General features: G+C 63.9%; 50 protein-coding genes and 1 pseudogene (1 of these 51 only partly in view). 29 read left to right on the forward strand and 22 right to left on the reverse strand.

Annotation, left to right across the window (positions count from 1 at the left end):
• Positions 1 to 18 precede the first annotated feature (18 nt).
• A complete protein-coding gene (argJ, locus tag ACTJKT_RS23480; RefSeq protein WP_440788749.1) occupies positions 19 to 1236 on the reverse strand; it encodes a bifunctional glutamate N-acetyltransferase/amino-acid acetyltransferase ArgJ in 1218 nt (405 codons plus the stop codon).
• A gap of 123 nt (positions 1237 to 1359) precedes the next feature.
• Complete coding sequence (gene secA, locus ACTJKT_RS23485) at positions 1360 to 4101, reverse strand: preprotein translocase subunit SecA (RefSeq protein WP_440788750.1); 2742 nt, start codon at positions 4099 to 4101, stop codon at positions 1360 to 1362.
• Between the two features lie 306 nt (positions 4102 to 4407).
• Between secA and ACTJKT_RS23490 the strand changes: the two genes are divergently transcribed.
• Positions 4408 to 4863, forward strand: coding sequence for a DUF721 domain-containing protein (locus tag ACTJKT_RS23490; protein ID WP_007931160.1), 456 nt, complete (start codon positions 4408 to 4410; stop codon positions 4861 to 4863).
• A gap of 15 nt (positions 4864 to 4878) precedes the next feature.
• On the opposite strand, the gene ACTJKT_RS23495 is transcribed toward ACTJKT_RS23490, so the two are convergent.
• Positions 4879 to 6366, reverse strand: a complete 1488-nt coding sequence (locus ACTJKT_RS23495; protein ID WP_097305436.1) for a helicase HerA-like domain-containing protein — start codon at positions 6364 to 6366, stop codon at positions 4879 to 4881.
• A 184-nt stretch (positions 6367 to 6550) separates the two neighbouring features.
• On the opposite strand from ACTJKT_RS23495, the pseudogene ACTJKT_RS23500 reads away from it, so the two are divergent.
• From ACTJKT_RS23500 to ACTJKT_RS23515, 4 genes and pseudogenes are all read left to right on the forward strand, one after another.
• Positions 6551 to 7582: pseudogene (locus ACTJKT_RS23500) on the forward strand (HAMP domain-containing protein); the annotation flags it as partial.
• 93 nt (positions 7583 to 7675) lie between these two features.
• A complete protein-coding gene (locus ACTJKT_RS23505) occupies positions 7676 to 8440 on the forward strand; it encodes a methyl-accepting chemotaxis protein (RefSeq protein ID WP_440788786.1) in 765 nt (254 codons plus the stop codon).
• 171 nt (positions 8441 to 8611) lie between these two features.
• Positions 8612 to 9733, forward strand: a complete 1122-nt coding sequence (locus ACTJKT_RS23510) for a glycosyltransferase family 4 protein (protein WP_440788751.1) — start codon at positions 8612 to 8614, stop codon at positions 9731 to 9733.
• The gene (locus tag ACTJKT_RS23515; protein WP_440788752.1) at positions 9726 to 10502 is read left to right on the forward strand and encodes a DUF2334 domain-containing protein; all 777 of its coding nucleotides are present in this window, start codon (positions 9726 to 9728) and stop codon (positions 10500 to 10502) included. The genes ACTJKT_RS23510 and ACTJKT_RS23515 overlap by 8 nt, the downstream gene beginning before the upstream one ends.
• Positions 10503 to 10568: 66 nt before the next feature.
• On the opposite strand, the gene ACTJKT_RS23520 is transcribed toward ACTJKT_RS23515, so the two are convergent.
• Both ACTJKT_RS23520 and purU read right to left on the reverse strand, forming a co-directional pair.
• Positions 10569 to 10751: a hypothetical protein gene (locus ACTJKT_RS23520; protein ID WP_016703378.1), complete on the reverse strand. Its 183-nt coding sequence runs from the start codon at positions 10749 to 10751 to the stop codon at positions 10569 to 10571.
• Positions 10752 to 10829: 78 nt separating this feature from the next.
• On the reverse strand, positions 10830 to 11678 hold the full coding sequence (gene purU / locus ACTJKT_RS23525) for a formyltetrahydrofolate deformylase (protein WP_440788753.1): 849 nt from the start codon (positions 11676 to 11678) through the stop codon (positions 10830 to 10832).
• Between the two features lie 338 nt (positions 11679 to 12016).
• Here purU and mvaT point away from each other — a divergent pair, with 338 nt between their 5' ends.
• Positions 12017 to 12391, forward strand: a complete 375-nt coding sequence (gene mvaT / locus ACTJKT_RS23530; RefSeq protein ID WP_007931174.1) for a histone-like nucleoid-structuring protein MvaT — start codon at positions 12017 to 12019, stop codon at positions 12389 to 12391.
• Between the two features lie 104 nt (positions 12392 to 12495).
• Here the strand turns inward: mvaT and sbcB are convergent, their stop codons facing one another.
• Positions 12496 to 13926 (reverse strand): exodeoxyribonuclease I, encoded by a 1431-nt coding sequence (gene sbcB, locus ACTJKT_RS23535; RefSeq protein WP_440788754.1) that lies wholly within the window; start codon positions 13924 to 13926, stop codon positions 12496 to 12498.
• A 182-nt stretch (positions 13927 to 14108) separates the two neighbouring features.
• Between sbcB and ACTJKT_RS23540 the strand changes: the two genes are divergently transcribed.
• Genes ACTJKT_RS23540 through ACTJKT_RS23565 form a run of 6 tightly spaced genes read left to right on the forward strand, consistent with a single transcriptional unit; the run spans position 14109 to position 20872 of the window.
• Positions 14109 to 14831, forward strand: a complete 723-nt coding sequence (locus tag ACTJKT_RS23540; protein ID WP_440788755.1) for an RDD family protein — start codon at positions 14109 to 14111, stop codon at positions 14829 to 14831.
• A complete protein-coding gene (locus ACTJKT_RS23545; RefSeq protein ID WP_440788756.1) occupies positions 14828 to 15805 on the forward strand; it encodes a stage II sporulation protein M in 978 nt (325 codons plus the stop codon). Before ACTJKT_RS23540 ends, ACTJKT_RS23545 begins: the two co-directional genes overlap by 4 nt.
• Complete coding sequence (locus ACTJKT_RS23550) at positions 15792 to 17330, forward strand: DUF4129 domain-containing protein (protein ID WP_440788757.1); 1539 nt, start codon at positions 15792 to 15794, stop codon at positions 17328 to 17330. Before ACTJKT_RS23545 ends, ACTJKT_RS23550 begins: the two co-directional genes overlap by 14 nt.
• Positions 17327 to 18490 carry a DUF4350 domain-containing protein gene (locus ACTJKT_RS23555; protein WP_440788758.1) on the forward strand — a complete coding sequence of 388 codons (1164 nt, stop codon included), beginning with the start codon at positions 17327 to 17329 and terminating at the stop codon, positions 18488 to 18490. The genes ACTJKT_RS23550 and ACTJKT_RS23555 overlap by 4 nt, the downstream gene beginning before the upstream one ends.
• The gene (locus tag ACTJKT_RS23560) at positions 18487 to 19512 is read left to right on the forward strand and encodes an AAA family ATPase (protein WP_440788759.1); all 1026 of its coding nucleotides are present in this window, start codon (positions 18487 to 18489) and stop codon (positions 19510 to 19512) included. Before ACTJKT_RS23555 ends, ACTJKT_RS23560 begins: the two co-directional genes overlap by 4 nt.
• Before the next feature lie 28 nt (positions 19513 to 19540).
• On the forward strand, positions 19541 to 20872 hold the full coding sequence (locus tag ACTJKT_RS23565) for a DUF58 domain-containing protein (RefSeq protein ID WP_440788760.1): 1332 nt from the start codon (positions 19541 to 19543) through the stop codon (positions 20870 to 20872).
• 3 nt (positions 20873 to 20875) lie between these two features.
• Here the strand turns inward: ACTJKT_RS23565 and ACTJKT_RS23570 are convergent, their stop codons facing one another.
• Positions 20876 to 21235 (reverse strand): PilZ domain-containing protein, encoded by a 360-nt coding sequence (locus ACTJKT_RS23570; RefSeq protein WP_009050497.1) that lies wholly within the window; start codon positions 21233 to 21235, stop codon positions 20876 to 20878.
• 145 nt (positions 21236 to 21380) lie between these two features.
• Entirely contained in the window at positions 21381 to 21755 is a 375-nt protein-coding gene (locus tag ACTJKT_RS23575; protein ID WP_440788761.1) for a tetratricopeptide repeat protein, read from the reverse strand.
• A gap of 157 nt (positions 21756 to 21912) precedes the next feature.
• Between ACTJKT_RS23575 and pyk the strand changes: the two genes are divergently transcribed.
• The gene (gene pyk / locus ACTJKT_RS23580; RefSeq protein WP_440788762.1) at positions 21913 to 23364 is read left to right on the forward strand and encodes a pyruvate kinase; all 1452 of its coding nucleotides are present in this window, start codon (positions 21913 to 21915) and stop codon (positions 23362 to 23364) included.
• Between the two features lie 182 nt (positions 23365 to 23546).
• On the opposite strand, the gene ACTJKT_RS23585 is transcribed toward pyk, so the two are convergent.
• From ACTJKT_RS23585 to ACTJKT_RS23595, 3 genes are read right to left on the reverse strand one after another with little or no spacing between them, the layout of a single operon-like run.
• Complete coding sequence (locus ACTJKT_RS23585) at positions 23547 to 24296, reverse strand: enoyl-CoA hydratase-related protein (protein WP_440788763.1); 750 nt, start codon at positions 24294 to 24296, stop codon at positions 23547 to 23549.
• Between the two features lie 29 nt (positions 24297 to 24325).
• Entirely contained in the window at positions 24326 to 25264 is a 939-nt protein-coding gene (locus ACTJKT_RS23590; protein WP_440788764.1) for an iron-sulfur-binding ferredoxin reductase, read from the reverse strand.
• A complete protein-coding gene (locus ACTJKT_RS23595) occupies positions 25257 to 26363 on the reverse strand; it encodes a diguanylate cyclase domain-containing protein (protein ID WP_440788765.1) in 1107 nt (368 codons plus the stop codon). The genes ACTJKT_RS23590 and ACTJKT_RS23595 overlap by 8 nt, the downstream gene beginning before the upstream one ends.
• Positions 26364 to 26721: 358 nt before the next feature.
• Between ACTJKT_RS23595 and ACTJKT_RS23600 the strand changes: the two genes are divergently transcribed.
• From ACTJKT_RS23600 to ACTJKT_RS23625, 6 genes are all read left to right on the forward strand, one after another.
• The gene (locus tag ACTJKT_RS23600; RefSeq protein ID WP_007931196.1) at positions 26722 to 28245 is read left to right on the forward strand and encodes a fumarate hydratase; all 1524 of its coding nucleotides are present in this window, start codon (positions 26722 to 26724) and stop codon (positions 28243 to 28245) included.
• Between the two features lie 145 nt (positions 28246 to 28390).
• Complete coding sequence (locus tag ACTJKT_RS23605; protein ID WP_440788766.1) at positions 28391 to 30157, forward strand: ATP-binding protein; 1767 nt, start codon at positions 28391 to 28393, stop codon at positions 30155 to 30157.
• The gene (locus ACTJKT_RS23610) at positions 30151 to 31485 is read left to right on the forward strand and encodes a sigma-54-dependent transcriptional regulator (RefSeq protein WP_440788767.1); all 1335 of its coding nucleotides are present in this window, start codon (positions 30151 to 30153) and stop codon (positions 31483 to 31485) included. Before ACTJKT_RS23605 ends, ACTJKT_RS23610 begins: the two co-directional genes overlap by 7 nt.
• A 288-nt stretch (positions 31486 to 31773) precedes the next feature.
• A complete protein-coding gene (locus ACTJKT_RS23615; RefSeq protein WP_440788768.1) occupies positions 31774 to 33096 on the forward strand; it encodes an MFS transporter in 1323 nt (440 codons plus the stop codon).
• Between the two features lie 479 nt (positions 33097 to 33575).
• The gene (locus tag ACTJKT_RS23620) at positions 33576 to 34001 is read left to right on the forward strand and encodes a hypothetical protein (protein WP_440788769.1); all 426 of its coding nucleotides are present in this window, start codon (positions 33576 to 33578) and stop codon (positions 33999 to 34001) included.
• Between the two features lie 142 nt (positions 34002 to 34143).
• The gene (locus tag ACTJKT_RS23625; RefSeq protein ID WP_440788770.1) at positions 34144 to 34773 is read left to right on the forward strand and encodes a flavin reductase family protein; all 630 of its coding nucleotides are present in this window, start codon (positions 34144 to 34146) and stop codon (positions 34771 to 34773) included.
• Positions 34774 to 34833: 60 nt separating this feature from the next.
• Here the strand turns inward: ACTJKT_RS23625 and ACTJKT_RS23630 are convergent, their stop codons facing one another.
• Both ACTJKT_RS23630 and ACTJKT_RS23635 read right to left on the reverse strand, forming a co-directional pair.
• Positions 34834 to 35106: a hypothetical protein gene (locus ACTJKT_RS23630; RefSeq protein WP_440788771.1), complete on the reverse strand. Its 273-nt coding sequence runs from the start codon at positions 35104 to 35106 to the stop codon at positions 34834 to 34836.
• Between the two features lie 9 nt (positions 35107 to 35115).
• On the reverse strand, positions 35116 to 35481 hold the full coding sequence (locus ACTJKT_RS23635; RefSeq protein WP_025805954.1) for an antibiotic biosynthesis monooxygenase family protein: 366 nt from the start codon (positions 35479 to 35481) through the stop codon (positions 35116 to 35118).
• Between the two features lie 330 nt (positions 35482 to 35811).
• Here ACTJKT_RS23635 and ACTJKT_RS23640 point away from each other — a divergent pair, with 330 nt between their 5' ends.
• Positions 35812 to 36741, forward strand: coding sequence for an AraC family transcriptional regulator (locus ACTJKT_RS23640; RefSeq protein WP_025805956.1), 930 nt, complete (start codon positions 35812 to 35814; stop codon positions 36739 to 36741).
• 115 nt (positions 36742 to 36856) lie between these two features.
• Here the strand turns inward: ACTJKT_RS23640 and ACTJKT_RS23645 are convergent, their stop codons facing one another.
• Together ACTJKT_RS23645 and ACTJKT_RS23650 are read right to left on the reverse strand one after the other, a co-directional pair.
• Positions 36857 to 38305, reverse strand: coding sequence for an aldehyde dehydrogenase family protein (locus tag ACTJKT_RS23645; RefSeq protein WP_440788772.1), 1449 nt, complete (start codon positions 38303 to 38305; stop codon positions 36857 to 36859).
• On the reverse strand, positions 38302 to 39939 hold the full coding sequence (locus tag ACTJKT_RS23650) for a 5-guanidino-2-oxopentanoate decarboxylase (protein ID WP_440788773.1): 1638 nt from the start codon (positions 39937 to 39939) through the stop codon (positions 38302 to 38304). Before ACTJKT_RS23650 ends, ACTJKT_RS23645 begins: the two co-directional genes overlap by 4 nt.
• Before the next feature lie 153 nt (positions 39940 to 40092).
• Between ACTJKT_RS23650 and ACTJKT_RS23655 the strand changes: the two genes are divergently transcribed.
• Positions 40093 to 40974 (forward strand): LysR substrate-binding domain-containing protein, encoded by an 882-nt coding sequence (locus ACTJKT_RS23655; protein WP_440788774.1) that lies wholly within the window; start codon positions 40093 to 40095, stop codon positions 40972 to 40974.
• A gap of 167 nt (positions 40975 to 41141) precedes the next feature.
• On the opposite strand, the gene ACTJKT_RS23660 is transcribed toward ACTJKT_RS23655, so the two are convergent.
• Positions 41142 to 41756: an NAD(P)-dependent oxidoreductase gene (locus ACTJKT_RS23660; RefSeq protein WP_440788775.1), complete on the reverse strand. Its 615-nt coding sequence runs from the start codon at positions 41754 to 41756 to the stop codon at positions 41142 to 41144.
• 76 nt (positions 41757 to 41832) lie between these two features.
• Positions 41833 to 42717, reverse strand: a complete 885-nt coding sequence (locus tag ACTJKT_RS23665; protein WP_440788776.1) for an MBL fold metallo-hydrolase — start codon at positions 42715 to 42717, stop codon at positions 41833 to 41835.
• Between the two features lie 130 nt (positions 42718 to 42847).
• On the opposite strand from ACTJKT_RS23665, the gene ACTJKT_RS23670 reads away from it, so the two are divergent.
• Positions 42848 to 43753, forward strand: coding sequence for a LysR family transcriptional regulator (locus ACTJKT_RS23670; protein ID WP_440788777.1), 906 nt, complete (start codon positions 42848 to 42850; stop codon positions 43751 to 43753).
• A 139-nt stretch (positions 43754 to 43892) separates the two neighbouring features.
• Positions 43893 to 44069 (forward strand): hypothetical protein, encoded by a 177-nt coding sequence (locus ACTJKT_RS23675; protein ID WP_440788778.1) that lies wholly within the window; start codon positions 43893 to 43895, stop codon positions 44067 to 44069.
• A 15-nt stretch (positions 44070 to 44084) separates the two neighbouring features.
• Here ACTJKT_RS23675 and ACTJKT_RS23680 read toward each other — a convergent pair whose 3' ends face one another.
• On the reverse strand, positions 44085 to 44975 hold the full coding sequence (locus tag ACTJKT_RS23680) for a helix-turn-helix domain-containing protein (RefSeq protein ID WP_025805964.1): 891 nt from the start codon (positions 44973 to 44975) through the stop codon (positions 44085 to 44087).
• 186 nt (positions 44976 to 45161) lie between these two features.
• Between ACTJKT_RS23680 and pobA the strand changes: the two genes are divergently transcribed.
• Together pobA and ACTJKT_RS23690 are read left to right on the forward strand one after the other, a co-directional pair.
• Positions 45162 to 46346 carry a 4-hydroxybenzoate 3-monooxygenase gene (gene pobA, locus ACTJKT_RS23685; RefSeq protein ID WP_440788787.1) on the forward strand — a complete coding sequence of 395 codons (1185 nt, stop codon included), beginning with the start codon at positions 45162 to 45164 and terminating at the stop codon, positions 46344 to 46346.
• A 77-nt stretch (positions 46347 to 46423) separates the two neighbouring features.
• Positions 46424 to 47941 carry an MDR family MFS transporter gene (locus ACTJKT_RS23690; protein ID WP_440788779.1) on the forward strand — a complete coding sequence of 506 codons (1518 nt, stop codon included), beginning with the start codon at positions 46424 to 46426 and terminating at the stop codon, positions 47939 to 47941.
• Positions 47942 to 47981: 40 nt separating this feature from the next.
• Here the strand turns inward: ACTJKT_RS23690 and ACTJKT_RS23695 are convergent, their stop codons facing one another.
• The 4 genes from ACTJKT_RS23695 to ACTJKT_RS23710 all read right to left on the reverse strand — a co-directional run bounded on the left by ACTJKT_RS23695 (position 47982) and on the right by ACTJKT_RS23710 (position 51866).
• Positions 47982 to 48818, reverse strand: coding sequence for a cache domain-containing protein (locus tag ACTJKT_RS23695; RefSeq protein WP_440788780.1), 837 nt, complete (start codon positions 48816 to 48818; stop codon positions 47982 to 47984).
• Between the two features lie 133 nt (positions 48819 to 48951).
• Complete coding sequence (locus ACTJKT_RS23700) at positions 48952 to 49788, reverse strand: ATPase (protein ID WP_440788781.1); 837 nt, start codon at positions 49786 to 49788, stop codon at positions 48952 to 48954.
• A 107-nt stretch (positions 49789 to 49895) separates the two neighbouring features.
• A complete protein-coding gene (locus tag ACTJKT_RS23705; RefSeq protein ID WP_097304847.1) occupies positions 49896 to 50888 on the reverse strand; it encodes an NAD-dependent epimerase/dehydratase family protein in 993 nt (330 codons plus the stop codon).
• Positions 50889 to 50972: 84 nt separating this feature from the next.
• A complete protein-coding gene (locus ACTJKT_RS23710; RefSeq protein WP_009045339.1) occupies positions 50973 to 51866 on the reverse strand; it encodes a LysR family transcriptional regulator ArgP in 894 nt (297 codons plus the stop codon).
• Between the two features lie 96 nt (positions 51867 to 51962).
• On the opposite strand from ACTJKT_RS23710, the gene ACTJKT_RS23715 reads away from it, so the two are divergent.
• The 4 genes from ACTJKT_RS23715 to ACTJKT_RS23730 all read left to right on the forward strand — a co-directional run.
• Positions 51963 to 52364 carry an ACT domain-containing protein gene (locus tag ACTJKT_RS23715; protein ID WP_440788782.1) on the forward strand — a complete coding sequence of 134 codons (402 nt, stop codon included), beginning with the start codon at positions 51963 to 51965 and terminating at the stop codon, positions 52362 to 52364.
• 5 nt (positions 52365 to 52369) lie between these two features.
• A complete protein-coding gene (locus ACTJKT_RS23720) occupies positions 52370 to 52972 on the forward strand; it encodes a LysE/ArgO family amino acid transporter (RefSeq protein ID WP_440788783.1) in 603 nt (200 codons plus the stop codon).
• 176 nt (positions 52973 to 53148) lie between these two features.
• Positions 53149 to 53745 carry a superoxide dismutase gene (locus tag ACTJKT_RS23725; protein WP_007929765.1) on the forward strand — a complete coding sequence of 199 codons (597 nt, stop codon included), beginning with the start codon at positions 53149 to 53151 and terminating at the stop codon, positions 53743 to 53745.
• Positions 53746 to 54050: 305 nt separating this feature from the next.
• Positions 54051 to 56090, forward strand: partial view of a putative bifunctional diguanylate cyclase/phosphodiesterase gene (locus ACTJKT_RS23730; protein ID WP_440788784.1) — the 5' portion only. 12 nt of this gene lie beyond the right edge of the window; only the first 2040 of its 2052 coding nucleotides appear in the window; it begins with the start codon at positions 54051 to 54053; its stop codon lies off the right edge, out of view.

The raw sequence follows: 56090 nt of genomic DNA on the forward strand, positions 1-56090 counted from the left end.
CTCGCGATCAGGGGTCGATCAGGTACGGTATTCCGCGTTGATTTTCACGTACTCGTGGGACAGGTCGGTGGTCCAGATGGTTTCGCTGCAATCACCGCGCCCCAGCTCGATGCGGATGGTGATTTCTTCCTGCTGCATCACCGCCGCGCCCTGGGCTTCGGTATAGCTGGCGGCACGCGCGCCACGGCTGGCGATGCACACTTCGCCGAGGAACACGTCGATCTTGCTCACATCCAGGTCCGGCACGCCGGCACGACCGACAGCGGCCAGGATACGCCCCCAGTTCGGGTCGGACGCGAACAGCGCGGTCTTGATCAATGGCGAGTGGGCCACGGTGTAGCCGACATCCAGGCACTCCTGGTGATTGCCGCCGCCGCTGACTTCGACCGTGACGAACTTGGTCGCGCCTTCGCCGTCACGCACGATGGCCTGGGCCACTTCCATGCAGACTTCGAATACGGCCTGCTTCAGCGCGGCGAACAGCGGGCCGCTGGCCTCGGTGATTTCCGGCAGGGCTGCCTGGCCGGTGGCGATCAGCATGCAGCAGTCGTTGGTGGAGGTATCGCCGTCGATAGTGATGCGGTTGAACGACTTGTTGGCGCCGTCCAGCAGCAGGTTCTGCAACACTTCACGGGAAACTTTGGCGTCGGTGGCGATGTAACCGAGCATGGTCGCCATGTTCGGACGAATCATGCCCGCGCCCTTGCTGATGCCGGTGACAGTGATGGTCACGCCGTCGTGCTGGAACTGGCGGCTGGCACCCTTGGGCAGGGTATCGGTGGTCATGATGCCAGTGGCCGCGGCGGCCCAGTTGTCCACGGACAGGTCATCCAGCGCGGCCCGCAATGCGCCTTCGATCTTCTCGACCGGCAATGGCTCGCCGATGACCCCGGTGGAGTACGGCAGCACGGCGCTGGCATCGACGCCCGTCAGCTCGGCCAGCTTGGCGCAGGTGCGGGTCGCGGCGGCCAGGCCTGGCTCACCGGTACCGGCGTTGGCATTGCCGGTGTTGGTCAGCAGGTAACGCACAGGGCCCTGCACACGCTGCTTGGCCAGGATCACCGGAGCGGCGCAGAACGCGTTCAAGGTGAACACACCAGCCACTGTAGAGCCCTCGGCGCAGCGCATGACCACAACATCCTTGCGCCCCGGGCGCTTGATGCCCGCCGAAGCGATACCGAGTTCAAAACCGGCAACCGGGTGCAACGTTGGCAAAGGACCAAGACCAACAGCCATGAATGCGCTCCTCTTTAACCTGATGGGTGCACTGCCATCGCAAAAGGCAGTGCGGCGAATGGAAAAACGCCGCGACGGCTGATGCCGGTCGCGGCGCGGGTATTTCAGTGTCTGGCGAAAATCTTAGTTGATCTGGCCGTGACAGTGTTTGTACTTCTTGCCCGAACCGCAGTAGCACAGTTCGTTGCGGCCCAGTTTCTGCTCGTTGCGTACCGGAGCGGAGGCCAGGGCCACGTCGACATCGACGCCCTCTTCCAGCGCTTCCGGCTGCTCCAGGCCCGGGGCTTCGGCGTGCTCGAACTGCATGCGCTGAGCCAGTGCCTCGGCTTCCTGACGCAGGCGCGCCTCTTCCTCGATCGGATCCTCGCGACGAACCTGAACGTGCGACAGCACACGGATCGAGTCGCGCTTGATGGAATCCAGCAGCTCGGAGAACAGGGTGAAGGACTCGCGCTTGTATTCCTGTTTCGGGTTCTTCTGCGCATAACCACGCAGGTGAATACCGTGACGCAGGTGATCCATGGTCGACAGGTGGTCTTTCCACAGGTCGTCCAGCACGCGCAGAACGATTTGTTTCTCGAAGGTGCGCAGTGCTTCGGCACCGGCCTGGTCTTCTTTCTCGTTGTACGCCGCCACCAGCTCGTTCAGCAGCTTCTCGCGCAGGGTTTCTTCGTACAGGTGATCGTCTTCGTCGAGCCATTGCTGGATCGGCAGGGTCACACCGAAGTCGCTCTGCAACGCAGCTTCCAGACCGGCCACGTCCCACTGCTCAGGCAGCGATTGTGGAGGAATGTGCGCGCTGACGGTGGCGTCGAGCACGTCCTGGCGGAAGTCGGAGATGGTCTCGCCGATGTTGTCCGCGGCCAGCAACGTGTTACGCATGTGATAGATCACTTTACGCTGTTCGTTGTTGACGTCGTCGAACTCGAGCAGTTGCTTGCGGATGTCGAAGTTGCGGCCTTCCACCTTGCGCTGGGCCTTTTCGATCGCGTTGGTCACCATGCGGTGCTCGATCGCTTCGCCGGACTGCATCCCCAGGGCCTTCATGAAGTTCTTCACCCGGTCGGAGGCGAAGATGCGCATCAGGCTGTCTTCCAGGGACAGGTAGAAACGGCTGGAACCGGCGTCGCCCTGACGACCGGCACGACCGCGCAGCTGATTGTCGATACGACGCGATTCGTGACGCTCGGACGCGATCACCTGCAGACCGCCGGACTCCAGCACCTGCTGGTGACGCTTCTGCCAGTCGGCCTTGATCTGGGCAATCTGCTCGGGGGTCGGGTTTTCCAGGGAGGCGACTTCGACTTCCCAGTTACCGCCCAACAGGATGTCGGTACCGCGACCGGCCATGTTGGTGGCGATGGTCAGGGCGCCCGGACGACCGGCCTGGGCAATGATTTCCGCTTCTTTTTCGTGGAACTTGGCATTCAGGACCTTGTGCTCGATGCCTTCCTTCTGGAGCAGGTTGGACATGTGCTCGGAAGTTTCGATGGTCGCGGTGCCCACCAGGACCGGACGGCCCTGGGTCATGCATTCCTTGATGTCGCTGATGATCGCGGCGTACTTCTCGTCCGCGGTCAGGAACACCAGGTCGTTGTAGTCTTTACGCGCCAGCGGCTTGTTCGGCGGGATGACCATCACCTGCAGGCCGTAGATCTGATGGAACTCGAAGGCTTCGGTATCCGCGGTACCGGTCATGCCGGACAGCTTGGTGTACAGACGGAAGTAGTTCTGGAAGGTGGTCGACGCCAGGGTCTGGCTTTCGGCCTGGATGTTGAGGTTTTCCTTGGCTTCGATGGCCTGGTGCAGGCCTTCGGACAGACGGCGACCCGGCATGGTACGACCGGTGTGCTCGTCCACCAGGACCACCTGGCCATCCTGGACGATGTATTCGACGTTGCGGTTGAACAGCTTGTGCGCGCGCAGGCCGGCATAGACGTGGGTCAGCAGGCCCAGGTTGTGCGCCGAGTACAGGCTCTCGCCTTCCGCCAGCAGGCCGACCTGGGTCAGCATCTCTTCGATGAACTGGTGGCCGGCTTCGTTGAGCTCGACCTGACGGGTCTTCTCGTCGACGGTGAAGTGACCGGCCTTGGTGACCTCGCCTTCCACTTCCTCGACGTGCAGCTCAAGGCGCGGGATCAGCTTGTTGATTTCGGTGTACAGGCGGGAACTGTCTTCAGCCTGGCCGGAAATGATCAGCGGGGTACGGGCCTCGTCGATCAGGATCGAGTCGACTTCGTCGATCACGGCAAAATTGAGCTCGCGCTGGAACTTGTCTTCCATGCTGAAAGCCATGTTGTCGCGCAGGTAGTCGAAACCGAATTCGTTGTTGGTGCCGTAGGTGATGTCGGCGGCGTAGGCAGCGCGCTTCTCTTCCGGCGGCTGGAACGGCGTGACCACGCCGACCGTCAGGCCGAGGAATTCATAGAGCGGGCGCATCCAGTTGGCGTCGCGGCGGGCCAGATAGTCGTTCACCGTGACCACGTGCACGCCCTTGCCGGACAGCGCGTTGAGGTAAACGCCCAGTGTCGCCACCAGGGTCTTGCCTTCACCGGTACGCATTTCGGCGATCTTGCCTTCGTGCAAGGTCATGCCGCCGATCAACTGTACGTCGAAGTGGCGCATACCCATGACCCGCTTGCCGGCTTCGCGGGCGACCGCAAAGGCTTCGGGCAGCAGTTTGTCGAGGGATTCACCTTTGGCTATGCGGGCCTTGAACTCTTCAGTCTTGGCGCGCAACTGATCGTCCGAAAGGGCCACCATTTGCTCTTCGAAGGCATTGACGATCTGTACCGTCTTGAGCATGCGTTTGACTTCACGCTCGTTCTTGCTTCCAAAAAGTTTCTTTAACAAAGGCGCAAACATATCGGCAGGATCTTCCACACATAGGGATGGAGGGCGGCCCCGTGAGTCGCCCGTGCAGCCCTCATGGCCGCATGCGAACGAGCATTCTACCCGGAAACGATGGTGAGGAAAGTGGCGTTATTCCACGATGCTGGTACAGCGCTGTGACGGGGCTCACTTACAATAAGGCCTTTTGCGCCAGTTTCAACCCGGACGAGTACGAAGTTAACCATTGATTTAATAGATAAAGCGCAGCCGCAGCGATGAGCGAAGCCTGGCCAGCGCTTTCTGCTACCATGGCGGCTCTGTAACTTCAGGTGTCTGATCATGGCATTTCGCCCTCTTACGGCCAGAGCACCCGCCGTACTCCTTCGCGAAGCCAAGCCTCTCAAAGCCATACTCGGCCACGCCCAGCGCCTGGCGCATTTGCAGCGCCTGCTGGAAAGCCAGCTGCAACCGGCCGCGCGCGAGCACTGCCACGTCGCCTCCTGGCGCGAAGGCAGCCTGTTGCTGATCGTTACCGACGGCCACTGGGCGACACGCCTGCGTTATCAGCAAAAACGCCTGCAACGTCAGCTTCTGGAATTCAATGAGTTCAACAATCTGACGCGGATTCTGTTCAAGGTGCAGCCTCCCACCGTGCAACGCGGCGCGGCCGGCCACACCATGGACCTGTCGAGCAATGCCGCCGAGACCATTCAGGCCACTGCCGACGGCATCACCGATCCCAACCTGCGCGCAGCCCTGGAGCGCCTGGCCAGCCACGCCAAACCACGGGCGTAACTGGCCAGCCGCCGATCAGCGGCGCTTGCTGCCGCCCAGCAGAGATCCCATCAACCCGCGCACCAGCTGCCGACCCAATTGGTTGGCGGCCTGGCGCATGGCGGACTTCAGGGCCTGACCGGCGGCAGTGCCGAGGAACTCGCCGGCCCGATCGGTAAAGCTCGGCTCTTCGGCGGCGGGTTTGCCCGGCGCAGCCTCGGCCTCAGGTGCCAGGCCCTTGCGCCCCATCAGCACTTCATAGGCCGACTCGCGGTCGATCGGTTTGTCATAGCGGCCGACCAACGGCGAACTGCTGATCAGCGCCGCGCGCTCAGCCTCGGTCAGCGGCCCGATGCGCGATTGCGGCGGTGCCACCAGCACTCGCTGGACCATCTCCGGCGTACCTTTTTCCTGCAGGGTGCCGACCAGCGCCTCGCCAATCCCCAACTCGGTCAGCACCGACAGGGCATCGAATGCCGGGTTCGGCCGGAAGCCGTCCGCCACGGCGCGCAAGGATTTCTGTTCCTTGGCGGTGAATGCCCGCAAGCCGTGCTGGATGCGCAGCCCCAGTTGCGCCAGCACGTCGTCCGGCAAGTCGCCCGGCGACTGGGTGACGAAGTACACGCCCACGCCTTTGGAGCGAATCAGCCGCACCACCTGCTCCAGGCGGTCCTGCAACGCCTTGGGCGTCCCGGCGAACAACAGGTGGGCCTCGTCGAAGAACAGCGCCAGCAGCGGCTTTTCCGCATCGCCGCGCTCCGGCAGTTGCTCGAACAGCTCGGCCAGCAGCCACAGCAGGAAGGTCGCATAAACCTTGGGCGCCTCATGCACCAGGCGGCTGGCGTCGAGCAGGTGGATCCGCCCGCGCCCGTCACTGGCCGGCTGCAGGATGTCTTCCAGTTGCAGGGCCGGCTCGCCGAACAAGGCTTCGGCGCCCTGCTGCTCCAGGGTCGCCAGGCGCCGCAACAAGGCCTGGCTGGAACCGGTGGTCATCAGCGCCGCGTCATCCCCCAGCAACTGCGGGTTGTCCTTGAGGTGGTTGAGCAGCGCCTTGAGGTCTTTCAGGTCGAGCAGCAACAGGCCTTCGCGGTCAGCCACCTTGAAGGCCGCGTACAACGCCGACTGCTGGCTGTCGGTCAGTTCCAGCAGGCTGCCCAGCAGCAGCGGACCCATTTCGCTCAAGGTGGTCCGCAGCGGGTGCCCGGACTGCCCGTGGATGTCCCACAACGTGACCGGATAAGCCTGGGGCTTGTGGTTCAGCCACGGCATCCCGGCAATACGTTCGGCCACCTTGCCCTGGGGACTGCCCGCGGCGCCCAGGCCGCACAGATCACCCTTGATATCCGCGGCGAACACCGCGACACCGGCATCGCTGAAGGCTTCCGCCAGTCGTTGCAAAGTGACGGTTTTCCCTGTCCCGGTAGCACCTGCCACCAGCCCGTGACGGTTTGCCAGGCGCATGGCCTGGGCAATCGGTTGCCCTGCGAGATCGGCACCGATAACGAGTTGCGATGAATCCGGCATTTTGTCACCCATGGTTAATCTTTAGCCTTGACCGGCCGATATCAGACCAGAAAAGACTGAAAAATAGGCCAGATAATTCCCTAAGGAGAGATGGAAATATCAACTTACTTTCAACCCTGCCCATTTTGCGCGCTTTTATAAGAGCACGCTCGTGACATTAAGACCTTAGCGGACACCACAAGCCATGAACAAAAACCTGCGCTTCAGCCATAAAATCCTGCTTGCCGCCGCCCTCATCGTCATTGCCGCCTTCGCCTCCTTCACGCTGTACAACGACTATTTACAGCGCAACGCGATCCGCGAAGACCTGGACAATTACCTGCATGAAATGGGCGATGTGACCGCCAGCAACATCCAGACCTGGCTCACCGGACGCATCCTGTTGATCGAAAACCTGGCGCAAAACCTGGCGATCGACCCGCAATCGACCAAGGTCGCCAGTCTGCTCGAACAGAAAGCCCTGACCTCGACCTTCATGGCCTCCTACCTGGGCGATGCCAGCGGCAGCTTCACCATCCGCCCGGACGCGAAGATGCCCGACGGCTTCGACCCGCGCGTTCGCCCCTGGTACAAGGGCGCCGAAAGCAGCAGCGGCTCGACCCTCACCGAACCCTATATAGATGCAGCCACCGGCCAGTTGATCATTTCCGTCGCCACTGCCTCGCGGCATGCCGGGCAGAGCATCGGCGTGGTGGGCGGCGACCTGAGCCTGCAAACCCTGGTCGAAACCCTCAATGCCCTGGATTTCGACGGCATGGGCTATGCCTTCCTGGTCAGCGCCGACGGCAAGATCCTGGTGCACCCGGACAAGGCGCTGCTCATGAAGAGCCTGAGCGAGGCCTATCCGCAGAACACGCCACGCATCAATGGCGACTTCAGCGAGATCGAAGTCGAGGGCAAGTCCCGCATCGTCACCTTCACCCCGATCAAGGGCCTGCCGTCGGTGAACTGGTACATCGGCCTGTCCGTGGACAAGGACAGGGCGTTCTCGATGCTCAGCGAGTTCCGCGCTTCGGCCATCATTGCCACCGTCATCGCCGTGGCCATCATCATCGCCCTGCTGGGCATGCTGATCCGGGTACTGATGCAGCCCTTGCACGTCATGACCCGCGCCATGCAGGACATCGCCGAGGGCGAAGGCGACCTGACCCGTCGCCTGACCATCCAGAACCAGGATGAATTCGGCATCCTCGGCACCGCGTTCAACCGCTTCGTCGAGCGTATCCACGGTTCGATCCGCGAAGTCTCGTCGGCCACCGAGCACGTCAACGAAGTCGCCCTGCGAGTGGTCAGCGCCTCCAATTCGTCGATGCTCAACTCCGACGAACAGGCCAGCCGCACCAACAGCGTGGCCGCAGCGATCAATCAGCTCGGCGCCGCCGCTCAGGAAATCGCCCGCAACGCCGCCCAGGCTTCGCAGCAAGCCAGTGATGCGCGCAACCTGGCCGAGGACGGCCAGCAAGTGGTGGACCGCAGCATCCTGGCGATGAACCAGCTGTCGGACATGATCAGCGCCTCCAGCAGCAACATCGAAACCCTCAACAGCAAGACCGTGAACATCGGGCAGATCCTCGAAGTCATCACCAGCATCTCCCAGCAGACCAACCTGCTGGCCCTCAACGCGGCCATCGAAGCAGCCCGGGCGGGCGAGGCCGGGCGCGGTTTCGCCGTGGTCGCCGACGAGGTGCGCAACCTGGCCCACCGCACCCAGGAGTCGGCGCAACAGGTGCAGACCATGATCGAGGAGCTGCAGATCGGCGCCCGCGAGTCGGTGAGCACCATGAGCAACAGCCAGCGCCACAGCCAGGACAGCGTGGAAATCGCCAACCAGGCCGGCGAGCGCCTGAACAGCGTGACCCAGCGCATCGGTGAGATCGACGGCATGAACCAGTCGGTCGCCACCGCGACCGAAGAACAGACCTCGGTGGTGGAGTCGATCAACATGGACATCACCGAGATCAACACCCTGAACCAGGAAGGCGTGGAAAACCTGCAGTCGACCCTGCGCGCCTGTTCCGACCTGGAGCAGCAGGCCGCCCGCCTGAAGCAACTGGTCGGCAGCTTCCGCATCTGACCCCTTCAGCCACCCGGTGCCAGGGCAAACCCCCGGCACCGGACTGGCGACAATCTGTCCTTCATTCGCAGCAAACCGTTCATCCAGACCCTTCGCCAAGCGCCACGGCAGCCCGACCGAACATCTATCCTTGATAAGGGTCAACCCTAAGGAGAGCAGCGGATCGGAGGGATGATCATCGTGCATATCGCTGACATAACCATGTTCTACGCCCCTGCCAGCGGTGGTGTGCGCACCTATCTGGACGCCAAGCACCGTCGCCTGGGACGCCTGCCAGGCATCCGTCACAGCCTGCTGGTTCCCGGGGCCCACTTCAACGAACGAGACGGTATCTATAAAGTCCCCGCTCCCGCCCTGCCCTTTGGCAAGGGCTACCGCTTTCCCCTGCGCCTGGGGCCCTGGCGCAATATCCTGCAGGACCTGCAACCGGACCTGATCGAAGTCGGCGATCCCTACCTCACCGCCTGGGCGGCCCTGGATGCCCGGCGCCAGCTGGACGTACCTGTGATCGGCTTTTATCACTCGGACCTGCCGCTGCTGGTCAGCAACCGCATGGGCCCCTGGCTGACCCCGAATGTCGAAGCCTACGTGCGCAAGCTGTACGGCAACTTCGACCGGGTCCTGGCCCCCAGCCAGGTCATGGCCGACAAACTGATCGGCCTGGGCGTGCGCAACGTCTATGTGCAACCGCTGGGCGTGGACCTGCAGACCTTCCACCCGAGTCATCGCGACCCCCGCCTGCGCGCCGCACTGGGGATTGCCGAAGACTGCCGCCTGCTGATCTTTGCCGGTCGCGGCTCCAAGGAAAAGAACCTGCCGGTGCTGCTCAACTGCATGCAACGCCTGGGCAAGCGCTACCACCTGTTGCTGGTGGGCTCGGCCATGCCGACCGCGGTACCGGAGAATGTCACGGTGATCGACCAGTTCTGCCCGGCCCCTCTGGTCGCCCGCCTGATGGCCAGCGCCGATGCCCTGGTCCATGCCGGGGACCAGGAAACCTTTGGCCTGGTGATCCTGGAAGCCATGGCCAGCGGCATTCCGGTGGTCGCGGTGGCCGCCGGGGCCTTCCAGGAAATCGTCACCGCGGAGGGTGGCTTGCTCTGTGCGCCGAACAATCCGCTGGCGATGGCCAATGTCGTGCAAGAGCTGTTCGCCCAGGGGTGTGCCGAGCGAGGCCAACGGGCGCGCCGGCATGTCGAGCGCTACTACGCCTGGGATAGGGTGGTCGCCAGCCTGCTGCAGCACTATCGCGCCGTGCTCGGCACCCAGCAGCCGATGCTGGCCCATGGTTGAGTCCGCCGGCGTGCCCAGCGTGCTGCTGGTCTTGCACGATGTCGCGCCACAAACCTGGATCGACTACCAACCCTTCGTCGAAGCCGTCGACGCGCTGGGCAACGTGCCGCTGACCTGGCTGGTGGTACCGGATTTTCACCGGCAAAACCCGCTCGATGCCCATCCCGGTTTTCGCCGGCTGCTCAGCGCGCGCCTGGAACGGGGCGACGAACTGGTGCTGCATGGTTGCTTCCATTGCGACGACCAGCCGCCACCGAGCACCCCGTACGACTGGTTCATGCGCCGCCTGTACACCCGTGAGGGCGAGTTCCACAGCCTCTCGGAAAATGCTGCCCTGGCACGCCTGCATGCCGGGCTGGAAGTGTTCCAGCGCTATAACTGGCCCGTGCAGGGGTTCGTCGCCCCCGCCTGGCTGATGAGCCCGGGCACGCGCCAGGCCCTGCGCCAACTGCCCCTGCGCTACACCAGCGGCCCGCAGCATCTGTACCGGCTGCCGGACTTCTCGCCGATCGCCGCCCCCGGCCTGGTGTGGAGCGCCCGCAGCGCCTGGCGCCGACAAGTCTCCCGGCTGGTCAACGCCCAACGCGAACGACGCTGGCGACAGGCACCGGTCATTCGCCTCGGCCTGCACCCGGTGGACATGCGTTACCCCGACTCGCGCCAGTACTGGCTGGACATCCTCGAACGCCTGCTGGAGCAAGGACGCCAGCCTCTGACCAAGGCCGACTGGCTGGACACCCAGCCGCCGAGGGCGCGCGGTGCCCCATGAGCCGGACGATCGGGTCGGTATTCTTGCTGATGGTCGGGCGCCCCTTGCTGCGCACCCTGATGAAGCTCAAGCAGGCTTAGGCGGGTCTGTATCCGGAGCATCCTGCTGCAACTGCTGCCACAACTCGGCGGCACCGGGAAATTCGGTACCGTCCTCGGCGCTCATGTCGTCCGGGTCGTAGCGGCTCAGGCAGCCCTCACCGAGGGTGGCGGGTGCCTTGGATGTGGCTTTATCCAGTGGATCACTCATCGGCCGATCCTCATGAAAAATCGCCGGGCCTGGAGCTTGAATGCCCAGGCCCGGCGGATTCGATCAGAGCACTTTTGATCAGAACACTACAGTCTTGTTGCCGTGCACCAGCACACGGTCTTCCAGGTGGTAACGCAGGCCGCGGGCCAGGACCATCTTCTCGACGTCACGACCGAAACGCACCATGTCTTCGATGCTGTCGCTGTGGCTGACACGGACCACGTCCTGCTCGATGATCGGGCCGGCGTCCAGCTCTTCGGTCACGTAGTGGCAGGTCGCGCCGATCAGCTTCACACCACGCAGGGAAGCCTGGTGGTAAGGCTTGGCGCCGACGAAGGACGGCAGGAAGCTGTGGTGGATGTTGATCACCTTGTGCGCGTATTCGCTGCACAGCTCCGGCGGCAGGATCTGCATGTAGCGCGCCAGCACCACCACTTCGGCATCGTGCTGTTTGACCAGGCGCGAGACCTCGGCGAACGCCGGTTCCTTGTCCTGCGGGTTGACCGGCACGTGGTAATAAGGAATGCCATGCCACTCGACCATGCTGCGCAGGTCATTGTGGTTGGAAATCACACAGGAGATTTCGCAGTCGAGTTCGTCGCTGTGCCAGCGGTGCAGCAGGTCCGCCAGGCAATGGGACTCGCGGCTGGCCATCAACACCACGCGTTTCTTCTGCGCGGTATCGGTGATGCGCCAGTCCATCGAGAACTCTTCGGCAATCGGCGCAAAGGCTTCACGGAAAGCTTCAAGGCCGAACGGCAAAGAGTCGGCACGTATTTCGTGACGCATGAAGAACCAGCCGCTCAGGTCATCCGAGTGGTGACTGGCTTCGGTGATCCAGCCGTTGTGGGACGCCAGAAAGTTACTGACTTTGGCAACGATGCCAACGCGGTCCGGGCAAGAAATCACCAACCGAAAAGTGCGCATGAGGGGGAAACTCCAGAACTTCGCAAAGGCCGCCATTCTAGCGATTGCGCGACAAAACTGCAGTATTCGTGATGTCGGAATCCGATTCCTCTGAGCTGCCCGTAGGGCTCATGCCCGATGCGAGCGGGAAATCAGTCACACTTGGAAATAGTCCTATAACTCTTTGGGGAATATTCCTGCGGACTCGTTCACAACATTTAACTCATCACTCAGCTTCTTTGCTAAACACTCTAATCAAATTAAATAAAAGACGGCTTTATTGTTTACTTGGGCAAACTGCCTGACTATTATTACGCCACTGTCACCTGCCACTCAGCACTCAACATAAGGCAATTCTCATGTCCCTGATCAACGAATACCGCGCCACAGAAGAAGCTATCAAAGAGCTGCAAGCCCGTTTGAAGAACCTGTCGCAAGACGACAAACTGCAAGCCGAGCTGGAATTCGAAGGCAAACTGCGCGCCCTGATGGGTGAATACTCCAAGTCCCTGCGCGACATCATCGCGCTGCTGGATCCGGACTCGAAAGTTAAGGCGCCACGTGTTGCCGCCAAAACTACCGGCACCAAGCGCGCGCGCAAGGTCAAACAATACAAGAACCCGCACAACGGCGAAGTCATTGAAACCAAGGGTGGCAACCACAAAACTCTGAAAGAGTGGAAAGCCAAGTGGGGCGGCGACGTGGTCGAAGGCTGGGCAACCCTGCTGGGTTAAGCCGTACGCCCGTCACAGAGGGATTTGCGACCTTATGAAAAAACGCCAGCTTGCTGGCGTTTTTTTATTTCCGGCAAACGCCCGAAATGTTCTAAGCCGAACAATCAAAGCCCGAAACGCAGCGCCAGCGACCGACTGTAATCCTGCCACTCATCCAGCACCTGACGCTGAACCGATGTAGCACTCGCCAGTAGTTCGGCAGCCGCCTGATTGAAACTTTCCAGGGTATTGGGCGCTCCCCACTGCGGGTCGCACAGGCGCTGCTGACAGAATGTTTTCCAGCGTTCTTGCTCCTCCCCGTTCAAGGTGTCAGGAAAGTTACGGGCGCGATAACGAAATAATAATTCCGGCAAACGTTCATCATCGAACGGCCATTGCTCTTGCCCTAAATGAGCCGGTTCGGCATTGCGCACTTGTTCGCACAAGCGTCGGTCGCGATCGCCGATAAAACCATCGTACAACTGCTGCTCGGGATCGAGGCTGGGGGGGAAATCCTCGCTGGCATAAATTGCCGCAAGTTTATCCCGCCAAACTTCTTGTGCGTCACTTAGCCGCAGCGCCCGAGCCTTATATTCCGCCATGTCCAGTTGCAAACGCTGCTGGTCTTCGCCACGCAATACATTCAGCGGCGCGACGACCGGGCAGCGATTGATATGAATCAGCTTCAACGGCACCGGCAACTCGCCTTCGGCCAGGTCTTCGCGGCGGGTATACAAGCGCTGGCGCAACGTCTCGGCGTCCAGGTCGAGCAATCCCTGTGGGTCCAGGTGCAGGTCGCAGACAATCAGGGCGTTGCGATTGCGCGGGTGCCAGGCCAGCGGCAGGACCACGCCGACATAACTGCGCGCCGCGGAAAAGCGCCCGGAAATATGCACCAGCGGTTGCAGCAGGCGGATCTGGTCCATGACCTTTTGCTTGCTGCGCAACTGGAACAGCCATTCATACAGCTTCGGCTGCTTGTCCCGAATCAACTTGGCCAAGGCAATAGTGGCGCGCACATCGGACAGCGCCTCGTGGGCATGCCCGTGATCGATGCCATTGGCCGCCGTCAGGCGCTCCAGCTTCAGGGTCACCCGCCCTTCCTCGTCCCGTGGCCAGACAATGCCTTCCGGGCGCAGGACATAGGCAGTGCGCACCACATCGATCAGGTCCCAGCGGCTGTTGCCGCCTTGCCACTCGCGGGCGTAAGGGTCGAAGAAATTCCGGTACAGGCTGTAGCGGGTCATCTCGTCGTCGAAGCGCAGGGTGTTGTAGCCGGCGCCACAGGTGCCCGGCGCCGCCAGCTGGGCATGCACCCGGGTCATGAAATCGGCTTCGCTCAACCCCTGCTCGGCCAGCCGCCCCGGGGTGATGCCGGTGATCATGCAGGCCGCCGGATGGGGCAGGATGTCGTCGCTGGGCTGACAATAGAGATTGACCGGCTCGCCGATTTCGTTGAGCTCGAAGTCGGTGCGAATCCCTGCCACCTGCAACGGCCGATCGCAGCGCGGGTTGATGCCGGTGGTTTCGTAGTCGTACCAGAAGATGGAAGTCACGGGCTGTTCCTGAGCAAAAGACCGGCGAAGTCTAGGCGCTTGGCACCGGCCGCGGCCAGCCTTCTTGCGATTCAAGGGTAACGACTCGCGTCACGCGGGACAGTTAATGATGTCGTTCGCCCCTCCGACACTGCTAGCATCAGGCGGTCATCCATCGCCACCAGGCCAGCCTCAAGTTGCCTATGCTCGAGACGACAGCACTGCCAGGGAAAGCATTGCCCCCGCCACTGGACACCCGCTACCAGGTCGAAACGCCAGAAGGCATCGACCTGCCGCTGCGGCCTGCGGGGCTGATGCCGCGCGCCCTGGCCTTTGCCATCGACCTGGGCTTTCGTGGCCTGATCCTCGGCGTACTGTTTATTGTCCTGGGGTTTCTCGGGCAGCTCGGCATGGGCCTGGGTTCGATCCTGCTGTTTCTGGTCAGCTGGTGGTACATGGTGCTGTTCGAGGTGTTGAACCAGGGCTGCTCGCCAGGCAAGCAACTGATGGGCCTGCGGGTCGTGCAGGACGATGGCACGCCCATCGGCTGGGGCCCTTCCCTGACCCGCAACCTGCTGCGTTTTGTCGACATGCTGCCGTTCGGTTATTGCCTCGGCGCCATCAGTTGCCTGCAGCACCCGACCTTCAAGCGCCTCGGCGACCTGGCCGCCGGCACGCTGGTGATCTACCGCGAGCAGCCGGTGGTCCGCCCGACCTTGCCGGCAGTGCCCGCCAAAACCGCCGCCTTCGCCCTGAGCCTGGCCGAACAGCGGGCCATCCTCAGCTTCGCCGAACGCCAGGAACAACTGTCCGCGCAGCGGGTCCAGGAACTGGCCGCCCTGCTCGCCGAGCCCCTGCATGTCACGCCTGCGCAAGCCACTGCCGAACTCAACGGCATCGCCCGCGGGCTGCTGGGGCCGACATGAAACAGAGCCTGTTCGAAAGCCGTCATCAAGCCTTGTGGCAGCGCCTGCGCGAACAGCTCGAGCAACTGGAACGCGGCCAGGCGACGCCCGAGACCAGCGCCCGTTTCCCCGAGGATTACCGGCGCCTGTGCCAGCACCTGGCCCTGGCCCAGGAGCGCGGCTACAGCAGCTTTCTGGTCGATCCGTTGCAGCAACTGGCGCTGCGTGGCCATCAGCAGCTCTATCGCCAACGCAGCCCGTTGGGCGCCCGGGTCCTGGGCTTCATCCTGGCCGGTTTCCCGCAGCTCGTGCGCGAGCAATGGCGCTTCGTCCTGGCCGCCAGCCTGGTGTTCTTTGGCAGCCTGCTGGGTATCGGCCTGCTGGTGTACCTGGTGCCCGAGCTGATCTACAGCGTGATCAGCCCGCAACAGGTGGCCGAGATGCAACGCCTCTACGACCCGAACGCCAGCCGCCTGGGCCGGCTCGCCAACCGCGCCGCCGGCGAAGACTGGATGATGTTCAGCTACTACATCATGAACAACATCGGCATCGCTTTTCAGACCTTTGCCAGTGGCCTGCTGTTTGGCCTCGGGAGCCTGTTCTTCCTGTTTTTCAACGGCCTGACCATAGGCGCGGTGGCCGGGCACCTGACCCAGATCGGCTATGGCGCCACCTTCTGGTCGTTCGTCGTCGGCCACAGTGCCTTCGAGCTCAGCGCCATCGCCCTGGCCGGCGCGGCGGGGTTGAAAATGGGCTGGGCGCTGATCGCCCCCGGGCGTCTGCCCCGCGGCGAAGCCTTGCTGCTGGCCGCGCGCACCAGTGTGCAGTTGATCTGCGGGGTCATTCTGTTTCTGCTGATCGCCGCATTTATCGAAGCCTATTGGTCCTCCCTGACCTGGCCCGCGGCCTGGATCAAATACCTGGTCGGCGGCGCCTGCTGGCTGCTGGTCCTGGCCTACCTGATATTCGCTGGACGCCGTCATGCGCCTGAGTGAAGCCAGCGTGGTGATCCGCCCGCGCACGACCTGGGAAGCCATGGACCTGGGGGTGCTGCTGAGCCAGCGCCACCGGCGCCTGCTGATGACCAGCTGGGCGCTGATCACCTTGCCGGTGTTCGCCCTACTCAGCCTGCTGCTCTGGGACTCGCCCACCCTCGCCCTGCTGCTGTTCTGGTGGCTCAAGCCGGCCTTCGAACGGCTGCCGCTGTATATCCTCGCCAAGGCCCTGTTCGGCGAAACCCCGACCTTGCGCCAGGCCCTGCGCCAATGGCCACGGCTGCTCAAGCCGCAACTGCTGGCCAGCCTGACCTGGCGCCGCCTGAGCCTGAGCCGCAGCTTCATCATGCCCGTGGTGCAGCTCGAAGGCCTGAGCGGCGAGGCGCGCCAGCAGCGGGTGCAAGTGTTGCTACAGCGCAATGCCGGGGCCGCGCACTGGCTGACCCTGATCGGCGTGCACCTGGAAGGCATCTTGTGGATCGGCCTGCTGGCGCTGTTCTATCTGCTGCTGCCACAGCAGATAGAACTGGACTGGGACTGGCAGTCCCTGATCGCCGCCGCCCAGCAGGACTGGCTCTGGCTCGAACACCTGACCAACGCCTTTTATGCCCTGATCCTGATTATCTGGGAGCCGGTGTACGTTGCCTGCGGCTTCAGCCTTTATCTCAATCGCCGCACGCTGCTGGAGGCCTGGGATATCGAACTGGTGCTGCGCCGCCTGCGGCAGCGCTTGAGCGGCGTCGCCCTGCTGCTGGTCCTGGGCAGCCTGAGCCTGTTGCCCCTGGCGCCCGAGGCCTGGGCCGCCGAACCGCTCGCCACACCCGACAGCCCGCGCCTGCTGGATCAGCCGCTGACCAGCCAGGCCGCGAAAGACAGCATCAGCCAGATCCTCGACCAGCCGCCCTTCAAGAACCCGCAGACCCTGACCCGTTACCGGTTCGACGAAGACAGCCCGAAAAGCGCTGAAGACTCTGAGCTGCCGGGCTGGCTCAAGGCCCTGACCGATCTGCTCGACAGCAGTGTCTTCGGCGCCGCGGCCAAGGCCCTGGAGATCCTGCTCTGGGCCCTGCTGCTGGGAGCGCTGGCCTTGCTGGTGTGGCGTCATCGTGAGTGGTTGCGGGCCTTTGTCGGCCGCCGACCGCGGCCGGGCAAGGTCCCCGCGCGAACCGCTCCGCAACAGCTGTTTGGCCTGGATCTGAGCCCCGACGCCTTGCCCGAGGATGTTGCCAGCGCAGCCGAGGCGCTCTGGCCGCAGCAGCCACGCGAAGCCCTCGGACTGTTGTACCGCGCGCTGCTGAGCCGGCTCCTGCATGACTTCCGCCTACCGCTGAAACCGGCGGACACCGAGGGCCAGGTCCTCGAGCAGATCAAGGCCTTGCAGTTGCCCCAGCTCCAGGCGTTCAGCAGCAGCCTGACCCAGCACTGGCAGAACCTGGCCTACGGTCATCGCCTGCCTCCCGCACAGCTGAAGCAGGAACTGTGCGATGGCTGGCGGACCCTGTTCGGCCCGGGAGCGCCACGGTGAACCGGCGCCTGCTGCCGCTGCTCGCGCTGCTGGTCGCCGGCTTGCTGGGCGGCTTGCTGCTGTACCTCTACCTCAACGCCAGGCCCTACCAGGAAACCATCGATCACGGCCCTTCCCCGCAAGCCCGCGCCAACCCTTACCTGGCGGCGGAAATGTTCCTGCGCCAGCGCGGCCTGCAGGTCCACCACGCCAACGGCCTGGAAGTGCTGCCGACCCTCAAGCCGGAGCAGCACAGCCTGTTGCTGCTGGGCGAGCGCTCGAACATGACGCCGCAACAGGTCGAGCAACTGCTGGACTGGGCCAGGGCCGGCGGGCGCCTGCTGCTCGTCGCCGAAGCCCTGTGGAACAAAGAAGCCGGACGCAGCGGCGACCTGCTGCTCGATCGCCTGCACCTGCGCCAGTTTCTCAGCAAGGACCTGAAAGCCCCGCCGCCCGACGCCGGCAAAGAGCCCTACCCGAAACTGACCAAGCTCTACCTGGAAGACGAAGACGCGCCGGCCTACATCGGTTTCGACACCGACTTCCATCTGGAAGACCCGGACAACCTCGCCCAGTCCTGGGCCAACAGCGCCCGGGCGACCCACATGATGCAACTGAGCTACGGCAAGGGTTCGGTTACCGTGCTCACCGATGCCGAGATCTGGAAGACCCCGCTCATAGCCAAGTACGACAACGCCTGGCTGCTCTGGTACCTGAGCGCCGACAGCGACGTCACCCTGCTGTTCGACACCGATCACGACAGCCTCTGGAGCCTGCTGCTGAAGTACTTCCCCCAGGCGCTGGTGGCCCTGGCGGCGTTGCTTGGCCTGTGGCTGTGGCATGTCGGGGTTCGCCACGGACCGATGCAGGCGCCGACACCCAAGGCCCGGCGCCAGTTGCGCGAGCACCTGCAAGCCAGTGCCCGCTTCCTGTTGCGCCGCACCGGCCAGCAAGGGCTGCTGCAGGCCCTGCGCCAGGACATCCTGCGCCGCGCCCAGCATCGTCATCCCGGTTTCGAACGACTCACCGCCGCCGAACAAGGGCAGGTCCTGGCCCGCCTCACCCGGCAACCGGACAGCGTCATCAGCCAGGCCCTGGCCCCCCAGCCGACACAACGCCTTTCCAGCGCCGACTTCAGCCGCCTGGTCACCCACCTGCAAACTCTCAGGAATGCCCTATGAGCGACCTTCCCGCCGAACCGCTTCCCGCCACCGAGCCCGGTCATGCGCAAGCGCATGCCGTCCAGCAACGCCAGCGCGCCAGCCAGTTGGCCCAGGCCCTGCGCCATGAACTGCAAAAGGCGGTGATCGGCCAGGACGCGGTGATCGACGACGTGCTCACCGCCCTGATCGCCGGCGGCCACGTGCTGCTCGAAGGCGTGCCCGGGCTGGGTAAGACCTTACTGGTGCGGGCCCTGGCCCGTTGCTTTGGCGGCGAGTTCGCGCGCATCCAGTTCACCCCGGACCTGATGCCCAGCGACGTCACCGGCCATGCGGTCTACGACCTGCAGACCGAGCAGTTCAAGCTGCGCAAGGGGCCCATGTTCACCAACCTGCTGCTGGCCGACGAGATCAACCGCGCGCCGGCCAAGACCCAGGCCGCCCTGCTCGAAGCCATGCAGGAGCGCCAGGTCACCCTCGAAGGCCGGGCGCTGCCCATCGTCCAGCCCTTCATGGTACTGGCCACGCAGAACCCGATCGAACAGGAAGGCACCTACCCGCTGCCGGAAGCCGAACTCGACCGTTTCATGCTCAAGCTGCGCATGGACTACCCGGACAGCGACCAGGAGTTGAACATGGTCCGCCAGGTCACCCGCTCGCCCCGGGCCGACATGCTCGACGTGCAGCCGCTGCGCACCCTGCTGCAGGCCAAGGACGTGCTGGCCCTGCAACGGATCGCCAGCGACCTGCCGCTGGACGAGCAGGTCCTCGACTACGCCGTGCGGCTGGCCCGGGCCACCCGCAGCTGGCCGGGACTGACCCTCGGCGCCGGGCCACGGGCGTCGATCGCCCTGGTGCGTGGGGCGCGGGCCCGGGCCTTGTTGCGGGGCGGCGAGTTCGTCATTCCGGACGACATCAAGGGCTGCGCCCTGGCGGTGCTGCGCCATCGCGTGCGGATCGCCCCGGAACTGGATATCGAAGGCCTGTCGGTGGAGCAGGTGCTCAAGCAACTGCTCGATCAAGTACCGGCACCGCGACTATGAGATTCATGACTGCGAGCCCGCCAAAGCGATGAAACCCTCACGCCTGTTTCTGACCTGGCTTGGCGTATTGCTGGCGCTGGACGTGCTGCTCGGCGCCGCGCGCGCCTACGGCCTGGCGGTCGCGACCAGCCTGCAAGCGATTGCCTGGGGCCTGCTCCTGGCCCTGTTGCTGCTGGCCGTGCTGGACGCCTTCCGGCTCAGGCGCCTGCCTTCGCCCCAGCTCCAGCGTCAGTTGCCCGGCAGCCTGCCCCTGGGGCGCTGGAGCGAAGTGCGCCTGGAGGTTCGCCACGACTTTACCCAGCCGCTGACCCTGGAGCTGTTCGATCATGTGCCGGACGGCCTGGGCTTCGAGTACCTGCCGCAGTCGCTGCTGCTGGAGCCGGGCCAGTCGCAGGCGTTGGGTTACCGGGTGCGGCCGCTCAAGCGCGGCCATTTCAACTTCGAGCGCTGCGAGGTCAGCCTGCCCAGCCCGCTGGGCCTGTGGTCGGCGCGGCGGTTGCTGAAGCTCAACGACAGCACGCGCGTCTACCCGGATTTCGCCCGCCTCTACGGCGCCCGGTTGCTGGCCGTCGACAACTGGCTGAACCAGATCGGCGTGCGGCAACAGCCGCGTCGTGGCCTGGGCCTGGAGTTCAACCAGCTGCGCGAGTTTCGCGAGGGCGACAGCCTGCGCCAGATCGACTGGAAAGCCACCGCCCGGCAACGCACGCCGATTGCCCGCGAGTACCAGGACGAACGCGACCAGCAGATCGTCTTCATGCTCGACTGCGGTCGGCGCATGCGCAGCCAGGACGGGGAACTGGCGCATTTCGACCATGCGCTCAACGCCTGCCTGCTGCTCAGTTATGTCGCCTTGCGCCAGGGCGATGCGGTGGGCCTGAACACCTTTGCCGGCGAACGCCGCCGCTACCTGGCGCCGGTCAAGGGCGCGGGCCAGTTGAGCGCCTTGCTCAACACCGTCTACGACCTGGACAGCAGCCAGCGCTGCGCCGACTTCCAGGCCGCCGCCAGCGAGCTGCTGGCGCGCCAGAAACGCCGGGCCCTGGTGGTGCTGGTGACCAACCTGCGGGACGAGGACGACGAGGAACTGCTGACCGCGGTCAAGCGCCTCGGGCGCCAGCATCGGGTACTGGTGGCCAGCCTGCGCGAGGAAGTCCTCGATCAGCTGCGCCAGGCGCCAGTGCACAACCTGCCCGACGCCCTGGCCTACTGCGGCACGATCAATTACCTGAATGCCCGTACCGACCTGCATGAGCGCCTGAGCGCCCAGGGCGTCGCCCTGCTCGATGTGCGGCCGGGTGAACTGGGGGCGGAACTGGTGACCCGTTACCTCAGCTGGAAAAAGGCCGGGACGCTGTAACGCTCAAGCAGAGGTCTGCAACGGGTAGAAACTGAAGTAGCTGCGCAAGGCCGTCACCAGCTCGCGGTACTCGGGAGGCGAACGCAGCAGCACGAAGCCGGTATCGTAATGGTGGGGCGTGACATCTTCATGGCACCAGCGGCAGGAGGCGGTGATCTCGATCGATTGCAACTGGCCGTCGCGGCCGGGAACCTGCAGGCGCAACTCAAAATCGGCGCCGATCAGCATCGGCAACTGGCTGATCAACATGAAGCCGTCTTCGGAGACATTGCCCAGATAACCGATGGGTCGATCGGTCAGCCGATTGAACACTTTCAAAAAACACGGCAACTGGTGCCGCTCGATCCGCCGGTCCGTGAACATGTCATGCATCGCTATTTAAGAAGGTCATTGCGCATCGTCGCGCCGAGGACTGTCGGCCCCGGCCGGCCCATTTTAGAAACGATACTCTAAAACAGGCTCGCAGATGTTAGAAGGCTCACGCGGACCCGCGACAGCAGATGAAAAGTTACAACGCGGTCGGACGCGCCTGAGCGCTGCTGCGCGAGGGATAGTGACCCAGTCGCTGCAGGGTTTCCAGGCGCGCGCGGGCGCGGTAGGCGTATTCGCTGCTCGGGTGTTCGGTGATGATGTACTGATAGGTCTGCGCGGCATCGAGGAACAGCTTCTGCCGCTCCAGGCACTGTCCGCGCAGCATCGATACCTCGGGCTGGATATAAGGGCGCGAGCGACTCGTGCGGTCGACCTGGCTCAGTTCCAGTATCACCCGTTCGCAGTTGCCGGCGTCGTAGGCGCGGTAGGCGGTATTCAGATGATGGTCCATCGACCAGCGGGTACAGCCGACAATACTGACGGCCAGGGCAGCAATGAGCACGAATCGCATGGGGGTTCTCCTGTCTTGTGCACGTTATCGACCCGCGTTGGAAAATCTTCAGGAATGTTCGTTTAAAGAAACAAACGAATAAGTAGTGCAAACGAACAATGACTACAGCTGCGGACCATAGTAGCCTCTCGTTGCGCTTGAACTCAGGAGTCTTTGCATGTCCGTCCGTCGTACCAAAATCGTCGCTACCCTTGGCCCGGCCAGTAACTCGCCGGAAGTTCTCGAACAGCTGATTCTGGCTGGCCTGGACGTCGCCCGCCTGAACTTCTCCCACGGCACCCCGGACGAGCACAAGGCTCGCGCCAAGCTGGTGCGTGACCTGGCCGCCAAGCATGGGCGCTTCGTCGCACTGCTGGGTGACCTGCAAGGCCCGAAGATCCGTATCGCCAAATTCGCCAACAAGCGCATCGAGCTGAAGATCGGTGACAAGTTCACCTTCTCCACCAGCCACCCGCTGACCGAAGGTACCCAGGACATCGTCGGCATCGACTATCCGGACCTGGTCAAGGACTGCGGCGTGGGCGACGAGCTGCTGCTCGACGACGGCCGCGTGGTGATGCGCGTCGAAACCGCCACCAGCACCGAACTGCATTGCGTCGTGACCATCGGCGGCCCGCTGTCGGACCACAAGGGCATCAACCGTCGCGGCGGTGGCCTGACCGCCCCGGCCCTGACCGAAAAGGACAAGGCCGACATCAAGCTGGCCGCGGCCATGGACCTGGACTACCTGGCCGTGTCCTTCCCGCGCGACGCCGCGGACATGGAATACGCCCGCCAACTGCGCGACGAAGCCGGCGGCACCGCCTGGCTGGTGGCGAAGATCGAGCGTGCCGAAGCCGTGGCCAACGACGAAACCCTCGACGGCCTGATCAAGGCCTCCGACGCCGTGATGGTGGCCCGTGGTGACCTGGGTGTGGAAATCGGCGACGCCGAGCTGGTGGGCATCCAGAAGAAAATCATTCTGCACGCACGTCGCCACAACAAGGCGGTGATCGTGGCGACCCAGATGATGGAGTCGATGATCCAGAACCCGATGCCGACCCGCGCCGAAGTGTCCGACGTGGCCAACGCCGTGCTCGACTACACCGACGCCGTGATGCTGTCCGCCGAATCCGCCGCCGGCGCCTACCCGCTCGAAGCGGTGCAGGCCATGGCGCGTATCTGCATCGGCGCGGAAAAGCACCCGACCAGCAAGACCTCCAGCCACCGCATCGGCAAGACCTTCGAGCGCTGCGACGAGAGCATTGCCCTGGCCACCATGTATACCGCCAACCACTTCCCGGGCGTGAAGGCGATCATCGCCTTGACTGAAAGCGGCTACACCCCGCTGATCATGTCGCGTATCCGCTCCTCGGTGCCGATCTACGCGTTCACCCCGCACCGTGAAGCCCAGGCCCGCACCGCGATGTTCCGTGGCGTCTACACCATCCCGTTCGACCCGGCGTCCCTGCCGCCAAGCGAAGTCAGCCAGAAGGCCATCGACGAGCTGGTCAAGCGTGGCGTCGTGGAGAAAGGCGACTGGGTGATCCTGACCAAGGGCGACAGCTACCACACCACCGGCGGCACCAACGGCATGAAGATCCTGCACGTTGGCGACCCGATGGTCTGAGTCACCTGAGGCAACAATAAAAAGCCCCGCAGTGAAGACTGCGGGGCTTTTTTATGGATCCTGCAAACCCGTAGGAGCGAGCGGGCGGCGATCCGACTTGCCCGCGATAGCTACACCGCGGTCCGCCAGAAACAACGCGGCGCCCGCCATCGCGAGCAAGCTTCGCTCCTACAGGGCTGGAGTCAGCTCTTGGCAAGAAATCCCGACAAGGCGGCCAACGCTTCCGGCGAATGCAGGCGCTGGGTGAACAGAGCCCCCTCCTCCGCAATCACCTTGCGCAGTTGCTCGCGATCGGGTGTGCGCATCAGCTGCTTGCTGATCTGCACCGCCTGCGGCGCCAGCTTCTCGAAACGCAGCGCCATCTCCCGGGCCTTGTCCAGGGTCGCCGCGCCATCGGCCAAGGCCTGGTTGGCAATGCCCCACTGCGCAGCCTGCTCACCGCTGAAACCTTCGCCCAGCAACAACAGCTCGGCAGCCCTGGCCTGCCCGAGCAGGCGCGGCAGGATCAGGCTGGAGCCGAATTCGGGGCACAAGCCGAGATTGACGAAAGGCATGCGCAAGCGGGCATCGCGGCTGACGTACACCAGGTCGCAATGCAGCAGCAGGGTGGTGCCGATCCCCACCGCCGCTCCCGCGACCGCGGCGACCACCGGCTTGCGGCACTCGAACAGGCTGAGCATGAACTGGAAGACCGGGCTGTCGAGGCCGGTGGGCGGTTGCTGGAGGAAATCGGCAATGTCGTTGCCGGCGGTAAAGCAGTCGCTGCTGCCGCTGATCAGTACCGCGCGGACCTCAGGGTCAGCGTCGGCTTGCCGCAGCCCTTCGGCCAGCTGGCTGTACATGGCCCGGGTCAGGGCGTTTTTCTTGTCCGGGCGGTTCAGCCGCAGGGTCAGCAGCCCGCCCTCGCGTTCAAGCAGGATGGTATCGGTCATGGGTGGTCTCGCTCAGGACGGATCAGCGCTCAACCACGGGGCAGGAATACATCGGCCAGCAGTTGATTGCGCGGCAGCCCCGCCAGGTACAAGCGTCGGGCAAAAGCATCGACGCTGTCGGGGTGCCCGCAGAGTAAGGCCTGGGTTTGCCGCGAAACAAGCCGCAGTTGTGCCAAAGCCGCTGGCAGCTCGGTCGCGGTCAACAGCTCGACACTGAGGTTGGCATGGTTCGCCGCCAGTGCCGCCAAGGGCTTGGCCAGGTAATGCTCGCTGGCGTCATGGGCCAGGTGAATGACGCGGATGGCGCCTTGATGATCCTGGCGCAAAGCCTCGCGCAGGATACCGAACAACGGCGCCAGCCCGGTGCCCGCCGCCAGCAGCCAGAGCGGCCGGGTTTGCCAGTCCGGGTCGTAATGCAGCGCCCCGCCGCGCAATTCGCCCAGGCGCAGCCCATCGCCGGGCTTGAGCTGGCGCGCCGCGTCGCTGAACTCGCCAGGCTGGCGACAATCGAGATGGAATTCGAGAAAGCGGTCTTCGCCGGGCAGGCTTGCCAGCGAATACGGCCGCGCCACGCCGGAAGCCGTCCACAGCACCAGGTGCTGGCCGGCCTGATACCGCAGGTTGCGCTCCGGCTGCAAACGCAGGCGCAGCACCGTGGCCGACAGCCAGTCGACGCCCACCACCTCGGCCGGCGCACCATCGCGCAGCGGGTCGTAGGTTTCGACCCGCAGGTCTTCCACCACCTGACACTGGCAGGCCAGCCGCCAGCCGCGCTGGCGCTGATCGTCGCTCAGGGCATCGGGCCGGCTGTCGCTGGGCAGGCCCTCGACGCAGTGCACCAGGCAGGCGTGACAACTGCCGGCGCGGCAGCTGTAAGGCACCGCCACGCCGGCCTGATTCAAGGCATCCAGCAGGTTGCTGCCAGCAGCCACCGACCACTGCCGCTCACCGACACGCAGCTCAGGCATCGATATTTTCCCAGGCCGCGGCGCAGCGGTTGCGCCCGTCGCGCTTGGCCCGGTACAGCGCCTGGTCGGCACGTTGCAGGGCATCGTCCAGATCGTCGCCCAGTTCCACCAGGGTCATGCCCACGGACAAGCTCAGGCCCGGCACCTCGATGCCGATCAACTGAGCGTCCATGAAGGCCATGCGCAGACGCTCGCAGCAGGAGGTCAGGCGTTCGGGATCGCAATCGGGCAACAACATGACAAACTCCTCGCCGCCGTAGCGGGCCAATACATCGCCATCGCGCAAGCAGGCGCTGGCCACGGCGGCGAACGCCTGCAGCACCTGATCGCCGGCGGCATGGCCGTGCACGTCGTTGATCCGCTTGAAGTGATCGAGGTCGATCAGCGCCAGGCCATGCATCTGGTCCAGGCTCATCGCGTGCAGTTCGCGCGAAGCCAGCCGCAGGAAATGCCGTCGATTGTACAGGCCGGTCAGTTCGTCGGTGGCGACCAGATCTTCCAGTTGTCGCATCATGCCGCGCAAGGTGTCCTGGTGCGCCTGCAAGGCGAAGCGCCGTTGCCGCATGCGCTGCCGGGAAGCCTGCACATAGCTGGCATACAGGCACAGCCAGGCCAGCACCACGAACAGCACGCACACCTGCAGCACGGCGAGCATCGGATCGGCCAGCCGGAAGTGGTAGCCGTCCCACAGCGTGATCCCGGCAAAGCCGATGAAAATCCACAGGGCGCAACGCACGAAAGCCCGGCGCGGCAGGTGGAACAGGCCGAACAGCAGCGTCAGCAGATAGAACACCAGGAAGGTGCCGCGCGCGGTATCGAGGTGGGCCAGCATCCAGGTCTGCCAGCCGATGCCCAGGAGGATCTGGATCTCGGTCAGGCTCGGGTCGCGAAAGCGCAGGTTTCTCCCCGAGACAAACAGCCAGAGCAGCACCGCCTGGCTCAGCACCACCAGGCCGGTATCGATCAGCGCCGAACGCAGCGGCGCCGAATAGTGGCCACTGAAAATCGCCAGCCAGAGCAGCAGCAACGCCAGTCCATAGGTACCCGCCGCAAGAACGAAGCGCTTGAGTAAAAGACTCTGGATAGCGTTATGGGTCAATCGTTGACTCACCATGCGAAAGGGGGCTTTAAAGAGTTTCCTACCCTACAGGCCACTTGCCACTTTAGTGGTGTCGCCAAAAAATAACTATCCCATTTTTGTCCCCGCCCAGCGCCATCCCGCCCCGGGCCGCGCCCACCGTCATGCCTGGCGGCGTCCCCGGCTGGCGTGTCCCGGGCATGCGACTTTGGTTTGACTGCCGGCGCGTGTGCCTGGCCCCGAGGCGCGGTATACTGCCGCGCCTTTTTAGCGTCGCGCCAGTGTGTCCGGCGTGCCTTGAAGGTGTTTGCAACCGACCGATGCACCCAAGCTGCAAGCACCTTATTAAATGTTCCCGTCTTTTAGAGGAGCGCGACTCATGACCGTGATCAAGCAAGACGACCTGATTCAGAGCGTTGCCGACGCCCTGCAATTCATTTCCTACTACCACCCCGTGGACTTCATCCAGGCGATGCACGAAGCCTACCTGCGCGAAGAATCGCCAGCGGCCCGTGACTCCATGGCGCAGATCCTGATCAACTCGCGCATGTGTGCCACCGGCCACCGCCCGATCTGCCAGGACACCGGTATCGTCACCGTATTCGTACGCGTGGGCATGGACGTGCGCTGGGACGGCGCGACCATGAGCCTGGACGACATGATCAACGAAGGCGTGCGTCGCGCTTACAACCTGCCGGAAAACGTCCTGCGGGCCTCGATCCTCGCCGACCCGGCGGGCGCTCGTAAAAACACCAAGGACAACACCCCGGCGGTGATCCACTACTCCATCGTTCCCGGCAACACCGTGGAAGTGGACGTGGCGGCCAAGGGCGGCGGCTCCGAGAACAAGTCGAAGATGGCCATGCTCAACCCGTCCGACTCGATCGTCGACTGGGTACTGAAGACCGTTCCGACCATGGGCGCCGGCTGGTGCCCGCCGGGCATGCTCGGCATCGGCATCGGCGGCACCGCCGAGAAAGCCGCGGTAATGGCCAAGGAAGTGTTGATGGAATCCATCGACATCCACGAGCTGAAGGCCCGCGGCCCGCAGAACCGTATCGAAGAGATGCGCCTGGAGCTGTTCGAGAAGGTCAACCAGCTGGGCATTGGTGCCCAGGGCCTGGGCGGCCTGACCACCGTGCTCGACGTGAAGATCATGGACTACCCGACTCACGCCGCCTCCCTGCCGGTGTGCATGATCCCGAACTGCGCCGCGACCCGTCATGCGCACTTCGTGCTCGACGGCTCGGGCCCTGCGTCCCTGGAAGCGCCACCGCTGGACGCCTACCCGGAAATCGTCTGGGAAGCCGGTCCGTCGGCCCGTCGCGTCAACCTCGACACCCTGACCCCGGAAGAAGTGCAGAGCTGGAAGCCGGGCGAAACCGTCCTGCTCAACGGCAAGATGCTCACCGGTCGCGACGCCGCGCACAAGCGCATGGTCGAGATGCTGAACAAGGGCGAAACCCTGCCGGTGGACCTCAAGGGTCGCTTCATCTACTACGTCGGCCCGGTCGACCCGGTCGGTGACGAAGTGGTGGGCCCGGCTGGCCCGACCACCGCGACGCGGATGGACAAGTTCACCCGCCAGATCCTCGAGCAGACTGGCCTCTTGGGCATGATCGGCAAGTCCGAGCGCGGCCCGACCGCGATCGAAGCGATCAAGGACAGCAAGGCTGTGTACCTGATGGCCGTCGGCGGCGCTGCCTACCTGGTGGCCCAGGCGATCAAGAAATCCAAGGTCCTGGCCTTTGCCGAACTGGGCATGGAAGCGATCTACGAGTTTGAAGTCAAAGACATGCCGGTCACTGTCGCGGTCGACAGCAAAGGCGAGTCGGTGCACATCACCGGTCCTGCCATCTGGCAGAAAAAGATCAGTGAAAGCCTGGCGGTAGAAGTGCAGTAAGCGCTTCGGCCCGTCACCCAAGGCGGTGTTGCTCGATGAGCAGCGCCGCCTTTTTCATGCCTGCCCGGGCAACGACTGCCCACGATCAACGAAGCCACGGACAGGCATGTTATCTTGCCTGCCCCTTTCAGCCTGCCCTTGACTCATGGCCCAGATCTCCCGTCCGCTGCGTTTGGCCTTCTATACCCTGCTGATTCTCGCCGGCGCTATGGTCAGCGCGACCTTCGCCATGCGCCATGCCGAGCGTCAGGCGCTGGAGGACGATGCCGCCCGCGCCAGCGAGCAACTGGCGTTGTACGCCAACTCCCTGCATACCCTGATCGAACGTTACCGCGCCCTGCCCGCCGTGCTGGCGCTGGACCCGGAACTGCGCTCGGCGCTCAAGGGTCCGGTCGGCCCGGAACAGCAGGACGCCCTGAACCGCAAACTGGAACGGATCAACGGCGCCGCCCGCTCCTCCACCCTGGAGCTACTGGACCATACCGGCCTCGCGGTGGCCGCCAGCAACTGGCGCCTGCCCAGCAGCTACGTCGGACACAACTACGGCTTTCGCCCCTACTTCAGCCAGACCCGCAGCCAGGGCAGCGGACGCTTCTATGCCGTAGGCGTCACCAGCGGCATTCCCGGCTATTTCCTCTCCAGCGCGGTCAAGGGCGAGCAGGAACAGTTTCTCGGCGCCATGGTGGTGAAACTGGAATTCCCCGAACTGGAGCGCGAATGGAGCCAGGGCAGCGACACCCTGCTGGTCAGCGATGCCCGTGGCATCGTGTTCATCGCCAACCAGCCGGGCTGGCGTTATCGCCAGTTGCGCCCGCTGTCGGACAGCGACCGCGCCGAACTCAAGGCCACCCGGCAATACGACAAGCAACTGCTGACCCCGCTCGAACATCGGCCGCTGCGGCGCTTTGACGACGACAGTACGCTGACCCGGGTCGAGGGCCCGGACGGCAGCGTCGACTACCTGTGGGAGTCCCTGCCGCTGGCCACCGAAGGCTGGACCCTGCATTTGCTGCGCCGCCCGCAGATCGCCTTCGAAGACCGGCGCAACGCCGGCCTGGCTGCGGCCGGCGCCTGGCTGACCCTGGTGTTCCTGCTGCTGTTCCTCAACCAGCGCTGGCGCCTGGCCAGGCTGCGCCAGCGCAGCCGCGAGGAGCTCGAACGCCTGGTCGAGGAGCGTACCCGCGACCTGCGCACCGCCCAGGATGGCCTGGTGCAGTCGGCCAAGCTGGCGGCCCTGGGGCAGATGTCCGCGGCCCTGGCCCACGAAATCAACCAGCCGCTGACCACCCAGCGCATGCAACTGGCCACCCTGCGCCTGCTGCTCGATCACGGGCGGGTCGACGAGGCCTACCAGGCCCTGAAACCGCTGGACGATATGCTGACCCGCATGGCCAGCCTTACCGGCCACCTGAAAACCTTCGCCCGCAAGAGCCCCAGCGGCCTGCGCGAACGCCTGGACCTGGCGGCGGTGGTGGATCAGGCCCTGCAACTGCTGGACACCCGATTGCGCGACGAACAGGTCGACACGCACTTGCAACTGACGCGCCCGGCCTGGGTGCGCGGCGATGCCATACGCCTGGAGCAGGTGCTGATCAACCTGCTGCGCAACGCCCTGGACGCCATGCACGACAAGCCCCTCAAGCACCTGGAAATCCGCCTCGAAGCCAACCAGCAGCTGTGGAGCCTGAGCGTCATCGACAGCGGTGGCGGCATCGCCGAAGAACATCTGCCGAACGTCTTCGACCCGTTCTTCACCACCAAGCCGGTGGGCGACGGCCTGGGCCTGGGCCTGGCGGTGTCCTACGCTATCGTCCACGAACTGGGCGGGCGCCTGAGCGCCGGCAATCAAGGCCAGGGCGCGATCTTCACCCTGAGCCTGCCCATCGACCTGGAGGCGCATATCCCATGTTGAATTCGGTGATGCTGGTCGACGACGAAGCCAGTATTCGCACCGCCGTCGAACAATGGCTGAGCCTGTCGGGCTTCGAGGTGCAGCTGTTCAGTCGCGCCGAGGACTGCCTGGCCCGGCTGCCCAGGGACTTCCCCGGGGTGATCCTCAGCGACGTGCGCATGCCCGGCATCAGCGGCCTGGAACTGCTCAAACAGGTGCAGCAGCGCGACGCCGACCTGCCGGTGATCCTGCTGACCGGCCACGGCGACGTGCCGATGGCGGTGGAAGCGATGCGCGACGGCGCCTATGACTTCCTGGAAAAACCCTTCAGCCCGGAAACCCTGCTGAGCAGCCTGCGCCGGGCCCTGGACAAACGCGGCCTGGTCCTGGAGAACCGGCGCCTGCACGAACAGGCCGATACCCGGGAGAAAATCGACTCCACCCTGCTCGGCGTGTCCCGCGCCTTGCAGACCCTGCGGCGCCAGGTGGTCGACCTGGCCGCGCTGCCGGTCAACGTGCTGATCCGCGGCGAGACCGGCAGCGGCAAGGAACTGGTCGCCCGCTGCCTGCACGACTTCGGGTCGCGCGCCGACAAGCCCTTTGTCGCCCTGAACTGCGCGGCGATCCCCGAGCAACTGTTCGAAGCCGAACTGTTCGGCCATGAAAGCGGCGCCTTTACCGGCGCCCAGGGCAAGCGCATCGGCAAGCTGGAATACGCCGACGGCGGCACCCTGTTCCTCGACGAGATCGAAAGCATGCCGCTGGCCCAGCAGGTCAAGCTGCTGCGGGTGCTGCAGGAACAGAAGCTCGAGCGACTGGGTTCCAACCAGAGCATTGCCGTGGATCTGCGGATCATTGCCGCGACCAAGCCGGACCTGCTGGACGAAGCCCGCGCCGGGCGCTTTCGCGAAGACCTGGCCTACCGCCTGAACGTCGCGCAGCTGCGCCTGCCGCCGCTGCGGGACCGGCGCGAGGACATTCCGCTGCTCTACGAACATTTCGCCCATGCCGCCGCCGAGCGCCTGGGCCGCGGCGTCGCGCCCCTGAGCGGGGCGCAGTTGAGCCGCCTGCTGAGCCACAACTGGCCGGGCAACGTGCGCGAGCTGGCCAACGTCGCCGAACGCCAGGTGCTCGGCCTGGGCGAGCCGGAGCCGGAAACCATCGACCCCGGCCAGTCCCTGGCGGCGCAGCAGGAAGCCTTCGAGGCGCAATGCCTGCGGGCCGCGCTGACCCGGCACAAGGGCGACATCAAGGCGGTGCTCAATGAGCTGCAACTGCCGCGCCGCACCTTCAATGAAAAGATGCAGCGCCATGGGTTGGCGCGGGAGATGTTTCTCGGGGAGGAGTGATGCCCGAGGAGATGTTTTATCCGGGCCATCCCTATCGCGGGCAAGCCTCGCTCCTACTGTAGGAGCGAGCGGGCGGCGATCCGACTTGCCCGCGATGGCGTCCTCACAAACACCGCTCAATCGGCAACTTTCCGCTCACGCACCCTCGCCAATGAGCGGATTTCCGCTCATAGAATTCTCAAGCCCCTTCTAAACCGGGCCTCTCAGCTCCTGGCACAGCTCCTGCTATAGCCCCAGCAGGCTGCGTTTCGGCGCGCTCCACAAAAACAATTAAATGAAGGATCCGTCATGGATAACTCGCAAACCCTGCCTCTTGGGGCGGCAGCTGCGCCTGCCAAAGAAAAGACCACTGCCAGTCGCCTGAAATCGATCTTCAGCGGTTCGGTGGGCAACATGGTCGAGTGGTACGACTGGTACGTCTACGCCGCCTTCTCCCTGTACTTCGCCAAAGTCTTCTTCCCCAAGGGCGACACCACCGCCCAACTGCTCAACACCGCCGCGATCTTCGCCGTGGGCTTCCTGATGCGTCCGATCGGCGGTTGGCTGATGGGGCTCTACGCTGACCGCAAGGGCCGCAAGGCCGCATTGATGGCCTCGGTGCTGCTGATGTGCTTCGGCTCCCTGATCATCGCCCTGACTCCCGGCTATGAAACCATCGGCGTCGGCGCCCCGATCCTGCTGGTCCTGGCGCGCCTGATGCAGGGCCTGTCGGTCGGCGGCGAATACGGCACCTCGGCCACCTACCTCAGCGAGATGGCGACCAAGGAACGTCGCGGCTTCTTCTCCAGCTTCCAGTACGTGACCCTGATCTCCGGCCAGCTCATCGCCCTGGCGGTCCTGATCGTGCTGCAGAACGTGCTGACCACCGAACAGCTGCAATCCTGGGGCTGGCGCATTCCGTTCGGCATCGGCGCCCTGTGCGCGGTCGTGGCGCTGTACCTGCGTCGTGGCATGGAAGAAACCGAGTCCTTCACCAAGAAGAAGGAAAAGCCGAAAGAAAGCCTGATGCGCACCCTGATGCGTCATCCGAAAGAGCTGATGACCGTGGTCGGCCTGACCATGGGCGGCACCCTGGCCTTCTACACCTACACCACCTATATGCAGAAATACCTGGTGAACACCGTCGGCATGAGCATCTCCGACTCCACCACCATTTCCGCGGCCACCCTGTTCCTGTTCATGTGCCTGCAACCGGTGATCGGTGCGCTGTCGGACAAGATCGGCCGCCGTCCGATCCTGATCGCCTTCGGCATCCTCGGCACTCTTTTCACCGTGCCGATCCTCACCACCCTGCACACCGTCCAGAGCTGGTGGGGCGCGTTCTTCCTGATCATGGCGGCGCTGATCATCGTCAGCGGCTATACCTCGATCAACGCAGTGGTCAAGGCCGAGCTGTTCCCGACCGAGATCCGCGCCCTGGGCGTGGGCCTGCCCTATGCGCTGACCGTGTCGATCTTCGGCGGCACCGCCGAATACATCGCGCTGTGGTTCAAGAGCGTCGGCATGGAGACCGGTTACTACTGGTATGTCACCGCCTGCATCGCCGTGTCGCTGCTGGTCTACATCACCATGAAAGACACCCGCAAACACTCGCGGATCGAGACTGACTGATCCGCAATAAAAAGCGCGAGGGTGCAAGGCCCTCGCGCTGTGGCGTCAGGTAAACCGCCATCGCGGGCAAGCCTCGCTCCTACAGTAGGAGCGAGCAGGCGGCGATCCGACTTGCCCGCGATAACCACAACACAACCGCTCAACGATCCCCTCCAGCTCTTGTAGCAAGCCCTCCGGCAATCATCGCCGACAAGCCCCTGCCACTGCCGATAGAACCGTCGATCGCGATTTTTCGACGGTTCGGACAGGTTAATGATCGGTTAATGCCCTGCCCGCATTCTGCCTCCATCGAAATCGGTGTCGACGCGTCAAACGCGGCAGAAGCAGGCAAGAGGCTTTATGCAGTGAGTCCTGACGCCACAAACATCGATTGAATCGATATTTTTAAGCATTTATTTGCGCTTTTTAATCAAATTAACTGGCGTAGTATTCATTTCACACCCACTGCACAAAACGTCAACGAACCTGGAGTGACCACCATGAAAAGCCAACTGATCCTCGCCCTGACCCTTTCCGTACTGGCCGCCAACACCTTCGCCGCCGATGGTTACGACCGTACCGGCTCGGCCACTTTCACCTCGGGCAGCTCGGCCAGCGCCAGCCTGGCTTCCGACGGTTTCGACCACACTGGCACCGCAGGTGCAGTTGCTTCTGATGGCTTCGATCACACCGGCACCGCAGGCGCAGTCGCCTCCGATGGCTTCGATCACACCGGCACCGCAGGCGCAGTTGCTTCCGATGGCTTCGATCACACCGGTACTGCAGGCGCAGTCGCCTCCGATGGTTTCGATCACACTGGTACCGCAGGCGCAGTCGCCTCCGATGGTTTCGATCGCACCGGCACCGCTGACGCAATCGCTGCCGACGGCTTCGATCGCACCGGAACCGCCGCTGCCATCGGCTAACCCTCAGGGATGCCCCGCAGCCCGGCTTCGGCCGGGCTTAGTTGTTTCTGGCCCGGGGAAAACCGCAGGCGCGAGGCTGGCATTCACTTTCGATGGCTTGCACTATGGCGGCCTTCCCTCTTTGTCCGCGCAAGAGCCTGTCATGTCCGAAGACATCCATTACTACGAACCCGCCCAGGGCCACGGCCTGCCCCACGATCCGTTCAACGCCATCGTCGGCCCGCGCCCGATCGGCTGGATCTCCTCCCAGGACCTGCAGGGCCGGCTGAATCTGGCGCCCTACAGTTTTTTCAACGCCTTCAATTACATTCCGCCGATCATCGGTTTCTCCAGCATCGGTCGCAAAGACAGCCTGAACAACATCGAGCAGACCGGCGAGTTCGCCTGGAACCTCGCCACCCGCCCACTGGCCGAGCAGATGAACCAGAGCTGCGCGGCCGTATCGGCCGAGGTCAATGAGTTCGAACTGGCGGGGCTGACGCCCGTGGCTTCGAAGGTGATTGCTGTGCCGCGGGTAGCCGAAAGCCCGGTGTCCTTCGAGTGCAAGGTCACCCAGATCATTCAACTGCAGCGCGCGGATCAGGAACTGATGCCCAGCTGGCTGATCCTCGGCGAGGTGGTCGCCGTGCATATCGCCAAGTGGCTGCTCAAGGATGGGATATACGACACCGCCGCGGCAGAACCGATTCTGCGCGGCGGCGGGCCGGCGGATTATTTCCAGCTGGGGCCAGAGGCCTTGTTCAAGATGTTCCGCCCGGGGGCGGTCAGATAGCTTCTCAGATCAGGTGATTTCTCAGACCAGGTAGCTTCTCAGATCAGATAGCCACCCGGATCAGGCCGTTTCCCAGGCCAGTTCGCCGTCTTCGTTCACGTCGATCAACTGCTCAAGCTTCTGCGCGGCAGCCAGGTCGGCGTCGTGGGCGGTCTTGAATTTCTGGTCGTCCAGAACCTTGTGAAAGCGCGGTGCCCCCGAACCACCCAGGGCCTTGACCGCGATGGCGGCGCTGTAGCCCCCTTCACCTGGAACCACGGCGGAAACCGCTTCGTATGCTGCAAACTCTTTACGTGCCATGTTGCTGATCCTGGCCAATGGAAAGTCGGCCATTCTAAACCCTCAGCTGGCCAGCTGGTGTACCGGTGCCCCGTTCAGTTGCGCGTATTCGCCTTCGGCCTGGGCCGCCGAGACGTCGCTGAAGGTATGGAAATCCAGGCTGTTGACCACCAGGTCCTGGACCAGCTCGGCGAATATCGCCATGGCCGGAGAACAGAAGTAATCGGTCATCGCCTGCTGGCTGCTCCAGAATCCGGATACCAACCACAAATCAGCGTCGCACTGCGAATGCTGCAAGGCGAACTGCAGGCAACCTGTGGCCTGGCGGGATGGTTCGATCAGACTGCTCAAGCGAGCACCCAACTCGGTTGAGCGACCGGCGCGGGCGCGGACGAATGCCATGTGGCTGACGGGAATATGCGTGGACATGTGCGACCCTCCCAGGGTGGTGTCGAGGCAGCCATGGGACGGGCTGCGACAGGATCCAAGATTAAGCGCCCGGCGCAACGGCCGTTAGTCGATTCCTGCCAGCGTATTGCACAATCCTGCGAACCTGATTCGAGAACAGCGGCTCCAGCCCCGCCCGCGAAAAAAAACCACAACGTTGTTTCAAGCAAGTGACAGCCCGCGTACAGGACTCGGCTCTGCTCACGCGCGCACGTGTGGCAGGATCAGGCAAGATTTACGCAGGAATCGCCTACCCCTGGCGCTTGCACAAATTTAAGCTGTGGCCATCGCAATCTTCCCGGAGGGGCCTTCATGTCATCGCTCGAAACCCAGCAGCCGCCACTGGATGCGGAAATGGAAAAACAGCGGGCGGAGCTGGCCGGGATCATTGCTCGCAACACCGGCGAAGACGGCAGCTATGCCACGGCGATCCAGTCGCTGTTCGTTTCGCGCTACAGCCACTCCCACGATTTCGCCTCGGTGCTGGCCCAGCCGGCCCTGTGCATCATGGCCCAGGGTCGCAAGGAAGTACGGCTGGCCGACGAAGAGTTCAACTACGACCCGCTCAATTACCTGGTGGTCTCGGTTTCCATGCCATTGAGCGGACGCCTGGCCGATGTCTCGCCGCTGGAACCGGTCCTGGCCCTGCGCCTGGACATCGACCCGGCCGAAATCAGCACGCTGATCGCCGATGCCGGGCCGCTGGGGGTGCCGAACCGTCCTGTCGGCCGCGGCCTGTATGTGGAACGCCTGGATACGCCGATGCTCGACGCCGTGCTGCGCCTGACCCGCCTGCTGGATACACCCAAAGACATCGCCATGCTCGCGCCGCTGATTCGCCGGGAGATTCTCTACCGGCTGCTGCGCAGCCCCCAGGGCCACCGCTTGTATGAGATCGCCATCGCCAACAGCCAGGGCCACCGGGTCAGCCAGGCCATCAAATGGCTGAACGGCAACTACGAGCAACCGCTGCGCATCGACGACCTGGCGCGCGGGGTGAACCTCAGCGTGTCGACCCTGCACCACCGCTTCAAGGCCATGACCGCCATGAGCCCCCTGCAGTATCAGAAGCAACTGCGCCTGCAGGAAGCCCGGCGCCTGATGCTGACTGAAGGGCTGGAGGCGTCCGCCGCCGGTTACCGGGTCGGCTACGAAAGCCCCTCGCAGTTCAGCCGCGAGTACAGCCGCCAGTTCGGCGCCCCGCCGCTGCGGGATATGGCGCGCCTGCGCAGCAGTGTCTGACTCCCCCTGTAGGAGCGAGCTTGCTCGCGATAGCCGCGCAGCGGCGCTCCTGCCGTGACACCGGAGTCATAGTCCAACCGCTTCGCGAGCAAGCTCGCTCCTACAGGGGACGGACTCAGCGTGCTCGAACCACGTGCTTGATCTCCTGGAACGCCTGCAATCCCCAAGGCCCCAGCTCGCGGCCGATGCTGCTCTGCTTGTAGCCGCCCCAGGCGGTCTGCGGGAAGATCACTTGCGGCGCGTTGATCCACACCAGCCCGGCCTGCAAGGCATTGGCGACCCGCTCGGTGTTCTCTAGATCGGCGCCGACCACACTGGCCACCAGGCCGAATTCGCTGTCGTTGGCCAGCGCGATGGCCTCGGCCTCGCTGGCGAAACTGCGCACGCAGAGCACCGGGCCAAAGATCTCCTCACACCACAGCGCACTGTCGAGGGGCACTTCGGTGAAGATGGTCGGCCGGACAAAAAAGCCGCGCACGCGATCCGTCGGGCGCTCGCCACCGCATACCAGCTTGGCCCCGACACTCAGCCCGCGATCGATATGGCCCAGCACTCGCTGGTATTGCGCCTGGTTGACCAGCGCGCCCATCTCCACATCCGGATCGAAAGGGTCCGCCACCCGAATCGCCTCGGCCCGCGCCTTGAGGCGCAGCAGGAACTCGTCCGCCAGCTCGTCGGCCACCAGCACCCGGCTGGTGGCGGAGCACATCTGCCCGGCGTTGAAAAAACCGCCGCCACAGGCCAGCTCCACCGCCAACTCGAGATCGGCATCCGCCAGCACCAGCAGCGAAGATTTGCCGCCCAGCTCCAGGCTCACGCCTTTGACCGTCTCCGCCGCGCGCTGCATGACCTGGACCCCGACCGCATTGCTGCCGGTGAAGGAAATCTTCGCCACCCGCGGATCGGCCGCCAGCGGCGCGCCCACCGCCAGCCCGGTGCCGCAGACCAGGTTGAACACGCCCTTGGGCAAGCCGCTCTGGGCGATGATCGCCGCCAGCTCCAGTTCCGGCAGCGGGGTGACTTCCGAGGGCTTGAGCACCACGCTGCAACCGGCAGCCAGGGCCGGCGCGAGCTTCCAGGCGGTGGTGACCATCGGGAAGTTCCACGGCACGATCAGGCCGACCACGCCACAGGGCTCACGCCGCACACGGGCGCTGAAATCATCGCTGGGCAGCGGCACGTCGCGATCCTGGGCAGCGTCCAAACCTTCGGCCAGCCCCGCGTAGTACTCGAAGGTGGCAATCACGTCATCGACGTCGATGGCCGCTTCGAATTGCGGCTTGCCGTTGTTGCTCGACTGCAGGTGCATCAGGCGTTCACGACGCTCGGCGACACCGGCGGCGATCCTTCGCAACACCGCGCCACGCTCGGCACCGCTGGCCGCGGCCCAGTGCACGAGCCCGACCTGGGCGGCAGTCACCGCCTGCTCGAGGCTGTTCCGGTCGCCACCAGCGACCAGCGCCAGCGGCTCTTCGGTGGAGGGATTGATCACTGGCAGCAGCTCGCTGCCGGCACGCCACTGACCCTCGATGTAGAGGCCGTTCAACAGGTTTGCCTGGCTCATGCTTGCACCGCCCGCATCCAGCCGGCCTGGTCGATTTCGATCAGGGTCGGGCCCTGGCGATCGCTGGCCGCGCGCAGGGCATCGCGCAATCCGTCGACGCTGTCGATGGCCTCGGCAGCGCAGCCTAGGGCCTTGGCTACGCCGATGAAGTCCGGCGTGTAGATGTCCACGCCCACCGGCTCGATGTCGCGGTTGACCATGTATTTCTTGATTTCTTCGTAGCCCTGGTTGTTCCACAGCAGCACGATGATCGGCGTGCGCGCTTCCACCGCGCAGGCCAGTTCCGCCAGGGTGAACTGCAGGCCGCCGTCGCCGATCAGGCACGCCACCGGGCCCCGGGCATTGCGCTCGGAAGCGCCACCGAGCCAGGCGCCGATTGCCGCCGGCAAGGCATAACCCAAGGTGCCGTAGCCGGTCGAGGAGTTGAACCAGCGGCGCGGACGCTCGGGGTTGAAGGTCAGGTTGCCGCTGTACACCGGCTGCGTGGAGTCGCCGACGATGACGATCTCCGGCAGCTCCTGCACCAGGGTTTCGAGGAACAGCGTCTGCGCCCGGGTCGGCGCGTCCCACTGCTGCTCCAGTGCGTTGCGCAAGGCAGCGGCACGGGCGGTGCCCCAGGCACTGTCGCGCTCACTCAGCGGCTGCTTACCCAGCTCGGCCAGCAAGGCTTCGGTTGCGCTGTGGGAGTCGGCCACCAGCGCTACTTTGGGTGGATAGTTGCGCACGGTCTGGTCAGGGTCGATGTCGATGCGCAGCAGGGCGCCAGGAATCTCGAAGCCACCGGCGAAGGTCACGTCGTAGTCGGTTTCGGCCAGCTCGGTGCCGATGGCCAGGACCACGTCGGCATCGGCCACCAGGGCGCGGGTCGCCACCAGCGACTGGGTCGAGCCGATCAGCAGCGGGTGCCGCGACGGCAGCATGCCCTTGGCATTGATGGTCAGGGCCACCGGTGCCTGGAGCAATTCGGCGAGGCGGGTCAGGGACGCGGCGGCATCGATCGCACCGCCACCGGCGAGGATCAGCGGACGCCGGGCGCCTGCCAGCAGTTGGCTCATCCGGGCGATGGCGGCGGGCGCGGCACCGGCCCGGGCAATGCTCACCGGCTCGCTGTCGAGCAGGTCATCGGCCTCCTCCACCAGCACGTCGAGGGGGATTTCGATATGCACCGGGCGCGGCCGACCGGCCTGGAACAGCGCGAAGGCGCGGGCCAGCACGCCCGGCAGCTCCGCCGCGGACATCAGGGTATGGGAGAACGTCGCCACGCCGCCCACCAGGGCGCCCTGGTTCGGCAGCTCATGCAGCTTGCCGCGGCCGCCGCCGAGCTGGCTGCGCGACTGCACGCTGGAAATCACCAGCATCGGAATCGAGTCGGCATAGGCCTGGCCCATGGCGGTGGTGATGTTGGTCATCCCGGGGCCGGTGATGATGAAGCACACCCCCGGCTTGCCGCTGGTGCGGGCATAACCGTCGGCCATGAAACCGGCGCCCTGTTCGTGACGCGGCGTGACATGCCTGATGCGCGAACGGGCCAGACCGCGATACAGCTCGACGGTGTGCACCCCCGGAATGCCGAAGACCTGCTCGACGCCATAACCTTCGAGTAATTTGACCAACACTTCGCCGCACGTCGCCATGTCTTGCCCTTCTTGTTCGCTTGAGACGGTGTGCCTGGCTGGCCGATGCGTGGCCAGGCACGGGGAAGGCGTCATTGGAACGGGCCACGTGTAGCGGGAACAATGGATAAAAAGTCATACTAGCCATGTCCTCACGTCATGCCTTGGCCCTTTATGAAACGCCTCCCGCCCTTGCCCGCGCTGCACACCTTTCTGATCACCGCGCGCTGCTGCAACTTCACCCACGCGGCCGAGCAGCTGCACATCACCCAGGGCGCGGTGAGCCGGCAGATCGCCGGCCTGGAGAGCCACCTGGGTTATGCCTTGTTCCAGCGCCAGGCCCGCGGCCTGAGCCTGACGGCCGAAGGACGGGAATGGCTGCCACGGGTGGAACAGGTGTTCGGCCTGATCGGCGAGGGGGTGGAACAGATCGGGGTGAACCGCGACACCCTGCAACTCAAGGCGTCCACCTGCGTGATGCGCTGGCTGTTGCCACGCCTGATGCAGTGGCAGAAAGAGCGGCCGGACGTGCCTGTGCGGCTGACCACCACGGTGCAGCACGGGGTCGACTTCAGCCGCGAACACTTCGACGCCGCGGTGATTTACGGCGCCCCGCCCCCCTCCACCCTCGGGGCCTATCAGCTGTTCGACGAACAGCTGACGCCGGTGTGTTCACCGGCATTGCTCGAAGGGGCGATACCGCTGAAGACCCCGGCCGACCTGCAGCAACACATGCTGCTGCATCCGACCCTGGATACCCATGACTGGAATACCTGGCTGAAAGCCTCGGGAACGGTGCTGAACAACATCGGCAAGGGGCAGCATTTCGAAACCCTGGACCTGGCGATGTCGGTCGCCTCCCAGGGGACGGGAGTGGCCATTGGCGACTGGGCATTGATCGGCGAAGACCTGAGCGCCGGACGGCTGGTCATGCCATTTGCATTGAAGGTGCGCACCGGCCTGGGCTACTACCTGGTCCACCCCGACCGATCAGCGCCGTCGCCGCAGTTGCGGGCCTTGCTGGACTGGCTGGTGGAACAGGCTCGGGCCAGATAGCCCTGTAACCGATATAGCCCTGTAACTCTGTAGCCGCTGGCGCAGCCTGCGATCGGCTGCGCAGCAGTCGTAAAACCAGGCACCGCGTTCTTGCAGGTATCACTGCGGTGCCTGGATGACGAGCGCTACGCGCTCGATCGCAGCCTTCGGCAGCGGCTACAGGTGTCTCAGTAACCGACAGTGAAACGCTGGCGGGAGTGCTTCGGTGTTTCCAGCTCATCGATCAGGGCGATGGCAAAGTCGGCGAAGGTGATCCAGCTCTTGCCTTCGGCGCTCACCAGCAGATGGTCCTGGCCCAGGCGGAACTGCCCGCGGCGCTCGCCTTCGACGAATTCCGCCGATGGCGACAGGAAGCTCCAGTCCAGCTCTTTCTCCTGGCGCAGGGTATCGAGGAGCACCGCACCGGCACTGGCCTCTGGCCTGTACTCTTCCGGAAAACCGACGGAGTCGATCACCCGGCTGCCGTCGGGCAGCAACAGGGTACCGGCACCACCCACCACCAGCAGGCGCTTGACGCCGGCTTTTTTCACCGGCTCGATCAGGGCCTTGGGCGGGATAGTGGAAAAGAGCGCCGCGCTGATCACCACATCGTGACCGGCGACCGCCGCCTGCAACGCCGCGCCGTCCAGCGCGTCGACCGCCTTGCTCACCACACCGGCGCGATTGCCGATTTTCGCCGGGTCACGGGCAATCGCGGTGACGCTGTGACCACGACGCAGGGCCTCTTCCAACAGTTGGCTACCGGCACGACCGGTGGCACCAATGATTGCGATCTTGCTCATGACAGTTCTCCAGTTCCGATAAGTGAGACAAAGCCTTGCAGGGAGTGCCCCCGCGCCAGGCGCGGGGACAGTCGAATCACCACTTCATTTCGCCCTTGGCGACCTTGGCGCTCAGCTCCAGGGAGCTGTCTTCGCCCAGGTCCGGGTAACGCTTTTTCATCGCCGCGATCAGTTCGGCGGAATCCTTGGCCTTGGCGGTTTCTTCATCGAAGGCCTTGATGTAGTCGGCGGTGAAATGCACGGGAGCCAGGGAGCGGGCGCTTTCGCCCAGGTAATGGCCCGGCACCACGGTCTGGGGTTTCAGCGCGGCGATGCTGTCCAGAGTCGTCAGCCAGTCCTTGTGGGATTGCGCGGTCTGGGTATCGGCCATCCACACATGGATGTTTTCCGCCACCACCACGCCACCGACGACCGCCTTGATCGACGGGATCCAGACGAAGGTGCGGTCGGGCTGCTTGCCGTCCAGGCCGATGATGTCCAGCTTCTGCCCTTCCAGGGTCAGGCTGTGGCCCTTGAGCACGCCCGGCACAATGGTCTTGGCCGGCACGTCGGCGCCCATTTTCGGGCCCCAGAACGCGAGCTTGCCTTCGACCGTGGCCTTGATGTGCTCGACCGTCGGCTGCGACGCCACGACCTTGGCCTTGGGGAAGGCCTGGGTGATGGTGTCCAGGCCGAAGTAGTAGTCCGGGTCACCATGGCTGATGTAGATGGTGGTCAGTTGCTTGCCGCTGGCGCGGATCTTCTCCACCAGTTGCTCGGCCTGGGATTTGCCGAACTGCGCGTCCACCAGGATCGCTTCCTTCTTGCCGCTGACCAGTACCGAAGTCACCGGGAAGATCGCCGCGGTGCCCGGGTTGTATACATCCAGCTTCAGGGCCGGCTCGACGGCGGCGGCATGGGCGGCGAAACCCAGGGTGGCGGTCGCCAGCAGCAGGCGCTTGAGTGAGGTGAATCCGATCATATGCAGCTCCGATGGTCTGTCGGCCGTAAGTGGCCATGGGTAGGTGGCGATGGAGATGAAGCTTAGTTGCCGCACTCGTTACAAAAAATGCGATGCTTGGACATAGTTTGTTTCTGAAAGCGGGCAAATCATGGATCGTCTTCAAGCAATGCGCGTCTTCGTTACCGTAGTCGATCTCGGTAGCCAATCGGCCGCGGCCGACCACCTGGACCTCTCGCGGCCCGTGGTTTCGCGCTATCTGGCGGAGCTGGAGGACTGGGTCGGCGCCCGGCTGATGCACCGCACCACCCGCAAGCTGAGCCTGACTGCGGCGGGCACCGAGATCCTGCCCCGCTGCCAGCAGATGCTCGAGTTGTCGATGGACATGCAGGCCGCCGTCAGCGAACCGGACGATGTGCCCCGCGGCTTGCTGCGCATCAGCGCCAGCACCTCGTTCGGCCAGGCCCAGCTGGCGGATGCCATGGCCGCCTACGTCGAGCGTTACCCCGGGGTCAGCATCGACCTGCAGATGCTCGACCGCGCAGTGAACCTGGTGGACGAACGCATCGACCTGGCGATCCGCGCCAGCAACGACCTGGACCCGAACCTGATCGCCCGGCGGCTGACGATATGCCGCTCGGTGATCTGCGCCTCCCCGGCCTATCTGCGCGAGCACCCGACACCACAGCGGGTCGAGGAGCTCAGCCAGCACAACTGCCTGACCCACTCCTATTTCGGCAAGAGCCTGTGGCATTTCGAGCAGGACGGTGAACAGATTTCGGTACCGGTGCAGGGCAATATCAGCGCCAACGACGCCAGCACCCTGTTGCGCGCGACCATGGCCGGGGCCGGCGTGTCCATGCTGCCCACCTATCAGGCCTGGGTGTATATCCACAGCGGCGAACTGGTGCGCCTGCTGCCCCAGGCCGAACCCCGGAAAATGAACATGTACGCGGTCTACGCCTCGCGCAAACACATGCCGGTGGCCCTGCGCAGCATGCTGGACTTCCTGGTGCTGCGCTTCCCCGAAGAACCGGAGTGGGACAAGGGGCTGTAAAACCCGATAAGACCGCTGAATACCCCGTCAACACGCTGCCCGCGACCTGGCCAGCGGCCATGGCTGATCCATGTGGCTGATCTATGCTGATAACAGTACCCCCCACACGCGCAGGGGTATTCGTTCAGAGGTGTTTGCCATGAACATCAAAACAAGAAGATACCTGGCCATTTTCGTCACCTGCACCGTGACCCTGGCGCTGTATGGAACAGCGGCCTATCGCGTCGAGCAGGCCCGGCAACAGCCACGTGTCTACGCCAGCTGCAACGTCGACCAGTGCATCCCGCACAATGCGACCCTCAACTCCCTGAAATGATGCCGGCGCGCGGCGTCATTGTTCGTGATCGCTCTTCAGGCGGTCGCGGAAGGCCTTGGGCGAGATCCCGACCCGGCGGCGGAACAGCCGGGTGAAGTTGGTGGGATCGGAAAACCCCAGGGTGTCGGAAATCTCGTAGATGGTCATGCTGGTGTAGGTCAGCAGACGCTTGGCCTCCAGCAATTGACGCTCATGCATGATCTGCAGGGCCGGCTGGCCCGCCAGTTCACGGCAGGTGCCATTGAGGTGGGAGACGGAAATTCCCAGCTTGTGCGCCAGGTCCTCGACCTTCACATGCTCGCGATAGTGGGTCTCCACCAACTGGATATAACCATTGAAATACTCCCGCGCCCGCTGCGGTCGCTGGCTGGCGCTGCGGCGCCGGATCGCCTGGCGGCTGACCCACACCATGATCACGCTGACCAGCGAGTGCATGAGCATTTCCCGTGCCGGCTCACGCCCCTGGTACTCGTTCTGCAACGCGGCAAACAGGCTGTTCAGGTAGTCGCCATCGGCGCCCGCCGGGTAGCTCTCGGCCACGGCCAGGGCATTCACCGAGTGCCCCAGCTGGGCTTGCAGATGGGCCATCAAGGGCGCGGCCAGGGTCACCACATAACCGTCGATGTCCTCGGAAAAACGAAAGCCATGCACCGACAGCGCCGGCAGGATCTGTAGCGCCGACTCCCCCAGCAGCGTGCGCTGGCCTTCGATCTCCAGCTCGGCCTGCCCGCGATGCACGAACAGCAACTGACAGAGATCGGCATGCCGATGCGGTTTGATTTCCCAATGGTGCTCGCGGCTGCGCTTGGAAATGGTTTCGCAGTGCAGCAGGTCCGGTGTCGGCCAATCCAGGCTTTCCCCATAGAGTTTGAACACCGGAATTGAAGGCAAGGCAGGCTTATTCATAACTGCAATCCAGGCCTCTGGGTGACGGGCGATAATCGCACCGATTGGTGAAATGAACAGGTATCGGCTCAGTTTTCACCTTCAACTGACAGCATCACAAGTGAAAAATGCAGGCACTCGAAACATAAAAATCACTCAGCGAACCTGTTCGCGTGAAGCTTGCGAGTCATAACAACAATGAAAACCCTGAAAACTCAAGTCGCCATCATTGGCGCCGGCCCCTCCGGACTACTGCTCGGCCAGCTGCTGCACAAGGCCGGCATCGATACCCTGATCCTTGAACGACAAACCCCGGATTACGTACTCGGGCGCATCCGCGCCGGGGTGCTGGAACAAGGCATGGTCGACCTGCTGCGCCAGGCCGGGGTCAGCCAGCGCATGGACGCCGAAGGCCTGGTGCACGGCGGCTTCGAACTGGCCCTCGACGGCCGCCGGGTGGCCATCGACCTGCACGCCCTCACCGGTGGCAAGAGCGTAACGATCTACGGCCAGACCGAAGTCACCCGCGACCTGATGCAAGCCCGCCAGGCCGTCGGCGCCCGGACCCTCTACCAGGCCGACAACGTGCACCCCCACGACATGCAGAGCGACCGTCCCTACCTGACCTTCGACTACCAGGGCGAGCCCCATCGCCTGGACTGCGACTACATCGCCGGCTGCGACGGTTTCCACGGAGTCGCCCGGCAGTCGATCCCGGCCGACAAGCTCAAGGTTTTCGAGCGTGTCTATCCGTTCGGCTGGCTTGGCATTCTCGCCGATACCCCGCCGGTCCACGACGAACTGGTCTACGCCCGCCACGAACGCGGCTTTGCCCTGTGCAGCATGCGGTCGACCACCCGCACCCGCTACTACCTGCAGGTACCGGCGGAGGAAAATGTCGCCGACTGGTCCGATCAACGCTTCTGGGACGAGCTCAAGAAGCGCCTGCCCGAGGAGCTGGCCGAACGCCTGGTGACCGGCCCCTCGATCGAGAAAAGCATCGCGCCGCTGCGCAGCTTCGTGGTCGAGCCGATGCAATACGGACGGATGTTCCTGGTCGGCGACGCCGCGCACATAGTGCCCCCCACCGGAGCCAAGGGCCTGAACCTGGCCGCCAGCGATGTCAGCACGCTGTTCAACATTCTGCTCAAGGTCTACCGCGAGCAGCGCACCGACCTGCTGCACAAGTATTCGCAAATCTGCCTACGGCGGATCTGGAAGGCCGAGCGTTTCTCCTGGTGGATGACCGCGATGCTGCACCGTTTCCCCGACTCCGACGACTTCAGCCAGCGCATCGCCGAGTCGGAGCTGGCGTACTTCGTCGACTCCGAGGCCGGGCGCAAAACCATCGCGGAAAATTACGTCGGCCTTCCTTACGAGGCTATCGAGTAGGGGCCTATCGAGTACACTGGCGAGCATTCCCGCTCGCCTTGCACCCTGCGGGTCAATCACTGCCCGCAGGTTCTTTCGTGACCCATCCCAACCAGCCTGGCCAACCCCAATTGGCTCTTCGCAGCGTACTGATCGCCCTGATGCTGGCGATCTTCCTCGGCGCCCTGGACCAGACCATAGTCGCGGTCTCCATGCCCGCCATCTCCGCGCAGTTCAAGGACGTCAGCCTGCTGGCCTGGGTGATTTCCGGCTACATGGTGGCCATGACCGTGTCGGTGCCGATCTACGGCAAGCTCGGCGACCTCTATGGCCGACGCAAGCTGATGCTGTTCGGCATGGGCCTGTTCACCCTGGCCTCGCTGTTCTGCGGCATGGCGCAGAACATGGAACAGCTGGTGCTGGCGCGGATCGTCCAGGGCATCGGCGCCGGCGGGATGATTTCGGTCAGCCAGGCGATCATCGGCGACATAGTGCCGCCGCGCGAACGTGGGCGTTACCAGGGTTACTTCAGCAGCATGTACGCGGCGGCCAGCGTCGCCGGCCCGGTGCTCGGCGGCTACATGACCGAATACCTGTCCTGGCGCTGGGTGTTCCTGATCAACCTGCCCCTGGGCCTGGGTGCCTGGCTGGTGGCCAGGCGCAATCTGCGGGGGCTGCCGATTCCGCAACGCAAACCTATCATCGACTACCTCGGCACCCTGTTGATGATCATCGGCCTGACTGCCCTGCTGCTGGCGATCACCCACTTCGGCCAGGGTCACGCCTGGCGCAGCCAAGAGGTGCTGGGCCTGCTGGCCTGTGCCGTCGTCGCCCTGACTCTGTTCGCCTGGCATGAACGGCGCACGGAAGAACCTCTGCTGCCCATGCACCTGTTCGCCAACCGCAACGCCATGCTGTGCTGGTGCACGGTGTTCTTCACCAGCTTCCAGGCCATCTCGCTGACGGTGCTGATGCCGTTGCGCTTTCAGAGCGTCACCGGCGCCGGTGCCGACAGCGCGGCGTTGCACCTGCTGCCGCTGGCCATCGGCCTGCCGATAGGCGCCTACTTCGCCGGACGCATGACCTCGGTGACCGGCCGCTACAAACCGATGATCCTCAGTGGCGCCCTGCTGATGCCGCTGACCGTTCTCGGCATGGCCTTCAGCCCGCCCCAGGCGGTGCTGCTGAGCAGTGTGTTCATGTTGTTCAGCGGGATTGCCTCCGGCATGCAGTTCCCGACTTCGCTGGTGGGCAGCCAGAACTCGGTGGAACAACGGGATATCGGGGTCGCCACCAGCACCACCAACCTGTTCCGCTCCCTCGGTGGGGCGGTGGGCGTGGCCTTGATGTCGGCACTGTTGCTGGCGCTGTTGCAGGACTCCAGCTTCGCCCAGTTGAGCGGTTCGGCGCTGATTGGCGAAGGCCACTCGGGCAATGTGCTGCTCGACGGCCTGAACGCCGCGCCGGGTCCGGAACAGGGAGCCTTGCGGGCCGAGTTGCTGCTGACCTTCAAACACTTGCTGATGGTCAGCGCGGCGGTGTCGTTGCTGGGGCTGGCCGCGGCGCTGGCCATGCCCAATGCGCTGCTGCGCGGGCGTGAAGACAAGGTCAAATAACGGCATCGCCNCTGCACAGGAGCTGGCTGGCGACCGGCCCTCACGGGCTGTAGTAACCCACCGCCACCAGGAAGTGCCCGACCTTGCGCAGGTAGGCGTGCTTGTCTTCCACCTTGGCCGTCACCGGGTTCTTCCAGCGGTACTCATACTCGCCCTGATCCTGGGTGGCCATCAGCGCCAGGATCGGCTCGCCCACAGGTTTGCCGTCCGGGTCCTTGATCTTGCCGAAGTCGGTATTGATCAGCCGCAGATTGGTGCCGTGGGCCACGTAGCGCTGGTTGTCCAGATTGACCACGAACACATACAGGTCGTCCTGCAGGAAACCGCCCTTGAGCGAGTTGATCGCCGTCAGCGTGCCCTTCTCGTTCTTCACCAGCTCGCTCGCCGCCTTGTCCAGCAAGGCCCTGGCCTGCTCGGCGGAAGCTCGCGGCAGGTAATAGCCGACCGCCAGGATCCGCTCGCCGACCCGCTGGTAATACACATGCTTGCGCTCGACCTTGCCGTCGGCCCAGTTCTGCCAGCGGTATTCGGCTTGCTGGATGCCATTGCCCTCGGGAATCTTCAGCGCGTCCTTGAAGGCCTTTTGCAGATCCGGCCCGAGCACCTCGGAAACATCGCGGCCGATCAGCGCCGACGACGGCCCGCCACTGGCCAGCATCACCCCCTGGGTGTCGACCACAAACACATAACGGTCCTTGTCGACGAACTCGCCCTGCCGGCTGAAAGCGGCGAAGGCCTTGTCACCCTGCTCGTGGTAATAGGCCAGGGCCTTTTCCAGCAGGGCCTTGGCCGCCGTGGCATCGTCCGCCGCCTGGACCTGGCTGCCACAGAACATCAGCAACCACCCCAGCACCGTGGCTCTAAGCAATCCCCTCATTGCGCGTCCCTCGTTCTTGTTGGTGTTTCAAGAGCGTAGACGGCTAAAGGATATGGTCGAGTATTCAGCGAAACAGGGGGGCAAGAGGCAAAACCGCGACCTTCCCACGCCAGGCGCGGGAAGGTCGTCAAGGTCAGGGGCGGGTATTGAGCTGCTGCTGCAGATTCTGGATCTGGCTCTGCAGGGTATTGATGTTGCGGGTGACCTGGCCGCGGAAGACGTCGAACTCGGCGGTGTTGGTCCCGCCCTGGGCAGCGGCGGGACGATTGTCCTGCTGGCTCTTGAGCACGATCATGTCCTGCTCCAGACGCTCGATGGCGGCGCTCGGGTTGCCCTGTTTCTTCAAGGCGGCGATCTCGCCGTTCAGGCTCTTGAACTGGGCATCGACCTTGCTGGTGTCGGCAGGCGCGCTTTTCAGGGCCGCCAGTTCGCTGTTCAGGGTTTTCACCTGAGCCTGCAACTGGGTATTGGCTGTCTGCTGCTCGGCCGCCTGCGCGGTCATCTGGGCCAGGCGCTTGTCCAGGTCCGTGGCCTGTCCGGCCACGCCTTGCTGTTGTTTGCCCTGGTCCTGCAGCCGGCTTTCCAGCTGCTTGATCTGCAGCTTCAAGGCTTCGCTGTCGCTGTTGACGCTGGACTGGCTGGCAACCACCTTGCCGGAAATGTCCTGCAGGCGCCCCGCCGCTTCTTCGCTGATACGGGCGAAACTCTCCTGGGTGGCGACCAGTTGCTGCTCCATCAGCGAGATCTGCTGGAAGCTCCACCAGGCCAGGCCGATAAAGGCGAAGAACAGGGCGCCGACCAGCGCCCAGAGCGGCCCGGCATTCGCTGCCTTGGCCTTGGCGGCCGGCACGCTGCGCGAATGCACCGAAGTACGCGCGCGGCCCGCGGCGGTGGTCGGGAAATCATCGTCGAGGGTATCGGCACGCAGGCTTGGAACATCGTCGAAGTCGTCGTTGGCATCGTTACGCATGGGGCAACCTTTCTAGAACCGCGGTGATAGCTGAATGGGGCGAGTATAAACCGCTAACCCGCCGCCCTGATCGACCCTGAACCCCGAACTCGGTTCAGTGTTTGTTTTCAGCTTATGTCCTGAGCCTTCCACCAGCCGCAGAATTCATCCAGGGCGGTCCACAGGCTGACCTTAGGTTCGTAATCCAGATAATGGCGGGCGCGGCTGATATCCAGGGTGAAGTTCTTGTTCATGACCTGCATGCCCAGGCGCGACAGGGTCGGCTCCGGACGACCGGGCCAGAGCTTGCAGAAGCCTTCATTGAGGGCCGCCACGCTGTAGGCCAGGCCAAAGGAGCGGTAGCGCGTGACCTGCGGCACGCCCATCTGGCGCATCACATAGTTCACCACGTCCCACAACGGCACCGGCGCGCCGTTACTGATGTTGTAGGCCTTGCCCAGGGCCGAGCCGCTGGCCAGCAGACTGCTGAGCAGCGCTTCGTTGAGGTTCTGCACACTGGTGAAGTCGACCTTGTTCAGGCCATTGCCGATGATTGCCAGACGGCCCTTGCGCTGCATCTTCAACAGGCGCGGGAAAATGCTCATGTCGCCGGCGCCGGTGACAAAACGCGGACGCAGCGCCAGCACTTCCAGGCCGAACTCCTGGGCGCCGAACACCTTCTGCTCCGCCAGGTATTTGGTGGCGGCATAAGGGTGCTTGAAGCGCTTGGGTACTTGTTCTTCGGTCAGGCCCAGATGGTCGCGACCGTCGAAATAGATCGACGGCGACGACAGGTGCACCAGGCGCCGGACATGGCGCTTGAGGCAGGCCTCGACCACGTTTTCGGTGACCAGCACGTTGCCCTGATGGAAATCCTGATAACGCCCCCAGAGCCCCACCGCCCCCGCGCAGTGCACCACCGCATCGACATCGCGACACAGGTCGCGCACCAGATCGGCATCGCTCAAGTCACCCTGGACGAACTCGGCTCCACGCCGCACCAGATGTTCCACACCTTCGGCCCGACGCCCGTTGACCCGTACATCCAGGCCCTGCTCAAGGGCAAAACGCGCGAAGCGTCCACCAATGAAGCCGCTTGCGCCGGTGACCAGAATTTTCATGACTTGCTCCGATTGCTTTCGTGTTTCATGCCTGTCGCACACTTGTGTTGCATGGGGTATTGCCTGATGCCTTGACGCCTTGTGTCACGCCAACGGCACCAGCCATTGCGCCGAAGAACGCGCCAGGTGCTCGGTGAGCAGACCCAGCAGTTGGCCACCATTGCGCCAATGATGCCAGTACAGCGGCACATCGATCGGCTTATCTGGCAAAAGCTCCACCAACACACCCCGCGCCAACTGGTCGCGCACCTGCAGTTCGGGCACCAGCCCCCAGCCCAGGCCGGCCTCGGTCAGGCGGATGAAGCCCTCGGACGAAGGGCACAGGTGATGCTCGAACCCGCCATCGACCCCCAGCGCCGCCAGGTAGCGGTGCTGCAGGAAATCGTCCGGGCCGAACACCAGGGCCGGCGTCCGGGCCAGGCGCTCGGCCTGCACACCCTGGGGAAAATGCCGCGCAAGGAAGGCCGGGCTGGCCAGGGCACGGTAGCGCATGGCGCCCAGCAGCACGCTGCGGGCACCGGCCACCGGCCGCTCGCTGGCGCAGACGCAGGCCGCAACCTCCCCGGCTCGCATACGCTTGAGGCCCACGGTCTGGTCTTCGACGATCAGGTCCAGAAGCAAATGCTGCTCGGCACAGAAGTCGCCCACGGCCTCGGCCCACCAGGTGGCCAGGCTGTCGGCGTTGAGGGCGATGCGCAGGCGCTCCGGCAAGCCCTCCTCGTCCAGGGCCGGCACCTGGCTCTGCAGGTCGCGTTCGAGCAGGCGTACCTGCTGCACATGGTTGAGCAGGCGCCGGCCGATTTCCGTCGGCGCCGGCGGCGTGACCCGCACCAGCACCGGCTGGCCGATCCGCGCCTCGAGCAGCTTGATCCGCTGGGAAATGGCCGACTGCGACAACCCCAGCACCTGCGCGGCGCGCTCGAATCCGGCCTGTTCGATCACCGCGGCCAGGGCGGACAGCAACTTATAGTCGAACATCAGTTTTCCTAATGAGCGATCAGTAATATTGGTTTTTCTTATACAGCCTGCAACCGGAGAATAGCCAGCATGCTTTCTCGTTCAAGGACCTTTTTCATGGCTGGCGAAACCTCCCTCGATACCCTGCTGCGCAGCATGAGCCCGCAGCTCAACCCCGGTGACTACGTGTTCTGCTCCATCGCCGATCGCGCCCTGCTCGAAGGCACCGACGCACTGGGCAGCTTTCGCGAGCAGGAAGGGCTCACGGTAATCCTCGAACGCCAGCAGGCCGAACGCCTGGGGCTGGGTTTCGACTACGTCGCGGCCTGGATCACCCTGAACGTGCATTCGGCCCTGGAAGCCGTCGGCCTGACCGCCGCGTTCGCCAGTGCCCTGGGCAAGGCCGGGATCAGCTGCAACGTGATCGCCGGCTACTACCACGATCATCTGTTTGTCGGTAAGGCCGATGCCGAGCGCGCCATGGACGTGCTGCGGCAACTGGCGGCGGATAAGGAGTAAACGCTATGTGGCAGAGCTACATTAACGGGCTGCTGGTAGCAGCCGGGCTGATCATGGCGATCGGCAGCCAGAATGCTTTTGTCCTGGCCCAGAGCCTGCGGCGCGAACACCACCTGCCGGTGGCCGTGCTGTGCGTGACCTGCGATGCGTTGCTGGTGGCGGCCGGGGTATTCGGCCTGGCCACGGTGCTGGCGCAGAGTCCGACACTGCTGGCGGTTGCCCGCTGGGGCGGCGCTGCCTTCCTGATCTGGTACGGCAGCCAGGCCCTGCGTCGCGCCTGCTCCAGGCAGAGCCTGCAACAGGGCGAGAACCAGACTGTCCGCTCACTGCGCGCGGTGCTGCTCAGTGCGCTGGCGGTGACCCTGCTCAACCCCCATGTGTACCTGGACACGGTGCTGCTGATCGGCTCGCTGGGGGCGCAACAGACCGAACCCGGCGCCTATGTGGTCGGTGCGGCCAGCGCTTCGCTGCTGTGGTTTTTCACCCTGGCCCTCGGCGCCGCGTGGCTGGCTCCATGGCTGGCCCGGCCGAGCACCTGGCGCATTCTCGACCTGCTGGTGGCGGTGATGATGTTCAGCGTGGCGATTCAATTGATGACCGCTACATGATTTATTCCAAAAGGCTCTGGAACCTCTATTCCACACAGTTGTTGCGTGGTTATGCCGCACCCCCGGTGCTATGATCCGAACCCTGCGCCGCAAAGAGTACAAACTCCCCGGCGCTTGTCTGGCCGCCCGTGATCGGCCTTGCGCTCACCGCAACTGACCTGATTAGGAGAATCACCATGGCTTTCGAATTGCCGCCGCTGCCTTACGCACACGATGCCCTGCAGCCGCACATTTCCAAGGAAACTCTGGAATACCACCACGACAAGCACCACAACACCTATGTCGTGAACCTGAACAACCTGGTGCCAGGCACCGAGTTCGAAGGCAAAACCCTGGAAGAGATCGTCAAGTCTTCCTCGGGCGGTATCTTCAACAACGCCGCTCAGGTCTGGAACCACACTTTCTACTGGAACTGCCTGGCGCCAAACGCTGGCGGTCAACCAACCGGCGCACTGGCCGAGGCCATCAACGCGGCTTTCGGTTCGTTCGACAAGTTCAAGGAAGAATTCACCAAGACTTCCGTCGGCACCTTCGGTTCCGGTTGGGGCTGGCTGGTGAAAAAGGCTGACGGCTCCCTGGCCCTGGCCAGCACCATCGGCGCCGGCAACCCGCTGACCAGCGGCGACACCCCGCTGCTGACCTGCGACGTCTGGGAACACGCTTACTACATCGACTACCGCAACCTGCGTCCTAAGTACGTCGAAGCGTTCTGGAACCTGGTCAACTGGAAATTCGTGGCCGAGCAGTTCGAAGGCAAGACCTTCGTCGCCTAAGCCCGTTTGCAGTCAGAAAAACCCGGCATTGCCGGGTTTTTTCGTTTTACCGGCAAGGACCCGGTTTGCCGCGCCAGCCCAGCGGGCTAACCTCTCTATTCAGGTAAAAAATCTCCGCCGTCCCTCAAGTTGCAAGGCTTGGCTACCGACATATAACCGATAAGCACGGATATGCTGGCTCCCGGCATTCCAGCCAAGCCTACAGGTGAAATATCCAGGGCCTGATTGTCCCTTTGACTGCCATCACGGGATTGCCAATACTCATGGCAACTTGACGCTACACGCACGGAACAAGGAATAACCCTTTGAAGCTGGAACTCAAAAACAGCTTGTCGGTGAAGTTGCTCCGGGTTGTGCTGCTGTCGGCACTGATAGTGGGCGTAGTTCTGAGCTGCGCACAAATCGTCTTCGATGCTTACAAGACTCGGCAGGCGGTCGCTAATGATGCCCAGCGCATTCTCGACATGTTTCGCGACCCCTCGACCCAGGCCGTCTACAGCCTGGACCGCGAAATGGGCATGCAAGTCATCGAAGGCCTGTTCCAGGACGATGCGGTGCGCATGGCCTCCATCGGCCATCCCAACGAAACCATGCTCGCGGAAAAAAACCGTGAGTTGCAGGCCTCCCCCAGCCGCTGGCTGACCGACCTGATCCTCGGCAAGGAACGCACCTTCACCACCCAACTGGTGGGTCGTGGCCCCTACAGCGAATACTACGGCGACCTGAGCATCACCCTCGACACCGCCACCTACGGCCAGGGATTCATCGTCAGTTCGGTAATCATTTTCATTTCCGGCGTACTGCGCGCCCTGGCCATGGGCCTGGTGCTGTATCTGGTTTACCACTGGCTGCTGACCAAGCCGCTGTCGCGCATCATCGAGCACCTGACCACCATCAATCCGGACCGCCCCAGCGAACATCAGATTCCCTTGCTCAAGGGCCACGAGCGAAACGAACTGGGGATCTGGATCAATACCGCCAACCAGTTGCTGGCGTCGATCGAACGCAACACGCACCTGCGCCATGAAGCGGAAAACAGCCTGCTGCGCATGGCCCAGTACGACTTCCTCACCGGCCTGCCCAACCGCCAGCAGTTGCAGCAGCAACTGGACAAGATCCTGGTCGATGCCGGCCGCCTGCAACGCCGGGTCGCGGTGCTCTGTGTCGGCCTCGACGACTTCAAGGGCATCAACGAACAGTTCAGCTACCAGACCGGCGACCAGTTGCTGCTGGCCCTGGCCGATCGCCTGCGGGCCCACAGTGGTCGCCTGGGCGCCCTCGCCCGCCTCGGCGGCGACCAGTTCGCCCTGGTCCAGGCCGACATCGAACAACCCTACGAAGCCGCCGAGCTGGCGCAGAGCATTCTCGACGACCTGGAAGCGCCGTTCGCCCTCGACCACCAGGAAATCCGCCTGCGCGCCACCATCGGCATCACCCTGTTCCCGGAAGACGGCGACAGCACCGAGAAGCTGCTGCAGAAAGCCGAGCAGACCATGACCCTGGCCAAGAGCCGCTCGCGCAACCGTTACCAGTTCTATATCGCCAGTGTCGACAGCGAGATGCGCCGGCGTCGCGAACTGGAGAAGGACCTGCGCGAAGCCCTGAACCGCGAGCAGTTCCACCTGGTCTACCAGCCGCAGATCAGCTACCGCGATCATCGGGTGGTCGGGGTCGAGGCGCTGCTGCGCTGGCAGCATCCGGAACACGGCTTCGTCCCGCCGGACCTGTTCATTCCCCTGGCCGAGCAGAACGGCACCATCATCGCCATCGGCGAATGGGTGCTGGACCAGGCCTGCCGCCAGTTGCGCGAATGGCATGACCTGGGCTTCAGCGACCTGCGCATGGCGGTCAACCTGTCCACCGTGCAACTGCACCACGCCGAGCTGCCGCGGGTGGTCAACAACCTGCTGCAGATCTATCGCCTGCCGCCGCGCAGCCTGGAGCTGGAAGTCACCGAAACCGGCCTGATGGAAGACATCAGCACCGCCGCCCAGCACCTGTTGAGCCTGCGCCGCTCGGGTGCGCTGATCGCCATCGACGACTTCGGTACCGGCTACTCGTCCCTGAGCTACCTCAAGAGCCTGCCGCTGGACAAGATCAAGATCGACAAGAGCTTCGTCCAGGACCTGCTGGATGACGACGACGATGCCACCATCGTGCGGGCGATCATCCAGCTGGGCAAAAGCCTGGGCATGCAGGTGATCGCCGAGGGCGTGGAAACCGCCGAGCAGGAGGCCTACATCATCTCCGAAGGCTGCCACGAAGGTCAGGGTTACCACTACAGCAAACCCCTGCCGGCACGGGAGCTGAGCGCCTACCTGAAACAGGCCCAGCGCAGTAACGCG

The sequence above is a fragment of the Pseudomonas sp. 22526 genome (assembly GCF_052044735.1).
GTDB lineage: Bacteria > Pseudomonadota > Gammaproteobacteria > Pseudomonadales > Pseudomonadaceae > Aquipseudomonas > Aquipseudomonas piscium.

Excerpts from the sequence above, each read along its gene's own strand:
- ACTJKT_RS23490 (WP_007931160.1), top strand. The coding sequence starts at position 4,408 with ATGGCATTTCGCCCTCTTACGGCCAGAGCACCCGCCGTACTCCTTCGC.
- ACTJKT_RS23675 (WP_440788778.1), top strand. The coding sequence starts at position 43,893 with ATGAACATCAAAACAAGAAGATACCTGGCCATTTTCGTCACCTGCACC.
- ACTJKT_RS23590 (WP_440788764.1), bottom strand. The coding sequence starts at position 25,264 with ATGCCTGAGCTGCGTGTCGGTGAGCGGCAGTGGTCGGTGGCTGCTGGC.
- ACTJKT_RS23720 (WP_440788783.1), top strand. The coding sequence starts at position 52,370 with ATGTGGCAGAGCTACATTAACGGGCTGCTGGTAGCAGCCGGGCTGATC.
- ACTJKT_RS23615 (WP_440788768.1), top strand. The coding sequence starts at position 31,774 with ATGGATAACTCGCAAACCCTGCCTCTTGGGGCGGCAGCTGCGCCTGCC.
- ACTJKT_RS23515 (WP_440788752.1), top strand. The coding sequence starts at position 9,726 with ATGGTTGAGTCCGCCGGCGTGCCCAGCGTGCTGCTGGTCTTGCACGAT.
- ACTJKT_RS23585 (WP_440788763.1), bottom strand. The coding sequence starts at position 24,296 with ATGACCGATACCATCCTGCTTGAACGCGAGGGCGGGCTGCTGACCCTG.
- ACTJKT_RS23495 (WP_097305436.1), bottom strand. The coding sequence starts at position 6,366 with ATGCCGGATTCATCGCAACTCGTTATCGGTGCCGATCTCGCAGGGCAA.
- ACTJKT_RS23505 (WP_440788786.1), top strand. The coding sequence starts at position 7,676 with ATGCTCAACTCCGACGAACAGGCCAGCCGCACCAACAGCGTGGCCGCA.
- ACTJKT_RS23655 (WP_440788774.1), top strand. The coding sequence starts at position 40,093 with ATGAAACGCCTCCCGCCCTTGCCCGCGCTGCACACCTTTCTGATCACC.
- ACTJKT_RS23620 (WP_440788769.1), top strand. The coding sequence starts at position 33,576 with ATGAAAAGCCAACTGATCCTCGCCCTGACCCTTTCCGTACTGGCCGCC.
- ACTJKT_RS23550 (WP_440788757.1), top strand. The coding sequence starts at position 15,792 with ATGCGCCTGAGTGAAGCCAGCGTGGTGATCCGCCCGCGCACGACCTGG.
- ACTJKT_RS23640 (WP_025805956.1), top strand. The coding sequence starts at position 35,812 with ATGTCATCGCTCGAAACCCAGCAGCCGCCACTGGATGCGGAAATGGAA.
- ACTJKT_RS23570 (WP_009050497.1), bottom strand. The coding sequence starts at position 21,235 with ATGTTCACGGACCGGCGGATCGAGCGGCACCAGTTGCCGTGTTTTTTG.
- ACTJKT_RS23650 (WP_440788773.1), bottom strand. The coding sequence starts at position 39,939 with ATGGCGACGTGCGGCGAAGTGTTGGTCAAATTACTCGAAGGTTATGGC.
- ACTJKT_RS23560 (WP_440788759.1), top strand. The coding sequence starts at position 18,487 with ATGAGCGACCTTCCCGCCGAACCGCTTCCCGCCACCGAGCCCGGTCAT.
- ACTJKT_RS23660 (WP_440788775.1), bottom strand. The coding sequence starts at position 41,756 with ATGAGCAAGATCGCAATCATTGGTGCCACCGGTCGTGCCGGTAGCCAA.
- ACTJKT_RS23670 (WP_440788777.1), top strand. The coding sequence starts at position 42,848 with ATGGATCGTCTTCAAGCAATGCGCGTCTTCGTTACCGTAGTCGATCTC.
- secA (WP_440788750.1), bottom strand. The coding sequence starts at position 4,101 with ATGTTTGCGCCTTTGTTAAAGAAACTTTTTGGAAGCAAGAACGAGCGT.
- ACTJKT_RS23700 (WP_440788781.1), bottom strand. The coding sequence starts at position 49,788 with ATGCGTAACGATGCCAACGACGACTTCGACGATGTTCCAAGCCTGCGT.
- ACTJKT_RS23680 (WP_025805964.1), bottom strand. The coding sequence starts at position 44,975 with ATGAATAAGCCTGCCTTGCCTTCAATTCCGGTGTTCAAACTCTATGGG.
- ACTJKT_RS23635 (WP_025805954.1), bottom strand. The coding sequence starts at position 35,481 with ATGTCCACGCATATTCCCGTCAGCCACATGGCATTCGTCCGCGCCCGC.
- purU (WP_440788753.1), bottom strand. The coding sequence starts at position 11,678 with ATGCGCACTTTTCGGTTGGTGATTTCTTGCCCGGACCGCGTTGGCATC.
- ACTJKT_RS23575 (WP_440788761.1), bottom strand. The coding sequence starts at position 21,755 with ATGCGATTCGTGCTCATTGCTGCCCTGGCCGTCAGTATTGTCGGCTGT.
- ACTJKT_RS23630 (WP_440788771.1), bottom strand. The coding sequence starts at position 35,106 with ATGGCCGACTTTCCATTGGCCAGGATCAGCAACATGGCACGTAAAGAG.
- ACTJKT_RS23665 (WP_440788776.1), bottom strand. The coding sequence starts at position 42,717 with ATGATCGGATTCACCTCACTCAAGCGCCTGCTGCTGGCGACCGCCACC.
- ACTJKT_RS23645 (WP_440788772.1), bottom strand. The coding sequence starts at position 38,305 with ATGAGCCAGGCAAACCTGTTGAACGGCCTCTACATCGAGGGTCAGTGG.
- ACTJKT_RS23605 (WP_440788766.1), top strand. The coding sequence starts at position 28,391 with ATGGCCCAGATCTCCCGTCCGCTGCGTTTGGCCTTCTATACCCTGCTG.
- ACTJKT_RS23520 (WP_016703378.1), bottom strand. The coding sequence starts at position 10,751 with ATGAGTGATCCACTGGATAAAGCCACATCCAAGGCACCCGCCACCCTC.
- ACTJKT_RS23610 (WP_440788767.1), top strand. The coding sequence starts at position 30,151 with ATGTTGAATTCGGTGATGCTGGTCGACGACGAAGCCAGTATTCGCACC.
- ACTJKT_RS23625 (WP_440788770.1), top strand. The coding sequence starts at position 34,144 with ATGTCCGAAGACATCCATTACTACGAACCCGCCCAGGGCCACGGCCTG.
- ACTJKT_RS23715 (WP_440788782.1), top strand. The coding sequence starts at position 51,963 with ATGGCTGGCGAAACCTCCCTCGATACCCTGCTGCGCAGCATGAGCCCG.
- ACTJKT_RS23710 (WP_009045339.1), bottom strand. The coding sequence starts at position 51,866 with ATGTTCGACTATAAGTTGCTGTCCGCCCTGGCCGCGGTGATCGAACAG.
- mvaT (WP_007931174.1), top strand. The coding sequence starts at position 12,017 with ATGTCCCTGATCAACGAATACCGCGCCACAGAAGAAGCTATCAAAGAG.
- ACTJKT_RS23565 (WP_440788760.1), top strand. The coding sequence starts at position 19,541 with ATGAAACCCTCACGCCTGTTTCTGACCTGGCTTGGCGTATTGCTGGCG.
- ACTJKT_RS23705 (WP_097304847.1), bottom strand. The coding sequence starts at position 50,888 with ATGAAAATTCTGGTCACCGGCGCAAGCGGCTTCATTGGTGGACGCTTC.
- ACTJKT_RS23725 (WP_007929765.1), top strand. The coding sequence starts at position 53,149 with ATGGCTTTCGAATTGCCGCCGCTGCCTTACGCACACGATGCCCTGCAG.
- ACTJKT_RS23600 (WP_007931196.1), top strand. The coding sequence starts at position 26,722 with ATGACCGTGATCAAGCAAGACGACCTGATTCAGAGCGTTGCCGACGCC.
- ACTJKT_RS23540 (WP_440788755.1), top strand. The coding sequence starts at position 14,109 with ATGCTCGAGACGACAGCACTGCCAGGGAAAGCATTGCCCCCGCCACTG.
- ACTJKT_RS23510 (WP_440788751.1), top strand. The coding sequence starts at position 8,612 with ATGATCATCGTGCATATCGCTGACATAACCATGTTCTACGCCCCTGCC.
- ACTJKT_RS23695 (WP_440788780.1), bottom strand. The coding sequence starts at position 48,818 with ATGAGGGGATTGCTTAGAGCCACGGTGCTGGGGTGGTTGCTGATGTTC.
- pyk (WP_440788762.1), top strand. The coding sequence starts at position 21,913 with ATGTCCGTCCGTCGTACCAAAATCGTCGCTACCCTTGGCCCGGCCAGT.
- ACTJKT_RS23545 (WP_440788756.1), top strand. The coding sequence starts at position 14,828 with ATGAAACAGAGCCTGTTCGAAAGCCGTCATCAAGCCTTGTGGCAGCGC.
- argJ (WP_440788749.1), bottom strand. The coding sequence starts at position 1,236 with ATGGCTGTTGGTCTTGGTCCTTTGCCAACGTTGCACCCGGTTGCCGGT.